The following is a 47,474-nucleotide window of genomic DNA, read 5'->3' on the forward strand; positions in this document are numbered from 1 at the left end:
CGTCAGTTTATGTACACCAAGTTTGTGATTGTGGTGGATGATGATGTCAATGTCAGGGACTGGAAAGATGTAATTTGGGCTATTACCACTCGAATGGATCCCGCACGGGATACCACGCTGGTGGAAAATACGCCGATTGATTATTTAGATTTTGCCTCACCTGTCTCTGGACTCGGTTCCAAGATGGGGTTGGATGCGACCAACAAACTCCCAGGTGAAACTGATAGGGAGTGGGGGAGACCCATCGTCCGAGATGCGGATGTGGTTAAGCGTATTGATGCTATTTGGGATGAGCTGGGATTGGAGAGCAAGGAACCTAACTGACAGGCATTAAATATGCTAACGCAAAATAAACGATATTTAATATCGACAAAGCTATAATCAGATAAAGCGTGATTTTCATGCCGAGAACACGCTTTTTCAGATCATGGTTTTTGATACCTATGGCATGGATGAGCCTACCCGTGAGCAGGGTGATACCAGCGAGATGAATCATCCAGTTGTATACAATGATGTTTTCAAGAAGAAACATCAGAATCAAGGTGATAGGAATGTATTCAGTGGCATTACCTTGTGCTCGGATGGCTAACTGTAATTCTTCATTGCCACCATCACCCAATCCGATTTTATGTTGTCGGCGCACAGCAATAACACCCAGTGATAACTTGACGATAAATAAGGCGCAGAGGCTGGCATAGAGAGCTGTAATCATAATGACTATCCTCGTTTAATGTCCGTCGGTATTACCGCTTACCCAGTGTTGGCCTTGTTCGGTAAATTCTTTTTTCCAGAATGGTGCCTTGTACTTTAATTCTTCAATTAACCAGTCACAGGCATCGAGTGCGGCACGGCGATGGGCTGACCAGCAGGTGATAACGACTATGGCATCGCCGGGCAGCACTTCACCCACACGGTGAACGATCAGGCAGTCCAATAATGGCCAATGATCTTTTGCTTTATCTTCCAGTTTTTGCAGGTAACGTGCAGTCATCGCCGGATAGTGTTCGAGCAGCATCTTGGTAATATCCGGACGATCACTAAAGTCGCGCATCGTACCGATAAAACTGGCCGTGGCGCCAAATTGACCTGCTATGTCCTGAGCACGTTGTTGCTTGGCTATGATTTCCCAAGGCTCAATACGCTGTTCACTCACCCAGCTCGACATATTAACCTCCGGTCACCGGTGGGAAAAAGGCCACTTCATCACCATCTTGGACGGGAGTGTCCAGCTTGGCATAGTCCAAGTTGATGGCGACAAGCAGATTATCTGGTACGGGTTTATTTTGAGTCGCTTGATTCCAGGCATCCAGAGCTGTGCTGGCGGCAGCAAGTTCTATATCAGATTGACCTAGCTTTTCACGAAGGCTGGCAAAAAATTTGACTTGAATACTCATCTGGTTGATCGTTTCAGCTAAATTTAAAGCTAGAGGATAACATTTGCGATGTCAGATTTGACCCATTTTAATCAAGCCGGTGAAGCACATATGGTTGATGTTGGTGGAAAAGCAACCACAGAGCGGCTTGCCATCGCAGAGGGGAAGATTTTGATGCTGCCTGACACATTTAAATTAGTGGAGCAAGGCGGACATAAAAAAGGCGATGTTTTGGGGATTGCTCGCATTGCCGGGATTATGGCGGCGAAAAAAACAGCTGATGTCGTACCGTTGTGTCATCCTCTGGCTTTAACAAAGGTTTCAGTAGAATTTGAATTAGATAATAAAAATGCATCCATTCACTGCCGGGCAACGGTCGGGACCAGTGGTCAGACTGGCGTCGAAATGGAAGCTCTTACTGCAGTTCAGATCGCCTTGTTGACGATTTATGATATGTGTAAAGCAGTGGATAAAGGCATGATCATGACCGACATTGGTTTGCTGGAAAAATCAGGTGGTAAAAGCGGTCATTGGCAACGTCTTTAGGTAAATATTTCGTCAAAACTAACAAGCTCACCTGAGCGTGCGGTATCGTAGCCTTTGAAGTCTCTGACTTTTCGATGGAAAGCATCGCTTTTTAATAAGCTGATAATGGCTTGAACCCGAGGGTCATCCACTAATAACTGCGGTACGACCAAGCAGTAGTGTTCCCATACCAAAGGAATGAATTCCAGATTAAACTTGTCGGCAATGGGAGCGATACCGAAACCGATATCTGCTGCACCACTGGCAACCATGGCTGCAACGGCCATGTGCGTAAACTCTTCATGCGAGTAACCTTTAATCTCGTCACTGGAGATATGATGAGCGGCAAGCAGTTGATCAAACAAGGTTCGAGTAGCAGACCCCATTTGACGGTTGATAAAAGTGACACCATCCATTGTTAGAGAGCGGATATCATTTATCTGTTTTGGGTTATCACGGGACACCATCAAGCCTTGGTTTCGTCTGACAACATAGATTAACTGATGCTGTTTTTCATCCAAAAGTTTGAGGTAGTCGATCATCAAATGACGTTTCAATTCACCGATAGGGAGGTGAAAGCCGGCAATGTGACAATCACCGGCTTTGAGTGCTTTCAGACTTTCCTGACTGCCATGAAAATGTAAATCCAATAAAAAATCAGATTGCTGATCAATTAATTCTTTAAGAGCCCCTACAGCTAAGCCATGACTGGTAAAAATCTTAAACGTATCACGTGGACTATGATCGAGGATGGCTTCAAATTCTCGTTTTAGTTCTGTAGAGAAGTTATCCAGTTCAGGAGAAAAAGAGGCACTGAGGTGTCGGTTCGCATGCATCAGTTTCTCCCCGACAACCGCTAACCGAGCTCCCCGGCCTCGCTCAAGAATAACTAATGGCTGGCCCAGTAGTGCTTCCCATTTATTCAGTAAACCCCAGGCAAAACGATATGACACACCAAGTTTGTCTGTTGCTTGTTTTAAAGAACCCTCTTGCTGAATGGCTTCAAGCATCTGAAACAGAACGTCATCGATATGATGTGGTTTTCCATGCTGGGTCAGTTGCCAGTGAAAGTCTATTTTAATTTCCATGATTCACATCGGGTAAGTGTTGTAACAAAACTGTCATGATAAACGCCTTTTAACCGCTAACTAATATTACAAGCTGTTTTGCAGCTACGTAGTGTTAAAAATTCAGACAAGGAGAACAACATGACGATAAAGAAAAGCCTGCTGGCTGCCGGTCTTTTGGCTGCATTATCGGGCCCTGCCTATGCGGGATCTGAAATTGAAACTCTGATTAATATGCTGCATGAAAACGGTATGGTCAATGATGATCAGTATGGCCGTTTGATGGCAGAGTTAAAACAAAATCAGGCTCAAGCACAACAAGAAAAACAACAAGTTGATGCTAAGCTTGCTGAAGCGACAAAACCCTCCGATGTTGAAGTCACTGTCAAAGGTGGGATTGGGGTGAAAACCCGTGATGGCAAGTTTGAGAGTAAGTTAGGTGGTCGTTTACAAGCGGATGCGGCAACATACAGCGGTCAGCCAGAAATGGGTGACGGTTCTGAGTTCAGACGTGCACGGATTTCTTATGCAGGCACAATGTATAACGTTTGGGACTTTAAGCTCGAATATGACTTTGCCAGTACAGGATCGAACGGCAAAGGTATCACCGATGCCTATCTGGCCTACACCGGATTTGAACCATTGGATATCACGGTGGGTAATTTTAAAACACCATTCAGCTTAGATTATCTGACCAGTGCTAATAACACATTGTTTATGGAACGAGCCCTGCCTAATGCTTTTTCATCAGGAAGAAAGATGGGGATCATGGCCAGTAACGCAACCAACCATTGGTCATGGGCGACAGGTATCTTTGGTGATTCCATCAATAATAAAGGTGGTCAGAATGATGAAGGCTGGGGGGCAACGGCTCGTGGTACTTGGGCACCGATTAATGATGGTGTGCATTTTGTTCATTTAGGACTCGGTCTTGACTACCGTGATACCGGTGATAGTGGCGATGTGGGTTTTGATAGTGAAGCCGAGTCACATGTGTCCGGTGTGAGTATTATTGATACAGGCGACATCAGTTCCGTAGCAGACTATTACAATATTGGCGCTGAACTTGCGGCAGGTCATGGGCCATATTCTGTCCAAGGTGAATATATCACCACCCAGGTGAATCGTAATAACGGTAAAGATGCGGATTTTGATGGCTGGTATTTGCAGGCCGGTTATATATTGACGGGGGAGACTCGCCAGTACAAAAATGGTGTTATGGGTGGTGTGAAACCCAGTTCCATTGTTGGTGACGGTGGTGTTGGCGCATGGGAGCTGGCATTGCGCTATAGCTCACTCGACTTGAGTGATGCCGGAATCGATGGTGGCGAGGCAGATGCCATGACCTACGGAGTAAACTGGTATCCCACACCCACATTACGCTTTTCTGCAAACTATGTGGATGTACTGGACGTTGATGGTGGACCGAATGACAATGATGAGCCATCCGTATTTCAAGTGCGAAGCCAATGGGCTTTTTAAGATAAGTTAACAATGAGGGCTGCTTGGCAGCCCTCTACTTTTTTATTGAGTATAAAGCTTATTTTTCTGGTTTATTTAGCTTTTTTTGGTTTTTCTTCACCAATTGCGCCATCAGCTCTGGCTTTGAGGTAGTTGTAAATATTTTCCCGACCTTTCATGACTTTCGGGTTCGATGCCCAAGCTGGCATACTACCAATCGTTCCAGTTTTTCCATGTTCAACGGTGTTAAAAAACTCTTCTTTAGAGATCACATTGAGACTTTCAGCTAAATTAGGTCCGACCATACCTTGCCCGTATGTACCATGGCAGCGAGCACAGAAATTTCTATAAAGTTTGAAACCGGCGTAACTAGCGGAATCAAGCTCATTACCATTGGTTACAGTATAAGGTTTGTCATCAGCAAAAGCGGATGTGGCAGACATAAGTAGTAGCGCCGCAGAAATTGCAACTGGTTTAATTGATTTAAGTTGAAACAACATTGATATCTCCATCAAATCTGAACAGCCAGCCCCAATTAGCGGGGCCGGATAGTTCGATCATAGGATGTTATTTTGCTGTCAGGTTGGGTGATTTGCCTTATTGTGCAGGTTAAATGCCCTGCTTTGAGAGGGGTTTATCCTCGATTCAATAAATCTCTCAAATCAATTAATGCGGCATTGGCCCGTGACACATAAGAAGCCATCACCAATGAGTGATTAGCAAATAGGCCAAAACCACTTCCATTCAGAATGACCGGACTCAATACCGGTTCCTGTGTGGCTTCCAGCTCTCGAATGATCTGGCGTAGACTCACCAGCGCATTTTTCTTTCTTAATACGTCTGAAAAGTCATATTCCACTGCTTTCAGCAGATGGATTAGGGCATAGGTTGTGCCTCGTGCTTCGTAAAACACATCATCAATTTTATTCCAAGGTGTTTTTGTCACCACTTCATCCGCCAGTGGGGTTGACTGTAAGGCTTCTGCATCGCCTGCTAGATCGGTATTGATACGCACCTGTCCTACACTGGCCGTGAGACGCTGTGACAAACTGCCCAAGCGTTTTTCAGCAACAGATAACCAAGAAACCAGGTTGTCTGCTCGGGCATAAAACTGAGCATCATCCTCATTACTACTCAGTCTAGCCAGATAGGACTTGAGAGATTTAATGCCGGCACGATATTCACGTTCTGTCGGTGGGAAAAGCCATGAGTTGGAATTAAAGTTGAACTGAGGTTCGGCAAGTGCCAGATCCTCATCTTCTCTGGACTGGGATTGGGAACGGCTGATGTCGTTGCGCAATACACGAGAAAAATCACGAATCTGTACCAGTACTCCGAACTCCCAGCTAGGCATATTGTCCATCCAGACGGAGGGTGGCATGACATCATTTGTGAGGTAGCCACCAGGTTTATCTAGAAGGTTTTCAGCGAGGGTGATTAGTGTAGCTGTTGATGTATAACCGGTGACGAGATGTTGTTGCTGTTGCGATGCCATGATTCTGGCATTTTCAGTGGGTTCAAACTCACTTGGGGCGAAATTCCACCATATCATCAAGGTCATCATAAAAATAGCAACAATACTAAGAATGATGCCTGCTGTCTTAATGATACGTTGACGGGTCGTGGTATCAGCGAAACTGCCGCTGACTGACCAACCTAAATCACGGATTTTATCTGTTAAGCGTTTCATTGACATCTCATATCTGATTAAGTGGGAATGTTCTGTGACAGCTTATGCGCTATGAATCTTTAAGACAATGGGGTTAATGAAAGACAATTCAAGCTTGACTTAAATTGCTTCACCTCAGAATAATGACGGGTTTGCAAAAATGATTAGGAAGCGGGGGACGCTTTTGTTATGACATTGAGAATTGAGATCGATGATCTGGCCAAATACTTTGGTGCGATCAAAGCCGTTGATGGTGTGTCTTTTTCTGTCAGTAAAGGCGAAGTGCTCGGGTTTTTAGGCCCAAATGGCGCGGGTAAATCAACGACGATGAAAATGATTACCGGCTTTTTAACACCGACTAAAGGCACGGTAAGAGTTTGTGGTTATGATGTACTTAATGACCCTATTTCGGTAAAAGCGCACTTGGGATATCTTCCTGAGGGCGCACCAGCGTATGCTGATATGACGCCGGATAGTTTCCTGAAGTTCATTGCGGAAATTCGTGGAATCAAAGGGGCAGACAGACGGCGAGCTGTCGATAGTGCAGCAGAGCGGGCACGTATCACCAATGTCATGTATCAACCCATCGAAACGCTCTCAAAAGGCTATAAACGTCGTGTAGGACTAGCGCAGTCTATATTGCATAATCCGCCTGTGTTAATACTCGATGAACCTACCGATGGTTTGGACCCTAATCAGAAACACGAAGTCAGAACCTTAATTAATGAAATGGCTGAAGATAAAGCCATCATTATCTCTACCCACATCCTCGAAGAAGTGCATGCGCTATGTACCCGCAATGTGGTGATTGCCAACGGTAAAGTGAAGTTTGATGGTACACCACAGGAACTCGAGTCGAGATCACGTTATTACAATGCGGTGGTCGTCAATGTAGCGGATGTCGAGCAGAAAGCATTCGAAAGCTTCCTGAATTCATTAGCCTTTGTTGCTCGTGTTGAACCTTTGGAAAGCGCTGGATTTAGAGTGTATCCGAAACAAGGTCAACAAATTACTGCAGAATTATCAGAAAAGATTCGTAAGAATGGGTGGAGTATTGATGCCCTTCATGCGGAGTCAGGACGTTTGGACGAAGTCTTCCGCAGTATCACCATGCCAAATACGGGAGCCAAAAACTGATGAATATTCGTAATATCTGGTTCATTATGAAACGTGAATTCAATGGCTACTTTGCTACACCAGTGGCTTACGTTTTCATCATCATATTTTTGCTGCTTACCGGTTTTTCAACGTTTTATGTCGGTAATTTTTTCCAACGCGGTGAAGCGGATCTTTACCCATTCTTTTCCATGCATCCGTGGCTGTATATTTTACTTATTCCTGCTATTTCCATGCGTTTATGGGCTGAAGAACGTAAGAGCGGGTCAATTGAACTATTAATGACCTTACCTGTTTCTGTGTTTGAAGCTGTTATCGGTAAGTTCCTCGCCGCATGGGCATTTACGGGCTTAGCCTTATTCTTGAATTTCCCTTTATGGATTACGGTGAATTATCTCGGTAACCCGGATAACGGCGTCATTGTGGCAAGCTTCTTGGGAAGTTTACTCATGGCTGGTGGTTTTTTGGCGATTGGTTCATGCATATCCGCGATTACCAAAAACCAAGTGATTGCCTTTGTCATCAGCTTGATTATCAGCTTGGTATTTGTACTAAGCGGCTATGGCATCGTCATTGACTTTTTCAGCGGCTGGGCACCAAAAACACTGGTAGAAACAGTGAGCTCGTTTAGTTTCTTGACCCATTTTGACGCTATCAGCAAAGGGGTCATCGATATGCGAGACATGATGTATTTCATTTCACTAATCGTTATCTGGCTATTTGCGAATGCCCTTATCGTCAATGCTCGTAAGGCAGACTAGGAGAGAATTGCGACGATGAATAAACAACTTTTATCTGCAACCGGCCTGATTTTGGCCATTATTTTGTTTGTATCTTTCAATGTTGTCGTTAATGGCAATTTCAAATCTGCTCGTGTGGATTTAACAGAAGATAATCTTTATACCTTGTCAGATGGCACCATCAATATCCTGCAGTCAATGGATGAGCCGATCAGCCTGCGTTTCTACTACACTGAAAAAGCAGCTCAGGCGTTGCCCAGCTTAAAATCGTATGCTCAGCGTGTACAAGAGTTATTGCTTGAGTATCAGCGTGCCTCAAACGGCAAAATTCGCCTGTTTATTATGAATCCTGAACCTTTTTCATCAGATGAACAGCGTGCCGATCAATATGGCTTACAGTCCGTGCCTATTGATGGTGAGTCTGATCCTCTGTACTTCGGTCTGGCTGGTACCAATGAAATTGATGGTGTTGAAACCATACCTTTCTTTCAACCAGAGAAAGAAGACACACTTGAATACGACCTGACAAAACTGATCTACAAACTTTCAAACAACAACAGAAAAGCCGTAGGTGTTATCAATTCGCTTGAGGTGGATGGTGAGCAGTATGACCCACTTAAAGGCGAAGTCGCTTCTCCTGATGGAGCCAAACCCTGGGCAGTGATGGCAGAATTGCGTCAGATGTTTAATGTATCAATGTTGCCCACTGATATCCGTCGTATTCCATCCAGCATGGATGCGTTAGTGGTGATTCACCCGAAAGAATTATCTGAAAGCACGTTGTATGCGATTGATCAGTATGTTTTAGCTGGAGGTAAATTAATTACCTATGTTGATCCTTATGCAGAAGTGGATAAACCGAAAAAAGATCCGGACAATCCGATGAGCGCCATGCTGGCACCACGTAGCTCAAATATGGAAGAACTGTTTACAGCATGGGGATTCAAACGTTCAAATACGGATGTCGTGGCTGATAGAAAAACAGCAACCAAGGTAGATTTTGGTGCTAAGACAGACTATCAGCCTATTGATTATGTTCTATGGCAAAAGTTAGTAAAAGATAACTTCAACAAAGATGAACGTATCACCTCAGCATTGCGTCAACTCAATGTCGCCACGCCAGGACGTTTTGAAATTCTGGATGAGCATACCACTAATATCACACCGCTTTTCTCTTCAAGCAATGAAGCCATGCTGGTTGATAAAAGGGTTGTTCAGTTTCGTAATGACCCTGTCGCATTATTGACCAAATATCAGGCGGGAACCATTAGTTACCCTATGGCAATACGTGCGCAGGGCGAAGTGAAAACAGCTTTCCCGGATGGAGCAAAAACTGTATCAGGAGACATCAAAAAAATGCCTGGGCATTTAGATAATGCAAAACAAGCTATTGATGTCATTGCGATCGCCGATGTGGACATGCTTGATGACCGTTTCTGGGTGGAAACGCAGGATTTTTACGGTAAACAGTTGGCATTTAATACCTCTAACAATATCGATTTCTTGATTAATGCGATCGAGGATATGACTGGCAGTGAGGGCCTAATCAGCATTCGTTCTCGTGCTGGCTTCTCCAGACCGTTCCATAAAGTCATTGCACTCCAACGTGATGCAGAGAAGCGTTTCCGCACCAAAGAACGGGAATTGCAAAACAAATTAAAAGAAACGCAACAACGCATAGCTCGTATGCAGGTTCAGCGAAGTGGTTCAGGGGAGCAGATTTTGTCTCCTGAACAACAAAAAGAAATTGCTGAGTTCCGCCTGACAGCCAATAAAACTCAACAACAATTACGAGATGTGCAAGCTAATTTACGTAAAGATATCGATAAACTGGATGCACAGTTGAAGTTTTTCAATATTGGATTAGTACCGATATTAGTCGGGTTATTAGCGGTTTTCACTGGCTGGATGCGTATCCGTAAACGTAATAAAGCCCGTAGCCAACAATAACGATACTGTTTTAGTCGACTAGAAAATAGGTTTATAAAATGACAAAAAAATTCAACAGTTTGACTATTCTTTTCATCGTCACAGTGTTGATGGTACTGCTGATGCTGGTAACCATTTATCGCACTGATGATAATGATGATGACTATGGTTTATTGTTTCCAGACTTGTTCAGTGAATTAAGTCAGGTTGATTCGATTGAGTTTAGTAGTGGTGAAGATCAGTTTTCTTTACAACGACAAGGCGAAGATTGGTTTATTCCTCAGCACTATAACTATCCTGCTAACTTTGATGAAGTGAAGCGGATGTTAATCGATCTGTCAGAAGCGAAACTGATGGAGAAGAAAACCAATAACCCCGAACAGTACCCGATTTTAGGTGTGGATGGCGCTAAACCTGAAACGCCAGATGGTGACTCGATCAAAGTCATATTAAAAGAGGGCGATGAAGCCATTGCCGGTTTACTGCTGGGTAAACAACGAGATGTGACCGTGGCCAGTGCCGGGCCCAAACAGTTTTACGTGAGACGGGTTGGTGATGAGCAGAGCTGGTTAGCAGAAGGTTATTTATTAATCAGTCCGGTCATGCTTAACTGGATTGATAGTCAGGTGATTAATCTTGCACGTGAACGAATTGCTCGTGTGGAAATTATCCAACCTAATGGTGATATGGCCACTTTGGTCAATTTAGGCAAAAAAGATAGATTTGGCACACCCGAATCAGGTGAGAAAACGGTCTTCAAATATCCTCAGCTAGGCTATGACATTGCGGGCTCTTTACATCAATTGCGCATGGAAGATGTTTTGCCTAAGAAAGAGTTTAATCGTGGTGATGCCGATGTGGTTATTGCCCGCTTTATCACTTTTGACGGTTTAGTTGTCACATCAAGAACGTCATTTATTGATGGTTTCTATTACACCACCTTATCAGCAGATTATCAGTCAGACCTTATTTCTGAGGCACCAGATGATATTAAAGCGTTAGAAGTCTTGAAGTCTGATGAACAAGTGAAGGCTGAAGTTGAACAGCTAAATGAGAAGCTATCTGATTGGGTCTACCGTGTCAGTGGCTTTACTGGCACCAATCTGATGAGAGCTAAGGCTGATATCGTTACGGAAAAAAATAATGTGATTCCGATGCCCTCTGATTTAAATGGTTTTGGACCTTTAAACTAAATTAAAAAAGGCTCCCTGAGGAGCCTTTTTTATTTCAGCATAGATTGAACCGCTGCTGCCAACTCATCTGCTGAGAACTTAGGTATAAATTTATCTGCACCGACTTTAGATACCAATGCCTGATTAAATGTGCCACTCATTGAGGTGTGCAATAAAATAGGCAAACTTTTCATTGCTGGATCCAGCCGAACTTCTGATGTCAGTGTGTAGCCATCCATTTCAGGCATTTCAATATCCGAGATCATTAATGCAATTTTCTCGTAGATATCTTCGCCCGCCGCTTCCCACGCCTTAAGCATGTCTAGCGCTTCTTTACCATTTTTAGCCAAAGTAATTTCTAGACCGATTTGTTCTAGTGTACGTTTTATCTGGTTTCTAGCCACACTGGAGTCATCTACAACCAATATGTGTTGGCGTATTTCTTGGTTATGCTCAGAGTAGTTATTCACTAACTCTGACGAGACATCTGCCTCAATACCCATGACTTCTGCTAATACTTGTTCGACATCAATAATCTGAACTAGCTTATCCTCGAATTTAGTAATGGCTGTCAGATAGTTACTTGCCCCTGACGCTGCCGGTGGTGGTAATACGTCTGACCAGCTGATATTGATGATGCGTTCTACAGAGGTGACTAAAAAGCCCTGAACAGAGCGATTGTATTCGGTCAGAATAACAAAATTGTCAGCCAGATCCTCGAGAGAGCGTCGCCCTATACTCTGTGATAAATCGACGATGCTAACCGTCTGACCACGAATGGATGCCATACCTTTTATATTAGGATGAGACTGTGGCAATTTCGTTAGATTAGGACAGGCTATCGCTTCACGTACTTTAAAGACATTAATCCCGTAAAGTTGAGCTGTGCCCAAACGAAACAACAATAATTCCAGCCGATTGGTCCCAGCAAGGTTCGTGCGTTGGTCTACACCATCAATAATACTGCTCATATTGACTCCTGTTTACTTAATGAGGCTATCGGCAAGGCTTGTTAAGTCTTGAGTTTTTAAAATCATGTCTAGGCATATAACTTGCAACAAACTATTCAGAAAGTTTTTTGATCTTACTGTTCAGGTGAACTCTCATGATTCGTAGATTACTTTTATCATGTTTAAGTGCCGTTTTATTGACACATTCTGTCTATGCAGATTCTTTACAGTCTTTAGCGGGTATTGAACAAACGGCTTATGTTTTTGCAATGAATGATGCACAAGCTTATTATGACAATCCTCAAATTACTGTTGATGCTATGGATAAACGTTTGCGACTGCAAGCGTGTGATGGCAAGCTGAGTGCATTTTCATCATCCAGTGCTGATACCACTGGAAATAGAACAATTGGAATACGTTGCAGCACACCAACAGAATGGACTGTTTACGTCTCTGTCAAAGTGAAAGTTTTGCGTCCTGTTGTCGTGGCAGCAAGAGCGCTCAGCGCCAACCAAGTTCTGAAAGCATCTGATGTCAAAACAGTGATGCAGGATATCAGCGATTTGCGACAAGGTTTTATCCTTTCGCCGGATAATGTTGTAGGGCAGCAGTTGAGATATTCACTCGCGATGGGAACAGCATTAACTCCACGTAGTCTCAAACAGCAGAAAATTGTACAGCGAGGCGAGCAAGTTATTCTTGTTGCACAAGCTGGCTCAATGGAGGTCAGGATGAATGGTATGGCAATGGAAGATGCAATCTTGGGTGACAAAATTAAAGTGAAAAATAGTTCTTCGAACAGAGTGGTTGAGGGTGTCGTGCAAGCACCAGGGGTTGTTCAAGTAACAATGTAAAAAGTTCTCAACTTTCATTATTTGCTGCCGATACAACCAATATAAAGTAAATGGAGACACGTTATATGTCTGAAATTAATAACATTAAGCCACCATCGCAGGCTGAATACAGCTCGTTGCGAAACATTGGTGAGCGTAAAGAGACTGCAGAAACATCGCCGTCAACCACAACATCGAGCCCAAACACGGAAAGCGATAAAGTGAGTTTAAGTGATACGCTGTCGCAAGTAGAAAAAAGCTTAGCTGATGTTCCCACTGTAAATCAGGCAAAAGTTGATTCTATTAAAGCGGCAATTGAGGATGGTAGTTATCAGGTAGACAGCCAACAGTTGGCACGAAAAATGATTGATTTTGAGGGTAACTTTTAAGAAAGGATAACCCCATGTCTATGAATGCCATGCAACAGCTGAGTACTATTCTCCAATCTGAGATTAGCAGCAGTACAGCAATCGCAACGCTGCTAAAGCAAGAGCGTGAGGCATTGAAGGCTTCAGACGTGGATAAAGTGTCTGAAATAACTAAACAAAAACAACCTTTTCTGTTAAAACTTGAGCAATTAGCAAGACAGCGTGAACAGTTGCTGACCGCTGTTGGCTTTCCATCAGGCAAGTCAGGTCTAGAAGCATTTATTGCGAATCAGGAAGAAACTGATGCCAGCCGCATGACTGCTCAAGTAGTACGGCTTCGTGAGGTGGCAAAAACTTGCCGTGAATTTAATCAGATTAACGGCGGCATCATTAATGTAAACCGGCAATATTTGACCAGAGCATTATCTATACTGCGTGGACGCGATCCCGAAACAGGTGCTTATGGTCCTGGTGGCGAATATACAAGCCAAATTGTTAGACAACCTTTAATTGGCCGAGTTTAGTGCTTGCACCAACCGGCTAAAACATCCACCCATGCTGGATGGTCATTCATGCATGGTATCAACGTCAATTTTTCGCCACCCGCTTCTTTAAAGACTTCTTCACCACGAATAGCGATTTCTTCCAGTGTTTCCAAGCAGTCAGTCACAAAAGCTGGACACAAAACCATGACATGTTTTGCGCCTTGTTCAGCTAACTCACGTAACGTGTCTTCTGTGTTAGGCCCAAGCCATTTTGCACGACCCAACCTTGACTGGAAGGCAACAGAATAGCGATCCGTAGCCAAGCCTGCTTGCAGTGCAAAGCATTGTGTTGTTCTCATTACCTGATGGCGATAGCAAGTTTGGTGAGCGGGATGACTGCCCTGACAGCAATTGTCTTGTTTCAGACAATGAGTACCTGATGGATCCAGTTTCGTAATGTGGGACTCAGGTAAACCATGATAGCTGAATATGATGTGGTCATACTCTTGCTCTAAATAAGGTTGTGCGCTGGTCACCAATGCTTTTATATACTCGGGCTGATCATAAAAAGGTGGAACAATCTTGAGCTTGATATCCAATTGATGCTTGCTAATCACGCGTCTGGCTTCTTCGATAGAAGTAGTGACTGTGCTGTCAGCATAGTGGGGGTATAGAGGTATGTAGAGAACTTCTTCTATCGATTTATCAGCCGTGATTTTTAATAGTTGTTGTTCTATGCTCGGATTGCCATACCGCATAGCCATTTCAACAGGATGCGTTACTTGTGTCTTAAGCGCATCTTTTAATTTTTCAGATAAAGCGATAAGTGGTGAACCTTCCGCTGTCCACACGCTTTGATATGCCTCGGCAGAAGCTTTCGGCCTTGATGGCAACACAAACAGACTGACAATCATGCGTCGAAGTAACCACGGTAGTTGAATCACATAGGGATCCATTAAAAACTGGTTAAGGTACCGACGTACAGCGGGTGTGGTTGGGGCATCCGGAGAGCCAAGGTTGGCTAATAAAATGGCACGTTTTGTCATAAAAGTTACGATTTATTCAGAAGATTGTTAAAGGCATCATCAAGGTCAGTATATTGGAATTGATATCCAATTGCTGTGGCTTTTTCAGGATATGCACGCTGTCCTCCCAATAAAAGCTGAGACATTTCTCCCAGTGCGCATTTTAATAACCATTCGGGTGCTTTGAAAATGGCTGGGCGATGCAGATGTTTTGCCAATGTTGTTGTAAATGTGGCATTGGTCACAGGGTGAGGAGCTGTGCCATTAAAGACGCCTTTTGCTGAAGGTGTCTGACTGAGGTAAATAATGAGATTGACGATATCCGATATATGAATCCAAGGCATGTACTGATCCCCTTTTCCAAGTGTGCACCCACCACCAAGTTTGAAAGGTAGAAGCATACGTTGTAAAACGCCACCCTCGGTGCTTAGAACAAGGCCGGTGCGGATAATACACACTCTTACTTCATCGGCTGCTTCAAGAGCCGCTTTTTCCCATTTTTCACACAGTTCGTGGGCGTAATCATGCTGATAATCACTTAATTCCGTCAGCGGCTGCTGTTTTTGGTCGCCATACCATCCGACGGCAGAGCCACTGATGAGTGCATGAGGTTTGGCTTGCCGCATTTTTATCCAGTTGACTAGTGCTGCAGTTAGACCAATTCGACTTTGTTCCAATATGTTTTTTTGTTGCTTGCTCCATTTCTTATCAGCGATAGGTTCTCCGGCAAGATTGATAACAATATCGATTTTTTGATCGTCACTGATCTCATCCAATGATTGTATGGCTTTAACATTTCGGCCGCATTGCTTGTAGACCTTTGTCTTATCTCGACTGAGTACGGTAATGTTGTGTCCTGCTGCCAGCAGCGTTTGACACAAGGAGCGGCCAATAAGCCCAGTACCACCAGTAATTAAGTAATGCATATTGATACCCTCAATAAACTTCACCGACCTTCACATTTTTTAGTCAGTCAATTGTTAAGATAATTAGTACAGCATGAGGCGGATGTGAAGATATGAAAATAAAAGTGGGTATCAGTAGTTGTTTATTAGGGCATGAAGTACGTTACGATGGCACGCATAAACATTTACGACTGGCAACGGAGAGCTTATCTCGCTATTTTGACTTTGTAGCTGAGTGTCCTGAAGTGGGCATCGGAATGAGTATTCCAAGAAAACCTATCCGCTTAATCGGTGATCCTGAAAAACCCGAGGCCGTTGCTGTGCACGATGAAAGTATCAACTACAGCAAAGCACTAACAGAGTATGGTGAAAACAAGGCAAAACAGTTTCACGACTTATCTGGTTATATTTTTATGAAAAATTCGCCAAGTTGTGGATTATTTCGGGTAAAGGTTTATCAGGAAAATGGTTATCCATCCCATACCCCGGGGCGAGGCTTGTACGCCAAAGCATTAACAGATGCACATCCTTTGCTACCTGTCGAAGAATCAGGACGCTTGTGTGAACCTCTTTTGAGGGAAAATTTTGTTACTCGAGTTTTTGCCTATGCCAATTGGCAAGATATGCTAAAACAAGGGCTGAATACGAAAGCTATTTTAGACTTTCATGTCCGCTATAAATATACCTTGATGGCACATTCTCCATCAAAATATGCTGAACTTGGGCGAATGCTAGCCGATGCGGGTAATCATGATGTTGATGCGCTGGCTGAGCGTTATTTCACGGAGTTAATGACTACACTGAAATCATTAGCATCCAGAAAAACGCACACGAATGTATTAATGCATCTACAGGGATATTTGAAGAAAAAAATTTCCAGCCAAGAGAAACAAGAGTTAGCCGGCATTATTGATCAATACAGAACAGCACAAATCCCACTTATTGTGCCTATCACTTTGCTGCGACACCATTTTAATAACCATCCAGACCCCTATATCAATAAGCAGGCTTATTTGCAGCCTTACCCTGATGACTTGAGTCTTAGAAATGCCATTTGAATGACATACCTTCCATGCTGGGGCTTAACAGACAGCTCTTTTGATTGAGTGTGTAGGTTGTTGCTTATTATTGGAAAACTGACATACATAGGTGATATTCTCATCCAATTGTGAACTTATAGACAGATTAAGATGAACATGGATGATCAAGAGATATTAAGAAAACAAGCGGATCGCTTATTTGAGGAGGCCTTGTTTTCAAACCTGACGGTCATCGGTGTTTCGATATTAATCGTGACAGTTCTATTTGATTACCTGCAATCACAATCGCTTCTGTTGGTCGGATGGAGTTCAGCCATCTGTTTATTATCAATCTGTCGTTTAGCCGTTTTATTCCTGTATAAAAAACACAATGCTCTTTTTGGTCTGAGCGCTAAGGGCTGGATGACGCTTTATACCTTTTTGACGGGTTGTGTAGGCACTGTTTGGGGGCTTGCGAGCATTTTCTACATCGTGATTGATGATATTCAAATCAACACGCTTTTCTATATATTGATCAGTACCGTTGTTGCTGCGGCGGTACCTGTATTAAGTGCATGGTTTCCGACGTTTCTGGCTTATACCATTCCACAGTTAGTGTTATTGACAAGTATGTCTTTGTATCAAATTCAGACGGTAAATGTGGATAAATTAGCTTACATACTCACCGTGGGGTTCATTGCTTATTATTTATTAATGTTCTCAATGGCCAGACGAGCGAACCAAAACCTGATTAAGAGTTTGAAGTTACAAGAGAGTAATCAATATCTGCTGACAAAGCTGAATGATGAAATGTTGCAGCGTGAAGAGCTGATAAAAGAGCGAACAAAAGAGCTAAGCTTGAGTAACGACAAGCTAAAAGCCAGTCAGGAACACATGCTCAAATTATCACGTGCAGTGGAGTCCAGTCCCAATCCTATTCTGATAACGGATGCAAATGGCACAATTGAGTACGTCAATAAACGTTGTGAAAAACTCTCTGGCTACACCGCTGTGGAAATGCACGGCCAAAGGCTGGAAACCTACAAATCTAATAAGCTGCCATCGGCATTTTTTGATGAAATATGGCATCAGACGGCTTCTGAAGGACAATGGTCTGGTGAAATTGAGAATTGCCGTAAGGATGGCAGTCACTATTGGGTCAAGCTTTATCTTGCTGCGGTATATGATGATCAAAAAAATATTAATCACTATGTGGCTATCTATGAAGATATTACCGAGTCGAGAAAACTCGCTAAGAAACTCTCATTTCAGGCAACGCATGATGATTTGACGGGATTAATTAACCGTACTGAGTTCGAGCGACGCTTATCTATGTTGGTGAATGATGCACAGCGAATAGGGACTCAGCATGCCTTATGTTTCCTCGATTTAGATCAGTTTAAGGTAATCAACGATACCTGCGGCCATATTGCTGGTGATGAGTTGCTTAGACAGTTAGGTAGTTTGCTTGGAGGTTCGACACGCAAGAGCGACACACTGGCCCGACTAGGAGGAGATGAGTTTGCCATATTAGTCGAAGACTGTGAGCTGGAAAAAGCGGAGTTTATTGCTAATGAGATAAAAGAGTTGGTTTCCCAGTTCCAATTTATCTGGGAGACGCAGGTCTTTACAGTGGGTGTCAGTATTGGGGTGACAACCATTACTTCTGCTACCAGAAATCGAACTGAGGCACTTAAACAAGCCGATAGCGCTTGTTATGCCGCCAAAAATTCTGGTCGAAATCGAGTTTATGTCTACCAGGAACAAGATCAGCAATTGACAGCTCAGAAAGGTGAATTTAAATGGGTCAACGAAATTAAAGAGGCCTTGATTGAAGACCGCTTTGAGCTATACGCACAGCCTATTGTCAGTACAGAGACTGAACATCTGGCAATGTATGAAGTTTTAGTCAGACTTAGAAGCAAAGCAGGGCAGTTATTTCCACCAGGCGCATTTTTATCCTCTGCAGAGCGCTACAATTTATCAGACAGGATTGATAAATGGGTTGTCAGCCATGTCTTTGAATGGCTGGAGCAGCACTATCATTCTTTACCCCATTTAAACTATTTAGCTATCAACCTCTCTGGAGCAAGTATAGGGGATGAAGGCATGCTGGCTTATATCAGAACAAAATTATCTGCAGCTTCCTTTAATCAGGAAGTGATCAAGTTTGAAATCACCGAAACAGCAGCGATTGCTAATCTGAAGCAAGCACATCATTTCATCAATAGTGTGTTAGCTCTGGGTTGTCAGTTTTCTCTGGATGATTTTGGTAGTGGTCTGTCTTCATTTGCCTATCTCAAAAACTTGCCTGTTCAAAGTATCAAAATTGATGGCATGTTCGTGAAAGATATGCACGTCGATCCACTTGATTATGAAATGGTTAAATCGATTAACGATATTGGGCATGTCATGGGGTTGGAGACCATCGCTGAGTTTGTCGAGAGTGAAGAGATATGGCAAAAACTCAAAGCGATAGGTGTGAACTATGGACAGGGATATCACCTAGGTAAACCGGCGCCTATAGATCAAATCCTGCAGTATTCAGAGAATAGAGCAGCCAACGCAGAGTAAAAAGCGATTTTCAGTGGTTTAATCGAGTCAACAGAGTCAGATAATTGACATCATATTTTGATTGCTGATAGAGACTGAATTTACTCATCTTGTTGATTTAAAACAAATAAAAGTTTTTCTTGTTTTTCCGTATTTGGGCATATTTCCTGCAAAGACTTAGATATCAAGGTTAGTTTACTTTTTTGATGATTAAGTCTGTATAGGAGATGATTTATGAATGCCCTGGCAAAAATGGATGATGCCGCTCGTTTACAACACGAGCAAAAGCAATTTTCACAACTATCAACCCACTACGACAGAAAATACCGTACAGGCTGGTTTCGTATGCATGGTGAACCGAGACCCTGTTTCACTCCAACATTGTTAAGTGAGATTGCGAGTTATTTTTCAAGTGTGAAACAAGACATGCGACTGACTCAAGGACAAAAATATGACTACCTTGTCTTAGCATCTGATGTGGAGGGTATCTTCAATTTAGGTGGAGACCTAGGTCTATTTTCACAGCTTATCGAGCGACAAGATGCTGATGGTTTATTGGAATATGCTGTCAGTTGCATCAATGTTCTGCATGCCAATATGTCACATCTTGATAGTGATTTGACGACCATTGCTTTAGTGAAAGGTGATGCATTAGGTGGCGGGTTTGAATCTGCTTTATCAAGCAACGTGTTAATTGCTGAAAAGGGCGCGAAACTTGGCCTTCCAGAAGTGTTGTTTAATTTGTTTCCAGGTATGGGCGCTTTTTCATTGTTATCCAGAAAAATTGGCGCATCAAAAGCAGAAAAGATGATTCTGGAAGGAAAACTCTATTCTGCTGAAGAGCTTTATGAGATAGGCGTTGTCGATATTCTTGCTGAAAAAGGTCAAGGTGAGTTGGAGGTCTATCGGTATATTGATAAAGCCAACAAAAATGCCAATAGTCGCCGAGCCATGAGACAAGTTAAGGATGCCTGTAATGCGGTAAGCTATGACGAATTATTGACGATCACTAAAATCTGGGTAGACGCCGCATTGAAATTAGAGCCTCGCGATTTACGAATGATGCAGCGTCTGGTGCAGCGTCAAACAAGTAAAGTGGATCTTGGCGCCTCAGTTAATGCTTAGTCTCATAGTGATGATCTGATAGGGTTTGTTTGAGTGCCGTTAATGCCTCATCAAATGCCTGTTTGATATCGCGCGCGACTTGCTTGATTTCAGGACTGTTGACGTGTTCTGGTTTGAGTTGTTCTGCCTGACGAGCTAATTCAGCTAATTTGATAGCACCGATTTCTGTTGAAGAACCTTTTAATGCGTGGAGGCTTTCACGAAATTGATAATAGTCATCAAAAACGGCATTGTTGATGATGTCAACATGTTTACGACCATCATATTCAAAGCCACTGACCAGACTTTTGATGAAGTCTTCTCCGCCCCCTAACTGTTCTAGTTCATGGATGAGGTGGCGATCAAGGACTGGCTCCTCGTTAGTCTCCGCCTGAGAAACTGATTGTTGTAAATTGGTTGATGCACTATCTGAAGAGTATTTCTCAATTTTAGCTACCTCGGACAGCAGCATTTTTGAATCGATGGGTTTAGTCAGAAAAACATCGGCCCCAGCATCAATACAGTTTTGTCGAGTTTCTGGAGTGGCATCTGCAGTGAGAATCATTGACGGTATTTTTCTTGATGTATTGATAAATTGCGCTGCTTTAATGATTTCAATGCCAGAGTAGCCAGGCATGTTCATATCCAACACCATTAAGTCTATGTCATCAAAGCGAGTACTGATCATATTTATCGCTTCTTCGCCTGTGTTGGCAATAATGAGTTTATGTCCTAATTGCCCAAGCAGACCGGCTAATACACGCTGATTAACATTATTATCTTCCGCTATCAAAATGGTCAGTTTTGTCTCGCCACTGGCTTCAGCCTGATAAAAATCATTAAGCTTGACGACTTTATCAGCGTTATAAACGACTGACTCAGCAGAGTGGATAGCGTTAAATAAGGTGCGTTTATCATTGATATCACTGACCGCAGAGCGATAAAACTGATTCAAGTCATCATCTTGTAATACATTGGCTTGATGATTGATGAGCACAAGAGACAGGTGTTGAAGGCGTTGCTCCTGGCCTAACAATTTTGCATATTGGACAGGACTGATTCCGGCCAGGCATTCATTATCAATGATTAATGTTGAATAAGGGGTTTCTTGCTCGGCTGCGTTCATCAAGACTGACATTGCTTGTGCAGATGATTGGACGAAGTGATAATCAAGTTTCCATGTGTCAAGGCTTTGACGTAACGATGATGTCGTGGCCTCCGTGGCCAGAATGAGTACTTTATGTTGGTTTAATTCCAAGTCATATTCAGAGTGGGTGTCAAAAGGCAATTCAAACCAGAATGTTGTTCCTCTGCCTAATTCACTTCTTACACCTATCTCTCCTCCCATGAGTTCTACGAGTTGTTTTGATATGGTTGTTCCAAGCCCTGTGCCCTGATACTTCGAGGTGTTCGACATATTGGCCTGAGTGAAGTTTTCAAAGATCTTATCGAGATACTCTTCTGCGATGCCTATGCCTGTGTCACGAACTTCAAAACGAATTCTTGTTTTTTTGCTTATTGTATCAGTGGTTTTTTGTTCTAACAGTAATTTTACAGAACCGGAATCAGTAAATTTAATGGCATTACCCAACAGATTAATCAGGACTTGTTGCAAATGCTGAGGATCGCCAATTAGGTGATAGTCGATACGTGAATCTATGTGATAACTCACTCGAAGCGCTTTTGACTCCCCCATAATAGCCTGCAGTTCAATGACATTGTTTATCAGCGAATGTAAATCAAAGCTCTCTCTGGCGATATGAATCTTACCCGCTTCAATTTTTGAAATATCCAGCACATTTTCAATCAGACCAGACAAAGTTTGTGCTGAGTTTCTCATGATGTTGACGAACTCATATTGCTGTGGACTGAGTTTGGTTTCTCCAAGTAGATCAGCAATGCCGATAACACCATTTAGTGGTGTACGGAGTTCATGAGACATATTTGCCAAAAAGCGGCTTTTTGCCTCATTCGCCAACTTTGCTGTTTTGATAGCAACGTGCAGTTTGTTGATTAAAAATGCAGAGTATAAGGGGATAACGATCAGTAAGAGTAATAAGCTGTAACCGATAAGTTGATGTTGAGGTAGTTGCCAATAAGGGCCATAAACAACGGCAACGCTAAAACCAATCAGACCGACGGATAACGAGAGATAAAGATATTGTGTGCCGTAGCGAAACCCATTTCCGAGAATCACCCACAAATAGAGAATAAAAAGAAATACACTCTCATCCCCTGAATAGAACATGAGTATCGACAATGAGCCTAAATCCAACAAGATGCCGGCAAACCGTCTGATAGGAGAGGGGCGTGGGTTACGTATGAGTGCTATGGCAATGGCCATGGCACCAGCATAATAGGCAAGCGTTACCAGTGTTGGATGAGACAGTAAGGTGTCTTGAAGGCGCTCACCATCACTCCATGGCAAGGCAAAATAAAAAAGGATACCCAAGCCGATTGTTAAGCGAACTTTAATAGCTTGTTCAGGCTCACTATCACCTGTTTTGCTCAATAGTATGCGCAAGCGTTCTAGGGTGGCTGAAAAGAACGTTTTATTTTGCAGTGTTGCCTTAGGTGATTCGTTCATAGGGGTCATCTGCATATTCAGCCTGAATCGTTTTTATCTTATCAAGGCTTTTGATAAATGCATCAACGCAGTCGGGGTCAAAATGACTGCCAGCTTGGTTTTGTATGTAATCAATAGCCTCTTCAGTACTCCATGGAGCCTTATACGGCCGGGCAGAAACTAATGCATCGAATACATCAGCTACGGCTACCACGCGTGCAATGAGGGGGATATCCTGTCCTTTCAGACCATTTGGGTAGCCTTTTCCATCAAAACGTTCATGGTGATTCAAGGCGATAACGGCACCTGTTTGCATATACCGGGATTGACTGTCAGAAAGGATGGCATGACCAATAGTTGTGTGAGTTTGCATGATCTCCCATTCAAACTCATTCAGTGGTCCTGCTTTGAGTAAGATACCGTCTGGAATCCCAATTTTGCCAATATCATGCATCGGAGCCGCGTACTCTAATTCCTCACACTCTTGTTGTGTAAACACATTCAATGCTGCGGCAATTTCACGTGCGTACTTTGCCATACGAATGACATGGTTGCCTGTTCCTTCATCGCGGTATTCTCCGGCACGGGCTAATCTTAATAATGTTTCTTTTTCACGGTCGACGACTTTCTTTGTAGCGATTTCTACCTGTCTGGCCAACCAATCAGCACGATCCTGAATGATCAGATGCTGTTCTTGCATTTGTAACAGGTTACGGCAGGTTGTTCGACACTCGATTTGGTCAATGGGTCTGGTGAGAAATGCGGTTGTACCGGCTTCAAGCGCCTCATAACGCACCGACTTCTCACTCACGACTGTAATCATGACAATGGGAACGGTCTGGCAGTGAGCTAAAGCACGAACCTTTTTGATAAACTCCACACCATTCATGTTTGGCATGCGGTAATCAGTAATAATGAGATCTGGTTCATGCTCGTTAAGCCAGCGCAGCCCTTCTTCTGGGCTACTCAATGACGTGATATCGATATTTTCTGCCACCTGCTGAATAACGCGCTCTAGAATGGTACGACCGGTTGATTGATCATCAATGATCAATATCTGCTTTGATTTTTTCAGAATGCTTTGCCTCCTTGCGTTTGCATATGAACTTTGAATGATGGATTTATCTTGCTGAATCAAGGTAACGGACCTGATTGTCTTTGCTTTTTTATAGTGCATCCTGCAGTAAAGCCACTAAAAAAATAGCTCACGGAACCTGTAAGCTGACAGTTGGATAGCTATGGCTCATTGAAAACGTCAGTTTGATACATAGCCTAGCCCATTATGCGTATAAGCCTATTGTTAGTCTAGTCGATAATGTTACCTGTATCACGAAACGTCAGGTTATATCGCGTTTGTCCAGTTTGTGGATGATGACCAAGTTTCAGGGGTTGTATACCATGAAATCGTAAGCGGTCAACGCCACCCCAGATAACCACATCGCCATGTTCGAGTAGATGATAGTTCACTTGGTCACTGCGTTTAAAACCACCAAACTGGAAAATTGCAGGCACGCCCAGTGATAATGAAACGATAGGTTGTGACAAGTCGTGTTCATCCTTGTCTTGATGTAAGCCCATTCCGACTTTGGGTATGTATTGGTTAATCAGACACACATCTGGTTGAAAATGATCAAACCCAACGGATGAAGCCAGCTCCATTGCCAGAGCTTTAAACATCGTCGGCATTGCTGGCCAAGCTTGATTGGTTAATGGATCAAGACGGCTGTATCGATAACCTTTCTTATCACTTACCCAGCCCCATTCACCACAGTTGGTCATTTTGGCGCCGACATAGTGACCTCGTTTTGTCTGCATTTGTCTTAACGGAGATGAGCTGATGATGCGATCGATTTCTGTTAATAGCTCGTCGGCTTGTGTTTTGATTGCTCCTTTCACAAGGTAGCTTTGATCAGAAATTTTAATCATAGAGAGGTAAAGGATTGTGTCGAGCTGTCAGCCGCGGGAATTTCACACCAATAATCAAACGGATGCGTTCATTTTACTTAATGAATCGGTAAGAAACCTAGTTAAATCATTCTATAAAAGATAGAATATGGAAATCGTCTTGGGGGAGTAGTCTACTCACCTACCGGTGTTTGAAGCTGTCAACATAATTGAACCCTCAAGGTTCATGGCAGTTTCGTACCAGCTTGCTGGTATTGACAAGACCTAAGACAAATAATGATCGCTCAGGCGGGAGGTCGTTGTTTGTCTTGGTATTGTTATCCCGCCGGAGTTATATCATGGATGCTTTTCTTACCTCTACTTTGACTGTTTCACTTGCTGAAATAGGCGATAAAACCCAGCTTTTATCCTTAATGTTAGCAGCACGATTTAGTCATAAATCAGCGATCGTTGCTGGTATTCTAGTAGCTACATTATTGAACCATGCTGCATCAGCCTGGCTTGGCACGTGGCTGGGACAGTATATTCTTGGTCCTACAGGGCAGTGGATACTAGGCTTAAGTTTTATTGTGATGGCTGGTTGGTTACTGATTCCAGACAAAGAAGATGATGATGCCATCAAATATCAGAAATATGGCGCTTTTCTTGTTACGACTGGTTTATTTTTTATTGCTGAGATTGGTGACAAAACACAGGTGGCAACCATTGCTTTAGCGGCAAATTATCAAGATATTGTCATGGTAACGCTGGGAACCACCATCGGGATGCTACTGGCAAATATACCCGTCGTTTATGCTGGCGAAGCGATGTTGAAGATTATCCCTCTCAAAGTGGCAAGGTGGGTAGCCAGTTTGGTGTTTATGATTATCGGCTTAAGTATCATGCCGTGGTAAAAGCCTGAGATCGTATCAGCGAAATAGAGAGCCACATTAATGAATGTGGCTCTGATCATTGAGCTGTAATTAGCGAAGATTTGAGAAGTTTTCTACCACTTCAACCACTCTCTGAGCACCACTTCTAATCTGACTTATCGTATTCCCAGCATTGTTAGCTAGCTCTACACCAGACTCTACGCCGGACATACTACCTGACATGCTTTTAATCACTGAATCACTCTTGGATTGAATTTTATTAATCATTGTTGCGATTTCAGCTGTCGACTGAGATGTTCTTGTAGCCAGTGAACGAACTTCATCTGCAACAACAGCAAATCCACGTCCACTGTCACCAGCTCTGGCTGCTTCAATGGCGGCATTCAGAGCAAGTAAATTTGTTTGTTCAGTGATATCACTGATCGTTTTGACGATAAATGATATTTGAGCTGTTTCAACACCTAATTGCTCCAATTCTGTTGAGGAGTGACTGAACTGTTGTTTCAGTTGCTCAAGCTTATCTATGGTTTTGAAAATAATTTCTTCACCTGTGGATGACAGTTTCTCTGTTTCCTGCGAAACCGTATAAGCCGTGTTAGCTGCAGCTTTTTCTTGCTCAGAACGCCGAACTTTTTCCGTAATGTCAGTTGCAAACTTTATGACACGGTACGGCTTGCCATTACTGTCAAAGATGGAGTTGTAGGTCGCTTCAAGCCACACCTCTGATTGGTATTTGGTTATCCGTTTAAAGTTATCAGCAACAAAACGACCCTCATTTAAGCTTTCCCAGAATTTCGTGTATTCGGCGCTTTTGACATAGTCTGATTCGCAAAAAATCTTATGGTGTTGTCCTTTCACTTCATCAAGTGTATATCCCATAAGATTAAGAAAATTCTGATTCGCATGGGTGATGCGGCCTTTCATGTCAAACTCAATGATAGCCATTGACCGATCGATTGCGGACAGCAAACTATCATTACTACGAGCATGCTCTACACGCGCGGTGACATCATTCGCTATCTTAAAAATTTTAACGACGCGATCCTCACTGTCTTTTATTGGGAAATAATTCGCTTCCAGCCAAATATCATGACCATTTTTATGCTTGCGTAATACTTCTCCAGAAAAAGATTCACCATTGTTGAGATGTTTCCAAAAGTCTCTATATCTGGAAGATTCAACTTCGGATTTATCACATAGAAGTTGATGGTGCTGTCCTATCAACTCTGCTGAGGAATAACCTGTCACGCGTGAGAAATTATCGTTCACTTTGGTTATTACTCCCTCAGGAGTAAATTCAATGAATGCCAATGAAGATTGCATAGCTGTGAACATTTCTAGCAATGGCTGTAACTGTTTTTCCAATGCTGCGTTTTGATCTGCTAATTGTTTTGACTTACCAAACATGATGATATCTCTTGTGTGTTGTTCGCAATGTTGTTGCAAACATCATATGTCGGCGGTGATGAAGAAAAGATGAATTCGTTACTCGATAAATATGAGCTGCATCACCTTTCTAAGGAATCAAATAAGTAAAAAGGGAAAATTTGCGAATGAGTCAAAATAATGGGGTGACATTGAAAAAATGCTAGATGCTTCATGGTAGAAAAAGATACAGATAGAGGTGAAGCATATTCGGCGCGCTTGAGCAGGTTATTTCAGCAGCTATTGATACCGTATGAGTAGCGCTGCTGAGATAGTTCTGTGTTATGTGCAAAGTCTCAAATATTGATATGCCGAGCCAATGAGCCCATTGCTTAATAAACTTGTATCTTCATCTACTTTTTGGATGAGTCTGAGGACGCTATCTGCGATGCTTTGATGGATTCGATTTTAATAGTGTTTCTGTTTATCTAATTCACTCCTAGAGCACGCGTAACAGTGCCCACATAGTAGCAACAGTCAAGATAGCACTAACTTTGACTGGCTTACTACGCTCAGTAATCCCTTTGAACAAAATCATACTTTTGGACGATATCTTTATTAATTCCAGTTCAGTAATCTGTGAATAACAGATTTTTATGAATATTCATCTGTTTTGAGTTACCCGAAGCTAACTTCATTTATTAAATTTATTCAATACATTAACGCCAAACCTGATGTGAGTCAGGGACGGAAAACCGACAGCTGTACATTATTGGTATCAGGGCTGGGCTGCATAACATGGACATTTCTTATGAAAAAAATAGTGTGGATACTATTCAGTCTGCTTTTATTGACGCTATCACATAGCACATGGGCTGCGACTGTCGTTAAAGCTGAGTTTGTTGCTGGATGGCCAGAGTATGATGGTGGAGAGTTTCAGTTTTCTGGAAATTTTGTAGGTGAAGATCTGAATAATGACGGTCTCTTGTCTTTCGGAGAGTTTTCCGTATTTAATTGGCGCTCAACATACGAGTCTTTCACCATAGCAGACTTGTTTGATACAGGTGATATCATGATTAGTACGCAAGAATGGTTGAATAATGGCATAAGTTGGATTGGGGCCTCCGACTTGGCTTACATCACATGGGATGACAGAGGGCAATCAATAAATACTATTCTTAAGGGTGAATATCGCTTTACCTCTTTTGAGGTGTCGGCGGTGCCATTGCCACCAGCAGCCTTGCTATTTGCTCCTGCGCTACTTGGTTTCATGGGCTTACGTCGCAAAGTAAAGCTCGCTGTTTAACGAGGTAATATTATTTGGAATAATAAAGCCACCATCACATGGTGGCTTTATTGTTTATTTAGTGTTTGATAGTCGTTTTGGTGGCTATTGCTCAACAAAAAAAGCATTTAGTCTACGAGCTTCAGGCTTAGCTGCTGTGCTAATGTTTAACTATTGTCGTAATGGCTTGTCTGAATAGAGCGCCCCTCTCTTATAAGTCTCTTTCATAGCACCGCCTATCATGATACTTAGCTTATACAGAGTGATTTTATCAATCATTTCCACCTATTCGAAGCCGATGCTCAGTGTCAATGCTGTTACAAATATAAAGATGACAACAGCTTTGACAGGGTTATTAATCTCATTAATCTTTTTGAATAGGCGTTTAATCGCTTTTCGCCCGAACTTACGTTTCATACTCACTTTGAAGTCATATAGATAAAACGGGACTTTATAGGTGAAAGTAAAGTTTTTACTTTTTCGCATACCGCTCAGGTAAATCTCCACAAATCTGTCCCTGCCTTCCGGATGCAGCTTGTATGTAATTCGCGTTAAGTCTGATAGACGTTTAGGCATGCTAACTGGGTGGTTGTAGAAGCGTGCTCTATTGATATCAATTAATGTGAACGTCAAGCCAGGCTTTCTTTTCTTAACGAGTATATTGCCGCCAGCTAAGTCACGGAAAAATACACCTCGAGCATGCATTTGTTGAAGAAATTCTGACAATGCACGATAGATTGTTTCCTCCGCTACTCCCTGATAACTGTTTGCTCCTTCACGAAGCGCATTGAACATGTCCCGAATATTGAAATCATGATCAACTTTTTCACAAATAAACACATTTTCCAACATGCTTTTGTCACCACTTTTTTCAAAGTAAGCAATAGCTCGTGCCGTTGATATATTTCTACGCGATAATTCAGCTGCTGCATTCCAACTTCTACGGGCTTTACTTGGTTTGAAACGATCAACGATAAGCTTTTGAACTGCTACCTTAAGTGGTTTCTTTGCTACAACTTCTTCGTCATTAACGCCGGGAACTCTCCAAATGATATTTCGGGCTTTCCTGAAGGTATTTTCTTTTGTATAAGCGGGAAGTAAATCGGGGTGAAGTTGTTTAACTATCGCCTCAGCATGCATGTCATCCTGAGCGCAGAGCATACCAACCCAGCCATTTTCATTGATGGGGAAGTATTGCCCATAACCTGTGTGAGCGAACAGAGAAGTTGTCGTTAAATTGTGGTCTGCAGAAAGTGTCATTTCATCAACGCCTTCCCAGAGGAGGAACATCGGTGACTCGTTAACGAAATGTGCTGAGGATCCTAAATCATGACCATCACGATTTTTAAACTCAGCTTTTTGCAAGTCTGACTCATCATAAAGGTTAGCCAGATCACAAGCTTTACCGTTAATGGTCCATGCGATGTGCACCACGGAGTCGTCTTTTTTAAAGGCATGTATTTCAATATTTTTTGTCGTTGCCAGTGCGCCTTTGTATTCAGCACCGGAAATAGCGGCAATGACTTGTTTTAATGCATAGAAAGATGGACGAGCACGGAAGCTTTCTAATGGACCAATCACGCTGGCGTAATGGGTGATACGTTCAAGCTTAGGATATTGTTCGCTACCATCATCAATTAGCCCCTCTCTTGCGCAGAGTAAAGGTCCCCAAAATGCTTTCTCTAGCGAACCTGATGCAGCGAGTAAAACAAAATATCGACTCAGATAATCAGCTTGTTTTTGTTCTTTCTCAACTAAAACTCGCTCGATTCTGGGTAGTGTCCAGAAGGCGGCGGGTGACACAAATCGTGACACGCCATTTTCATCTCCCGCCTTTCTCATTAAACGAGCTTTTTTAACTAAATTATATTTAAGTAATTTTGCCCACTTGAAGCCCAGTACACGATGATCATAGCGCTCCGACTCACTAACACGTTCTGTAAATAGGTTATTAGTATGAATGTCAGGCAACATTGACATGCTACCTAATTCATCGAGGAGTCCAAATGAATAAAAGGGCTCAAAATCAGAAATATTAGGTCCGGCTATTGTGATACCTCTTGCTTTGAGTTCAGTGTAAGCGATTTTCCAGGCGGCAAAAAAGCCTGGCTTACTGTAGCCAGCCCATCTTCTACGATTGATCGTCGTACCGATCTCTATTGCTGATACATCTGAACCAAAATGCTCACAGACTTCTATAAGAAATTGTTGCCATGTGTCCTGTGCGTCCTTGGTCTCCATCTGATGCGCTTGATCAAATGGTTGAACGAGATGAAGAAGCACATCAAAATCTTCAGCGATGAGTTTTCTGAGTAATCTACCTGCATTACCAGTCACATCACCGTAACTGAGATCAATACGCACTGACTTGATATTAAGTTCGTGTAGATGATTGATGATGTAATCATCGACGCGAGCATCATCAGATGCAGCGACACCAACGCCAAGAAAGTTTTCAGGCACGACATGACCCGCTTGAGGGATGTGACCTTTGCGAAGCAAAAGACCGCCTTTTAAAGTGTGCTTAATTGTTTTTAATAAGAACCTTCCATCCACCATAGAAGGTATGTTTGCCGCTTCGCTTTTTCTCGGTAAGCCAGTCATTTTCGCTCAATCTTGTTATAAATGCGACAGGAATGTTACACCAGATGGATGAGTGATAACTATGATGAATGAGGATGACGTTAAGCTATGCTAAATGCTCAACTACACTAACTGATTGAATTCATAATAACTTAGACGAACAGGTTGATTTCGTTATGCAGGGTTAAGGTTGACTAAATAGTTGTGGCAGATTGGCAAATTTTTTATATTTTATTGTCAACAGCTTTAATTTTGGGTTGACTAAAAACACATATTACAGACTCACGCTACCAGTTGTGGAACGCATACTACCAACTGTTACCTTGCTATCTTATGCTGCATGACCTGGCTTCATGGGCTTAGCTAGCTTAACTAACAAGAAGCTAATTGATAAACAAGGTTTAAATATTAAAGCCGAGATAATACGGCAGCTTTTTATTTGCATTGCTCACACTTCGTTGCAGATTAGCAACTAAACAACATACGGTTTTCGAGCTTCAAACTTATCACTGTTATAATGCCCGACCATTGCCCCCCGATAGCTCAGCTGGATAGAGCATTGAATATTTATCTGTCTACAATGAGAAAAATAGGGCGGAGAATCCATTATTAGCTCTGATAATTAATATCAAAAATTTATTAATTAGTACCGAAGTACAATAGTTTTAATGAAGATCTAGTGTGAGAATGATTGAGTGATTAAATCATTCTCTTATTATGCCAAACTTGGCGTGAGCCTGGGACGGAAAACCACAGCTGTGCTTATAAGGACAGGTATCAGGGCTGGGTTGCATACCTTTAAGGAGTTCACCGATGAATAAGATGATCGCTACAATAATATTCTCATTTTTTTCTTTACCTACCTTTGCCGCTCCCGTAGATATTGATTTGAGTGGGGCTGCCTCTTCCACTCTAATTGATGCTGATGGGGCAAGTTTTTCACAAACTTTCACAGGTCAGACTGCATCTGGGGCAGGAATTTCAGGTTCCCCTACAGGGCCATTGTCACTCACACCAAGTGGAACAATGAGTGTTGCATTCTGGAGTCCAGGTTGCCCTGGTTGTGATTCTGGCAATTCACTGCTTACACCCTCAAGTTTTCAGGGCCCATTGTCGATATTGTTTGATTTTAATGCCGACAGTTTTTCATGGGTGATGGGAGGCTCTGTTGCAGGATCCAACGTTACTGTAGATCTATTTTCAAATAATGGTAGTTTAATCAACACAGTCCTAATCAGCATGCTGGAAGGGTATTACAAATACTCTATCTCCGGCTTGGGTGCTTTTGCAGGACTTACTTTTAGAGACAATAACGACCCAGCTGGAGTACGTTACATGGACATGTCTTATAATAGCGTGTCTGAAGTTCCAATCCCTGCCGCCGCTTTTATGTTTGCACCTGCACTACTAGGATTTATGGGCTTGCGTCGTAGAACCAAGCCAGCTGTTTAGCTCATTCCACAGCATTTAAAATTAAAGCCGTCACTCTTTGGCGGCTTTTTTTATTTGTATTGCTCACACTTCGTTGCAGATTCGGTGGGAATTAAAAGCAAACAATATTCAGTTTTCGTGCTTAAGGCTAATCGCCGTTATAATACCAGCCCGATGTCTTCGTAGCTCAGCTGGATAGCGCGTTGATATGAAAAAGCCCCAACATTTTGGGGCTTTTTTATTGAAAATATATGGTTAAGTTAAAACACATATTCCAGACTAACACTGCCGGCGGCATAATTTTCATCACGGTCACCGCCATACTCAATATCGGCCACCAAGCTAAGGTTGTTGTTATCCGCTACGCGTAATGTGGCACCGGCAAACCCGCCTGTGACACTTTCATCACCGGCAGTCGCAAACTTGAACTGACTACCGGCGATGCTGACTTTGGTATCGTCATCATCGGTATGACGTGAGTTCAGGCCTACTCGGAATTCAAATTCACTAGCCTCATCAAACTGATAAGCAGCCGCTAATTGTGCTCTTGCAGTTAATGCCTTGGCTTTGCGGTCATCTACACTCAGATTAGAATTGGTGGTGCCCGATTCACGGTAACCATCCAGCCAGGCCATGCTGTAATTCACACTGACAGAAGGGCGCAGCTCAAGACGGTCATTAACGCTAAAGGCTGAACCAAGAGTGATGCCGGGGCTGATAAACCAGCTATCAAAATCAGACTTGGCTGTTTCAAAACCATTCAGGTTATCGACAACAAGCCTGTCATTTTCATGGTCGCCGTAACCGGCAATCAGTGAGCCTGTGATATTAAGACCATGGGTTTTACGGTTGGCATAAACGCCGATGTAATAATTATCTGCTTCTGTTTCAAACGACGCGGTCTGGGTATCTGTCTTACTTCGCACAACACCACCCATCAAGCCTGAACGGTGACCACTTATATCCCACTCATAACCGAAGTTCACGCCGACATGGTGATGGTCATAAGCAATCGCGCCACCTTCGGCATCACGGTCAAACCTGCCACCAAAGACTTGCGCCCAAGCCACCGGTTTATGCTCTTCAAAATACATACCGGGAGATAACTCAAGCGACGCTAGCTGTACCTGTTTCAGTGGTGTGGTCTGCGCCATACGCTGCCCAATCACATTGTGGATGGATGAGGTCATGCCGGCTAACGCCACCCCGCGGGTGGATTCACCTGTCGGGTCGAGCGTGATCACTTGAGCGCGGGCAGTGTCACCCACCACCACGCCCGGCGTGAATAGATTGATATTCTCGGTATTCAAAATAGACAAATTGGCAGAGGCGCTGCCGCTGTAGATATTGACGGTGTCGTTATCGCTGCCATTTTGGCCTAAATCAATCCCGCCAATAATTTGTGAGCCAGATAGCAGGTTGACAGTGGTATTGCGATCCGAAGAAAGGTCGCCGGAAATAGCTAAGCTATCCGGGCCGGTGGCAGAAATCAGGCCGCTGTTGTTGATGGTCGCATTGTCTCCTGTAGACCTAATGCCATCAGCGTTTTCACCTGTTGTTGAAATACTGCCGCTATTGTTGATGGCGGCGTCAGTGCCATTTGAGTAAATGCCATCAGATTTTTCACCTGTTGTTGAAATACTGCCGCTATTGTTGATGGTCGCATTGTCGCCCGTAGACCTAATGCCATCAGCGTTTTCACCTGTTGTTGAAATACTGCCGCTATTGTTGATGGCGGCGTCAGTGCCATTTGAGTAAATGCCATCAGCGTTTTCACCTGTTGTTGAAATGCTACCGCTATTGTTGGTAGTGTTGTTGCCTTCTGACAAAATGCCGTATGAGCCAGCTCCGCTGGTGGAGATGTTGCCACTGTTGTTGATGGTGGCGTAATCGCCAGTTGACAAAATGCGAACTGCATTTTTACCGCTGCCAATGATGTTCCCGTTGTTGCTGATGGTGGCATTGTTGCCGCGTGAGTAAATGCCGTATGCATTATCGCCACTGGTTGTGATAGAGCCATTACTTTCGATATTGGCATTATCCCCGGGGGCATCAATAGCGGTGACGCCCGAAGTGCTCAATTCGCCACCTGTTTCAATAGTGCCGGTTTCATTGTCGTTGAGGGTTTGCTGGGTTGTGACCGTCTCACCATCCTGAATCGTAAAACTGGCTCCAAAACTTGTGGATGACAAGGCCAATAAGATAACAGCAGATAACGGGCGTAAAGCCATTGATGAGCAGGCCGACATGTTCAAAGTCCTTATAAAAAGCGCAGTATTGGGATATATACAAGGATGTTACAAAGTTAGGCTGCAAGCCGATATACACTAATTAGAGACTAGACATTTCTGAAAAAAACAGAAAGCCCCATGGTATGGGGCTTTAGGTGTGCTTTATAGGTGCGATGTTTTTTTGAAATTAAAACGCATACTGCAAGGTGAGACTCCTTGCTGCATACTCCTCATCACTATATACCGCCGAACTCGACATCGGCAATCAATGCGAAATTGTTGTCATTCATCACCCGTAAGGCTGAGATAAATACCAAAAAAGCTATCTTTAACGAATCAAAATGATGTGCTGATGGTATTTGTCTGTTTTGAGTTATTGAAATGAGCGTTTGAGCGTCAGAGCATTGGTAAGTTGGTAGAGGTGTTTGTGGACAAATATCGAGCAGTTTTTTTTCACTTAACTTTGATTTTAAGGTTGAGTTGATGCCGTTCAGTTGCCGGTCGCTCGGCTGGCTAGCTATAAGAGCATCCTGTTATAATGCCAGCCCGATGTCCCCGTAGCTCAGCTGGATAGAGCGTCCCCCTCCTAAGGGGAAGGTCGCAGGTTCGACTCCTGCCGGGGACGCCATTTAACCTTCCTTTTTTCAAAAAGTTACATTACTCTGGTTTCAGTGTTAGATCCTTAAAATGCCCATTTGGGACAATTTTGGGACACTCAAAATGCGTATTAGCCAGTGACCATTTATCTGTGGTTCGCTTTCAAACTATCGGCTTACTCTTTTATCCATACTAACTGGTATTCATTTTCCCTTGAATGCACTCTCTGTTTTTCTGCAAGACACAGCAAGAGATCAGTCCCTCTATCAGCATAGATTGATAAACATAGTGATCAGTGGCATCTAAAGTTTAATCAAACTTTGGCGATACGCTCTTTATCACTAACTCATATAGAATGGCACAAGCCATCGTCATGCTGAGAGAGAGCAATATGTCGATTCAAAAGAAATTTCTTATCGCGCTGGCTTCATCCATTTTAGTGCTGGCAATCATTACCGTTGCCGCATTAACGTATTCTGAGAATCAATCTCTTCATACTCGTCTCTCGAAACAAGCAGAACAGCTTTCCGATTCCACAGCGAAGATGCTCAATGTCATTAATAATCTGATGTTGGATCAGGTGAGCAGTAGCATGCGCTCCATGTTGGATATGATTAGCCGTAAAGGAGATGTTTCTCAGGCTGGCACAGTGGCAATAAATGACATGGTGGTGAATGATATTCGTTTTGGCGATTCCCCCCAGGCTTTGAACTATGGCTTGGTTGATAGAGTAGCTCAGCTGAATGGCGGTACGGCCACTATTTTCAGTAAACATAATGATGATTTTGTCAGAGTAAGCACCAATGTCCAGAAAGAAGGTAAACGTGCTGTTGGTACTGTTCTAGACCCTAACGGACTGGCTATCACACAAATACGAGAAGGTAAGCCCTTTTATGGTGTTGTGGATATTCTAGGGGAACCTTATTTCACCGGCTATGAACCACTGAAAAATGCATTCGATGAAGTCGTCGGCATTGCCTATGTAGGCTACAAGGTCAACATGGAAGAAGTGAATGCAGTTATTGCCTCTGGTCAGTTGCTCGAGCAAGGTTTTATCGCTTTGATAGATGCTAAAGAGCAAATTCGACAACACTCGGCTCATCAGGTTGAGTCTGTTATTGCTGATGCGATAAAAGAGCCGGGAGAAACCTGGCAACTTTATGATAAACCATTCGCACCCTGGGGGTATGAGTTAGTGGTGGCCTATTCGGAAGAAGATATTTCCACATTACTGTGGCAAAAAGCACTGATATATTTCGTGGTTTCATCCGTATTGGGGTTTTCAGTCGTCGGCTTGGTTTATTATCTGTTACAGCGTGTCGTCGTCAGTCGACTGGCTCAAACAACCAACACACTAATGTCAATCACTGAAGGTGAAGGAGATCTGACCCAAAGATTCAACTCCACAAGTGAAGACGAGTTTGGTCATATGGCTAATGGCTTTGATAAGTTGCTTGAGAGGGTGAGAAAAACGATTGTCGCTGTTGAGGATAAATCTAAAGAGCTGGTGAATTCTGCAGAATCATTACATCAAATTGCTCAGAGCTCGGAGCGGATAAACAAGGAACAAGCTGAGGAAACGGAACAGGCAGCCACCGCTGTTAATCAGATGAGTGCTACGGCACAGAGCGTGGCTGAAAGTACCATGTCGGGCGAGCAGGCCTCTAATCAGGTTCAACAACAAGCGTCAGAAGCTGCAAAGTTTTTGAAAGAAATGGCTGACGCGCTTCAAACTCAGGCTGAAGAAATAAAAGCTTCAGAACAGACCCTGTTGTCCTTGAAAAAAGCCAGCTCAGACATCGGTCAGGTATCAGATGTGATTCACAATATCGCTGAGCAGACAAACTTATTGTCGCTGAATGCGGCTATTGAAGCCGCCAGAGCAGGCGAATCAGGTCGTGGTTTTTCAGTCGTGGCCGATGAAGTAAGAACGCTGGCAGGTAAAACACAAAGCTCTACCGGTGAGATTGAAAAACTGATTCAGCGTTTGCACGAGGATGTGGATAAAGTCTCTCAAAGTATGTTGATCCAGATTGAGCATGCTAATCACAATGTTCAGTCAAGTGCGACGGCTATTGCGGCCATAGAAGGTGTTCTTTCTGCTGCAGATAAGATTCATGCTCTTAATACAGATATAGCAAGTGCGGCTGAACAACAGAGTGCTGTTTCTGAAGAGGTCAGCCGAAATGTCACCAGTATCAAGGACAACGCACGTAAAAGTGCTGCTCATTCAGAAGAGGCAGCTAAAGCTAGTCATCAACTTCAGGGACTGGCTGTTTCAATTAAAGAATTGATGTCGCAATATAAAACTTAAAATTTCTGCTGCTTACTCTGGTTAAATTATTCATTAAAAAAGGCTACCCGTGGATAGCCCTTTTTTGCTTATATGACTAAGAAAAATATAAAGCCAATCAGTTTAGTCAGTATCGCCAGCAAATACGCGTTTTTCAATAACGCCATGAACTCCCCAGTTACCGTCAACAACTTGCGTTATACCGAAGTCAGCAGATACCGACATCAGTGAAATGGCTTCATCTTCACTGAGCCCTTTAGCTGTCATCAAAAAGTGACGCATTTTTCTAAAAGCATCACGCATGGCGTTATCAATAGAAGATTTTGAGTAAATTTCACTCTGCGCTTTTTCTCCAAGTGCTTCAAGATAGTTAGGATAACTAAAGCCGTGAACAACCCATTCGGTGTCTGTTTCCAGAAGAGGATAATCCAGACCTGCTAAAACCGTCTCTTGCAGCTCATTTTGTTTATGGAGGATTACTTGAACGACGCCTGTCATTGAGGTTTCAATGGCAGTACCAGCAAGTTCAGAGTCACCTTGTGCAGCATGAGGATCGCCTGCACTGAGTAAAGCACCTTCAACAGCAACTGGGTAGTACATGGTGCCACCTTTACCAATACGCCAGTCATCAATGTTGCCACCAAAGTAACCGGGTGGAATAGAGTCAACATAATCTGTTTCGACCGGAGCTACACCCATTGTTCCAAAATGCAATCTGACTGGGACACGAATATTCTCAAGTACTTTTGTGTTTTTGGTGATTTTGCTGTGATCAACGGGAACACCGGGGTAGTCAATTTTTTCATGGACAACACCATTGGGATCAGTCTGTGGAACCCATTGATAGTTATAGACGGCTTTTGCCCAGTCTTTCTCGCCTGTTGCATCAAGCTCAAAAATAGTGATGACTTCACGCGGTTTGGGGTCTTCGATCATATCGTTGTAGTGATACCCCCACCATGCTGCAGCATTAACGCCATATGTTTTGCCAGCATACTTAGGATTACCAGAAGGGCGTGGGTACATATCCAGAATACGTACTTCAAGGACATCACCAGGTTCTGCACCACAGACATAGACTGGGCCTGTTAAGACATGGACACCAAACCCTTCTCCGGCTCCACGACCATAGATTGACGCATCCATGGGGCCAGCACCTCGCCTGTCCACACCTTTATCATTTTTTTCCCATTTGAAAACGCTCTCAGCGCCAGGATCACCCTTTACCATTCTTTCTGCATCGTCATTAGCATGATGAGTCAGCGTTTCCAGGGTGACAAAATCACCAGAGTGGACAATGGCTTGTGGCGTTTTATTTTTACTAAAGTAGCCCCAATGAACGGTTTTATTGTTAGCCGGAATATAGTGATGTTTCGCTTCAGTTGATTCTGACTCGCAGCTTATTTCAGCAAATGCAGGGCTACCTAGTAGCGTGGCAAAAATAGAACTGGCAATGAAACCAGTATGTTTGAAAGGACTGACTTTGTTCATTAATAACTGCTCCGTATTTTTTAAAAATGAAAAATCATTTTAAAAACAAGCAGATAAGGTGCCATCTTTCGAGATTGAAGAAAAAAGAAGGTTAGTTATTGTTTTTTCTGAATTTTATGTAGATGTAGATGTAGTTCTGCACTATCTTTGCCGGTACTTTGATGGATCATCTTAGAGCAAATGCGCGATATTGATGCGGGTAGATATCTGGTGGCGTGATCGCATGAGCTGGAATTAAGCCTTCTCAAGTACAAAATGATATTTATCATCGACTTCAGATGTGTCTATCAACTGATTACCCGTCATTTTACAAAATGCTGGAATATCTTTATTGGCGCCTTTATCGGTAGCAATTAATAACAGTTTCTGGCCGGATGTCATGTCCGCCAATGCTTTTCGGGCTTTTAATACTGGAAGAGGGCAATTAAGGCCGGATGTATCAATTTCTTTGTGAAATTCTGACATACTAGTTGTCCAATCTATTCTTAAAAATGACGCAATGATAAACGGATTTGTATTCACTGTCTTGCTGGAACCGTGTGCCCACATGATGAGTCTATTTGGCTTATGAGAACACTATATTACATCGTAAGTTTACTTTTTTTTAGCCATCTAAGCACAAGCTGGGCGCTGGATATTGCCCTACCAGAGATGGGGGATAGCGCGGGTGAATTAATCTCTCCCCGAGAAGAACAGGAGATTGGTCAGGCTTTTTTCTGGCGCTTACAACAAAGCACGGACTTGGTCGAAGATCCTGAAGTGAATAGCTACATCCAGTCTTTAGGTTACCGCTTGGCCTCGAATAGTAACGAACCTAATTTGAACTACACCTTTTTTGTCGTGCCCGATGGTACGGTCAATGCCTTTGCCACTCCAGGTGGCTACGTGGGGGTTAACTCCGGATTGATTCTCACAGCCGCCAATGAAGATGAGCTGGCTTCTGTTATGTCGCATGAGATTGCCCACATCACCCAGCGTCACATCTTAAGAAGTTTTGAAAATTCGAAACGTATGACCATACCCCGCACAGCCGCCATGATTGCTGCTGCGCTGTTGGGGGCTGCTGATCCCAAAGCCGGTTCGGCCGCTATCATGGCAGTTCAGGCCGGAAGTATTCAGAGCCAGATTGACTATACCAGAGCGAATGAAGCGGAAGCGGACAATATAGGTATGCAGACATTGGTTCGATCAGGCTTCAATCCTGAAGCGATGCCAAGCTTTTTCGAGAAGTTACAGCAAGCCAGTCGGTTTTATGGGGGCGATGCGGTTCCTGAGTTTTTACGAACTCACCCTGTCACGACTTCGCGTATAGCCGATGCCAGAGGGCGAGCTTCTCAATTAAGTGTAAAGCCACGGTTGTCTGATCATGAGCAGTTTTACCTGATTAAAGAAAAGCTGCGAGTGATGACGGCTCAAGATAGTGGGGAATTGATCAAGTATTATCAACACCAATTGACCAGAGATGAGCTGGTCAATAAAGACCCTGTGAATTATGGTTACGTGCTGGCTTTGATTAAAAATGCACAGTACACAGCGGCTCGCCAGCGTTTGATGCCATTAATTGACAAAGAACCTGATCGCTTAGCCTATCAACTCGCTTTAGCGGATATCGAATTATCTGTGGGCAGAGTAAAAGCAGCACTCGATATTTACGAAGATAATCAGCGATTGTACCCTGATGATCGTGCGCTGACTTTGAATCAGGTCCATGCCCTGTTAAGAACGGCTAGGCCTGCAGAAGCGGCGAAGTTATTACAAACACAAATAGAGCTAGGTGAGGGCGGGCGCCAGATATACAGACTGATGGCGCAAGCGAAAGGGGACATGGGGCAAAAAAGTGAGTCACATGCCTGGCTTGCAGAGTACTATTATGAGTCTGGTTTACTCAAAGCGGCTGCAGACCAGCTGCATCTAGCTGCAGAGGCAGCTGGCAGAAATGAGTATCAACTATCAAAAATTGCTTCAAGGTTGAGAGAAGTTGAGAATGCCATGAGCGAAATGGAAAATTAAACGTGATGGAGAATTCAGACAAAAGCCGACGAGATTTTTTGAAGAGTGCTATCTCAGCCTCGACATTGGCATTGGTGGCGAGTTCAGGTTTATTAGCTCCCAAGCGTGTTTTAGCACATTGGCCTGCGGATGCTTTTACGGCAGACACGGTTGAGGATGCGTTATTAGCATTGCTAGGTCAGGCCCAAGATATTCCTGCAGAGAAAGTCAGCTTTAAAGTCGGCTCGCCTCCAAGTTATGCTGTGAATGGTGCTTCGGTACCTTTTGAAGTGCATTCTTCGCTGGAAGATATTGAACGCATAGCTATTTTAGTTGATAAAAATCCTAATCCACTGGCTATGAGTATTGAATTGACGGCCGATGTGAAACTGCCATTCAAGAGCATGATTAAAGTCGCTGAAGATTCAAAAATAATCGCAGTTATCAGAGCGGATGGTAAGTTATATAAAACCTCACGTGATATTTCAGTGGATATTGGAGGTTGTGCTTAATGGCCATTACTGCTAGAGATCGAATTCGTGCGAAGTTGAAAGATGGTGATACCACTGTTCGTTTATTGCTTGCTCACCCAATGCATACGGGAAGAGCTAAAGATGAAAACGGTGAACTGATTCCCGCGGAGTTTATTCAAGATATTCGCTGTTGGCGAAATGGAAATGAAGTCATGGCTTTAAAATGTGGAACCGCTACTGCACGTAACCCGTATTTTTCTTTTCAGTTAGCTGGCGGAGCCGTGGGTGACAAGATCATGATTCGTTGGGTGGATAACCTTGGCGCCAAAGGCGTAACTGAAACTGAGTTACGATGAGTCTTAAATTAAAAGTTAATCTGTTTTTTACCGCATTATTATTGCTTTCATTACTGGCAAGTACAGGTGTATTGATATCCAATGCACGCCAATCAGTGCAAGTTGAAGTCGAAGATACAATGAATGCTGCAGCACGATTGATCACCTTGACTTTGGCAGATAAGCCCCTCAATCGTGAACATGGTATTAACGAACAAATTCATGAAATGGTCAAAGCGTTAAGCCAAATCAGAAGTTTACATATTCTGATGTTCGACACACAGGGCTTGTTATTTGAAGGTGAGCCTGATGAAACGCTTAAAGTTGAACCACCAGAATGGTTTGTGAAAGTACTGTTTCCTGAAATTACACCATTGTCGAAACGTTTTGGCACTGGGCATATGGTCATTTATGCAGCGCCAATGCAGGAAATCAGTGACCGTTGGATGGATATTCGAGGCATCCTGGCTCTTGGATTAGTCGTTTTTGTGTTTGTCAGTATTTTTCTCTATTGGGGGGTAGACTGGTTTCTACGACCATTGCAGAGATTATTACAGGTACTATCGGCGTTTGAAAAAGGTGATCTGCATCTACGTTTACCTGATTTTAGCTTGGGAGAGATGAATCAGATCAGTCAGACATTCAACCGGATGGGACAAGCGCTTGAATTAAGTATGGCTGAAAATCAACGCTTAGCGATGCTGGTAAGACAATCTGGTGATGCTATTTTGTCTTTAGATCACGCAGGCAATATCACCTTTTGTAATTCCACAGCTGAACGTTTATTCGCAAAGCAAACCCCAGTACTGAAAGGTGAGGCACTTGCCAACTTGGGTTTCGAACAGTCACATCAGCAAATAGCTACCATTCTAGAAAACTGTGAAACCACTGAAAATATGGAAACAACACTGTTGAGACCGGATGGTGAGAAAGTATCACTACTGATGTCAACGGTGCCTTTGTTTGATAAAGAACAGCAGGTGATTGGTCTTATTTGTACGTTGCGTGATATTACCGAACTAAAACAAGCCGAAGCCGCCAGAACGCAACTCAGAGAAACGCGTTTACTGACACAGCATATGGATGAAGTTCAGGAAGCGGAGCGACGCCACTTGGCCAGAGAACTTCATGACGAGTTAGGGCAGTGTCTGACGGCGATTAAGACCGATGCCGTATTAATCAGAAACCGTACTGAGCAGACTGAGCCACGTGTATTTAACAGTGCTCAAGCCATTATTGATACAGCGAGTCATATTTATGATGTGGTGCATAATATGATTACGCGCTTGAGGCCGAGTCCTCTTGATGACTTAGGGTTGGTGCCGACGTTGCAGCAGGCCATCACCAGCTGGCAAGAGCGAGAACCTGGCATTCACTTTGATATTCAAGTTTCTGGGCGTCTGGATAATTTGAATGAAATGATGAATATGACGGTATTCCGTGTGGTGCAGGAAGCTATAACTAATGCGGTCAGACATGCGGACGCCACTAAGATTCATGTGCTGGTTAAAACACAGAAAAGCAGTGATAGCGAATTAGACAATCTTATTATTGAGATTAGAGATGATGGCAAGGGTATGGTCGTCAAAGACTTGCATTCTGATGTCGATTTTGGATTGTTAGGTATGCGTGAACGTGCGCAGAGTCTTGGTGGTGAGTTTCAACTTATCAGTGAGCCAGGTCATGGCGTCAAGATCAGCGTGATTATTCCTCTTAGAACGGACAGATTATTATGAGTCTGGATAAAAAAACAATATTGTTGGTTGATGATCACGAATTGGTCAGAGCGGGTTTCCGCCGTCTTTTAGAAGATGGTGATAAATTTACTGTTATCGCTGAAGCAGGAAGTGGGGAACAAGCCGTTCAAGATTTTAGCAAGTATCATCCGGATGTGGTGGTCATGGATATTTCTATGCCAGGCATCGGTGGTGTGGGGGCTATTGAAAGAATTATTGCAAGAGAGTCCTCTGCAAAAATACTTGTGCTTAGCGTGCATGAAGATAGCGTGTTTACTACCAGAGCCATGCAAGCAGGTGCTTTAGGATTTATACCTAAACGCAGCGCACCCGAAGAAATGTTGAGAGCTGTAGACATGGTTGCTCAAGGAAAAACCTGTATCGCCCCTGAAATTGCTCAGCAGCTTGCCATGCAGAAGTTAACCGGGTCAGAAAATCCGGTGGATGTCTTAAGCCAGCGGGAGTTTGAAGTGTTTCGACTACTGGCTGAGGGGAAAACCGTAAACGACATTGCGGACATCTTAAACTTAAGCCCTAAAACCGTAGGAACACATCATACGAATATTAAACAAAAATTGAATGTATCTAACTCGGCTGAGCTTGCCAGATTAGCGATTCGCTGTGGTTTGGTCGATGCTTAAGCGTTTATTTTGCACAAAGCTGTTATTCAGAAAAATCCTGAGTGTTAACGAGTAAATCTCTCTGCGAATTATTCATTTGTCTGCGTAAACTTATCACCATGGAACTCAACCAATAGTGGCTGAGTGAATGAAGAGGTATTTACTATGTGGACTAAACCAGAATATTCAGACATGCGTTTCGGTTTCGAAGTAACAATGTACATTTGTAACCGCTAAACACCTTTCTCATACAGAGAATATAAAAAAGCCCCGGCAACGGGGCTTTTTTTTGTCCCTTACTTTTGTAAAAGGGAATTTCTCCTATCTCCAAGACATCTCGGCAATACTAGAATGGTTGTTTTTTTCACATAGTCTTGGTGCATGAATCTCAGATACAGACTCAATTTAATCGTCACAGCTGTTCTATTAATTATATTAGTGATTGGCGCCGTGAAGGCAATCCACAATGCTCGTGAAGATGTAAGAGCTGAAGTTGCATCTACTATGGACTTTGCATTACATATGCTCGATGCCGAGTTAAGCCATTTCAGATTCAGGGATAAAGTACTTTCTGATGAGTCCCAGTCACCTTTTATGCTCAGTAAATTAGCCGGAGTTCGGCATCTGAGAATAGAGTTCTACGGGCCAACGAATCAGCTTATTGAAAGTAATGAAGATGAAAACAGCAATGAGCATCAGCCTTATCCAGACTGGTTTGGTCAGGAGATGTATTCCGCGCTTGATGATTTGAAACCTGAAAGACTGCCTGTTTACGTCAATACAAAGAAAATTGGCGAACTGGTTATCAAGCCAAAACCGGACAACGAAATCGCTGAGGCATGGGGGGAAACAAAAACCTTGTTGACCATGATTTCGCTGTTTTTTGTTTTTGTGAATATTCTGGTTTATATGGTGGTGGCTCGTGCGTTGAAGCCCATTGATCAGATTATCGCTGCTCTAACAGATATTGAAACTGGCAATCTGGACAGCCGCTTGCCTATTTTTGAATTACCAGAGATGGCCAGTATTAGTCACAAATTTAATATGATGGCATCTACTCTACAAAGCAGCATTCGTAATAATCACCGTCTAACTCAGCAAATCATCCGTTTGCAGGAAGCAGAGCGGAAAAGTCTCGCTCATGAATTACATGATGAAATTGGTCAGCATCTGACCGCGATTCATGTCGATGCTTCAGTGATCAAGTCAACCAATGAGCTGGAAGCAGCTAAAAAGAGTGCTTCAGCTATAGATGAAGTGGTGGGGTTGATGATGGACATCCTCCGTACCATGCTTCAACGACTCAGGCCAGGCGGCTTGGATGAGCTAGGGTTTATAGCGGCTATGCAAGAACTGGTCGATAGCTGGCGTGAAAGACACCCCAATATTGAAATGGAATATCATTTTGATGGTGAGTTTTCATGCCTGGAAGAAAATGCCCAACTAACACTTTATCGTGTCATACAGGAATGTCTGACTAATATCAGTCGTCACTCCAAAGCCAATCAAGCTTGGATTGTCTTAAAAGAAGAAAAACAAATGATACATTTGACCGTCAGCGATAACGGTAAAGGCTTTGACCCCAAACAACATACTCAACGTTTTGGTCTCGCAGGTATGAAAGAGCGATTAGACAGCGTGGGTGGCACTTTTGAAATTTCATCTAATTTAAATCAAGGCGTCACGATAGATGTGACGGTTCCTAAACAAGGAGATAATGCGTGAGCCAGTTAATTAAAGTTATGCTGACTGATGATCATGCCGTCGTCAGATCAGGTTTATGTCGTTTACTCGAACAAAATGCTGAAATCAAAGTGATTGCGGAAGCGGAAAGTGGAGAGCAAGCGTATCAAACTTATCCGGATAATAAGCCCGATGTTCTTGTTATGGATATGTCGATGCCGGGTATGGGGGGGCTGGAAGCATTACGTCGAATTCTTCATCGTTGGCCAGATGCACGAGTCATTATGTTTTCGATGCATGAAAATGCGACCTATGCCATTCAGTCGTTAACAGCTGGTGCTATGGGGTACGTGGCAAAATCCGGTAATGCTGAAGATCTGGTCAAAGCCGTAAAAGAGGTAGCATCTGGAAAAAGCTTTTTAAGTGCTGATATGGCCCAAAAGGTGGCATTACAGAGTTTAACCGGAGATGATAATCCCACTCAGAGGCTAACTTCCCGAGAGTTTGAGGTCTTTCGACTATTAGCTGAAGGTAAATTAGTCGAAGAAATTGCCGGTCGTCTGAATATTGGTCAGAAAACGGTGGCTAACTATCAAACCAGCTTAAAACAGAAGCTAGATATTCATTCTCCGGTTGAATTGGTGAGATTGGCAATGAAATATGGGGTAATTACCGAGCAATGAGAATTGCTTAAATAATAGTTATTTCATGTGTTTAGGTTTTAATTCCTTGGTGCCTGTTATTTTGTTCCCGTGAAAATCGGGAATATTTGGTAATGATTCTTGGGCATAACGAGCATAAAGTGTGGGAACCATGTCGTTGTTATTCCTCTCGACATGTTCTGTAATCAAAAACTAGGGATTAAAAATGAAGCTGAAAACTTTGTCATTAGCAATGATGACATTGGCAGTGCCAGGCTTGGCTGCTGCTGATGAGTTGCTAGAAATGCAAAAAGATCCAAATAACTGGGTAATGCCAGCAGGTAACTACAACAACCAACGTTACTCTGAATTAACAGAAATCAATAAAGACAATGTCAAAGATGTGACAATGGCATGGTCTTTCTCAACAGGTGTTTTACGTGGTCATGAAGGTAACTCTCTGGTTATCGGCGATACCATGTATGTTCATACTCCATTCCCAAACATTGTTTACGCGTTGGATTTAAATAACGATGGTGCAATGAAATGGAAATTTGAGCCAAAACAAAACTACGATGAAACAGTGCCAGTCATGTGCTGTGACACAGTTAACCGTGGTTTAAGCTATGCAGACGGTAAAATCTTCCTGAACCAAGCAGATACAACACTTGTTGCTTTAAACGCTGAAGATGGCAAAGTGGTTTGGTCTGACAAACGTGATGATGCCAAACGCGGTGCGACCAGCACAGCAGCGGCCCACGTATTTAAAGATAAAGTTATCGTCGGTATCTCAGGTGGTGAGTTTGGTGTACGTGGTTACGTTCAAGCGTATGACTTTGATGGTAACGTGAAATACAAAGCGTATAGCACCGGTCCTGATGATGAAATGTTAGTTGACCCAGAAAAAACCACTTCTATGCTGAAACCCGTGGGCAAAGATTCATCTTTGAAAACCTGGCAAGGTGACCAATGGAAAATTGGTGGTGGTACGACTTGGGGTTGGTATTCATACGATCCTGATTTAAACCTGTTTTACTATGGTAGCGGTAACCCATCAACCTGGAACCCGGTTCAACGTCCTGGT

The 47,474-nt window shown here is 43.1% G+C and carries 42 protein-coding genes, 1 tRNA gene, 1 pseudogene and 2 riboswitches; of the genes and pseudogenes, 27 read left to right on the forward strand and 17 right to left on the reverse strand.

The features are described from left to right. A pseudogene (locus B3014_RS10345) lies at nucleotides 1-324 on the forward strand (UbiD family decarboxylase domain-containing protein); the annotation flags it as partial. Here B3014_RS10345 and B3014_RS10350 read toward each other — a convergent pair. Genes B3014_RS10350 through moaD form a run of 3 tightly spaced genes read right to left on the reverse strand, consistent with a single transcriptional unit; the run spans nucleotide 317 to nucleotide 1,394 of the window. Continuing rightward, nucleotides 317-712: an MAPEG family protein gene (locus B3014_RS10350; RefSeq protein WP_286303742.1), complete on the reverse strand. Its 396-nt coding sequence runs from the start codon at nucleotides 710-712 to the stop codon at nucleotides 317-319. The pseudogene B3014_RS10345 and the gene B3014_RS10350 overlap by 8 nt on opposite strands. Before the next feature lie 15 nt (nucleotides 713-727). After that, complete coding sequence (locus B3014_RS10355; RefSeq protein WP_289244435.1) at nucleotides 728-1,165, reverse strand: molybdenum cofactor biosynthesis protein MoaE; 438 nt, start codon at nucleotides 1,163-1,165, stop codon at nucleotides 728-730. Between the two features lies 1 nt (nucleotide 1,166). Beyond that, entirely contained in the window at nucleotides 1,167-1,394 is a 228-nt protein-coding gene (gene moaD, locus B3014_RS10360) for a molybdopterin converting factor subunit 1 (protein WP_286303744.1), read from the reverse strand. 48 nt (nucleotides 1,395-1,442) lie between these two features. On the opposite strand from moaD, the gene moaC reads away from it, so the two are divergent. After that, the gene (gene moaC, locus B3014_RS10365) at nucleotides 1,443-1,919 is read left to right on the forward strand and encodes a cyclic pyranopterin monophosphate synthase MoaC (protein ID WP_289244434.1); all 477 of its coding nucleotides are present in this window, start codon (nucleotides 1,443-1,445) and stop codon (nucleotides 1,917-1,919) included. On the opposite strand, the gene B3014_RS10370 is transcribed toward moaC, so the two are convergent. After that, entirely contained in the window at nucleotides 1,916-2,986 is a 1,071-nt protein-coding gene (locus B3014_RS10370; RefSeq protein WP_289244433.1) for a substrate-binding domain-containing protein, read from the reverse strand. The two genes, moaC and B3014_RS10370, sit on opposite strands and share 4 nt — an antisense overlap. Before the next feature lie 120 nt (nucleotides 2,987-3,106). Here B3014_RS10370 and B3014_RS10375 point away from each other — a divergent pair, with 120 nt between their 5' ends. Next, the gene (locus tag B3014_RS10375) at nucleotides 3,107-4,447 is read left to right on the forward strand and encodes an OprO/OprP family phosphate-selective porin (protein WP_289244432.1); all 1,341 of its coding nucleotides are present in this window, start codon (nucleotides 3,107-3,109) and stop codon (nucleotides 4,445-4,447) included. A 71-nt stretch (nucleotides 4,448-4,518) separates the two neighbouring features. Here B3014_RS10375 and B3014_RS10380 read toward each other — a convergent pair whose 3' ends face one another. Together B3014_RS10380 and B3014_RS10385 are read right to left on the reverse strand one after the other, a co-directional pair. Next, nucleotides 4,519-4,926 (reverse strand): c-type cytochrome, encoded by a 408-nt coding sequence (locus B3014_RS10380; RefSeq protein ID WP_289244431.1) that lies wholly within the window; start codon nucleotides 4,924-4,926, stop codon nucleotides 4,519-4,521. A 134-nt stretch (nucleotides 4,927-5,060) separates the two neighbouring features. Next, nucleotides 5,061-6,116 carry a DUF2333 family protein gene (locus tag B3014_RS10385; RefSeq protein WP_289244430.1) on the reverse strand — a complete coding sequence of 352 codons (1,056 nt, stop codon included), beginning with the start codon at nucleotides 6,114-6,116 and terminating at the stop codon, nucleotides 5,061-5,063. A 168-nt stretch (nucleotides 6,117-6,284) separates the two neighbouring features. On the opposite strand from B3014_RS10385, the gene B3014_RS10390 reads away from it, so the two are divergent. From B3014_RS10390 to B3014_RS10405, 4 genes are read left to right on the forward strand one after another with little or no spacing between them, the layout of a single operon-like run. Then, nucleotides 6,285-7,232, forward strand: coding sequence for an ABC transporter ATP-binding protein (locus B3014_RS10390; RefSeq protein ID WP_289244429.1), 948 nt, complete (start codon nucleotides 6,285-6,287; stop codon nucleotides 7,230-7,232). Continuing rightward, nucleotides 7,232-7,972, forward strand: coding sequence for an ABC transporter permease subunit (locus tag B3014_RS10395; protein ID WP_286303752.1), 741 nt, complete (start codon nucleotides 7,232-7,234; stop codon nucleotides 7,970-7,972). The genes B3014_RS10390 and B3014_RS10395 overlap by 1 nt, the downstream gene beginning before the upstream one ends. A 15-nt stretch (nucleotides 7,973-7,987) precedes the next feature. Further along, a complete protein-coding gene (locus B3014_RS10400) occupies nucleotides 7,988-9,901 on the forward strand; it encodes a Gldg family protein (protein WP_289244428.1) in 1,914 nt (637 codons plus the stop codon). Nucleotides 9,902-9,939: 38 nt separating this feature from the next. Continuing rightward, complete coding sequence (locus tag B3014_RS10405) at nucleotides 9,940-11,073, forward strand: DUF4340 domain-containing protein (RefSeq protein ID WP_289244427.1); 1,134 nt, start codon at nucleotides 9,940-9,942, stop codon at nucleotides 11,071-11,073. Nucleotides 11,074-11,102: 29 nt separating this feature from the next. On the opposite strand, the gene B3014_RS10410 is transcribed toward B3014_RS10405, so the two are convergent. Continuing rightward, nucleotides 11,103-12,023 carry a chemotaxis protein CheV gene (locus tag B3014_RS10410; RefSeq protein ID WP_286303755.1) on the reverse strand — a complete coding sequence of 307 codons (921 nt, stop codon included), beginning with the start codon at nucleotides 12,021-12,023 and terminating at the stop codon, nucleotides 11,103-11,105. Between the two features lie 134 nt (nucleotides 12,024-12,157). Between B3014_RS10410 and flgA the strand changes: the two genes are divergently transcribed. The 3 genes from flgA (at nucleotide 12,158) to B3014_RS10425 (ending at nucleotide 13,727) form a co-directional block, all read left to right on the forward strand. Continuing rightward, nucleotides 12,158-12,856: a flagellar basal body P-ring formation chaperone FlgA gene (gene flgA / locus B3014_RS10415; RefSeq protein ID WP_286303756.1), complete on the forward strand. Its 699-nt coding sequence runs from the start codon at nucleotides 12,158-12,160 to the stop codon at nucleotides 12,854-12,856. A 65-nt stretch (nucleotides 12,857-12,921) separates the two neighbouring features. After that, a complete protein-coding gene (gene flgM / locus B3014_RS10420) occupies nucleotides 12,922-13,224 on the forward strand; it encodes a flagellar biosynthesis anti-sigma factor FlgM (protein WP_286303757.1) in 303 nt (100 codons plus the stop codon). Nucleotides 13,225-13,238: 14 nt separating this feature from the next. After that, entirely contained in the window at nucleotides 13,239-13,727 is a 489-nt protein-coding gene (locus B3014_RS10425) for a flagella synthesis protein FlgN (RefSeq protein ID WP_286303758.1), read from the forward strand. Here the strand turns inward: B3014_RS10425 and hemH are convergent. Both hemH and B3014_RS10435 read right to left on the reverse strand, forming a co-directional pair. Further along, entirely contained in the window at nucleotides 13,724-14,734 is a 1,011-nt protein-coding gene (gene hemH / locus B3014_RS10430; RefSeq protein WP_289244426.1) for a ferrochelatase, read from the reverse strand. The two genes, B3014_RS10425 and hemH, sit on opposite strands and share 4 nt — an antisense overlap. Before the next feature lie 5 nt (nucleotides 14,735-14,739). Next, complete coding sequence (locus tag B3014_RS10435; protein WP_289244425.1) at nucleotides 14,740-15,663, reverse strand: TIGR01777 family oxidoreductase; 924 nt, start codon at nucleotides 15,661-15,663, stop codon at nucleotides 14,740-14,742. Nucleotides 15,664-15,731: 68 nt separating this feature from the next. Between B3014_RS10435 and B3014_RS10440 the strand changes: the two genes are divergently transcribed. The 3 genes from B3014_RS10440 to B3014_RS10450 all read left to right on the forward strand — a co-directional run bounded on the left by B3014_RS10440 (nucleotide 15,732) and on the right by B3014_RS10450 (nucleotide 20,315). Then, nucleotides 15,732-16,676, forward strand: coding sequence for a YbgA family protein (locus B3014_RS10440; protein WP_289244424.1), 945 nt, complete (start codon nucleotides 15,732-15,734; stop codon nucleotides 16,674-16,676). A gap of 138 nt (nucleotides 16,677-16,814) precedes the next feature. Continuing rightward, the gene (locus tag B3014_RS10445; protein WP_289244423.1) at nucleotides 16,815-19,211 is read left to right on the forward strand and encodes an EAL domain-containing protein; all 2,397 of its coding nucleotides are present in this window, start codon (nucleotides 16,815-16,817) and stop codon (nucleotides 19,209-19,211) included. Nucleotides 19,212-19,424: 213 nt separating this feature from the next. Then, nucleotides 19,425-20,315, forward strand: coding sequence for a crotonase/enoyl-CoA hydratase family protein (locus B3014_RS10450; RefSeq protein WP_289244422.1), 891 nt, complete (start codon nucleotides 19,425-19,427; stop codon nucleotides 20,313-20,315). Here B3014_RS10450 and B3014_RS10455 read toward each other — a convergent pair. The 3 genes from B3014_RS10455 to alkB form a co-directional block, all read right to left on the reverse strand. Next, nucleotides 20,305-22,881, reverse strand: a complete 2,577-nt coding sequence (locus tag B3014_RS10455; RefSeq protein WP_289244421.1) for an ATP-binding protein — start codon at nucleotides 22,879-22,881, stop codon at nucleotides 20,305-20,307. The genes B3014_RS10450 and B3014_RS10455 overlap by 11 nt on opposite strands. Then, the gene (locus B3014_RS10460; RefSeq protein WP_289286967.1) at nucleotides 22,865-23,914 is read right to left on the reverse strand and encodes an HD domain-containing phosphohydrolase; all 1,050 of its coding nucleotides are present in this window, start codon (nucleotides 23,912-23,914) and stop codon (nucleotides 22,865-22,867) included. Before B3014_RS10460 ends, B3014_RS10455 begins: the two co-directional genes overlap by 17 nt. Nucleotides 23,915-24,165: 251 nt before the next feature. After that, nucleotides 24,166-24,786 (reverse strand): DNA oxidative demethylase AlkB, encoded by a 621-nt coding sequence (gene alkB / locus B3014_RS10465; RefSeq protein WP_289244419.1) that lies wholly within the window; start codon nucleotides 24,784-24,786, stop codon nucleotides 24,166-24,168. A gap of 317 nt (nucleotides 24,787-25,103) precedes the next feature. Here alkB and B3014_RS10470 point away from each other — a divergent pair, with 317 nt between their 5' ends. Next, on the forward strand, nucleotides 25,104-25,658 hold the full coding sequence (locus tag B3014_RS10470) for a TMEM165/GDT1 family protein (protein WP_289244418.1): 555 nt from the start codon (nucleotides 25,104-25,106) through the stop codon (nucleotides 25,656-25,658). 69 nt (nucleotides 25,659-25,727) lie between these two features. Here the strand turns inward: B3014_RS10470 and B3014_RS10475 are convergent, their stop codons facing one another. Next, the gene (locus B3014_RS10475) at nucleotides 25,728-27,044 is read right to left on the reverse strand and encodes a methyl-accepting chemotaxis protein (RefSeq protein WP_289244417.1); all 1,317 of its coding nucleotides are present in this window, start codon (nucleotides 27,042-27,044) and stop codon (nucleotides 25,728-25,730) included. A 672-nt stretch (nucleotides 27,045-27,716) separates the two neighbouring features. Then, nucleotides 27,717-27,799: riboswitch (cyclic di-GMP riboswitch) on the forward strand. A 14-nt stretch (nucleotides 27,800-27,813) separates the two neighbouring features. Here B3014_RS10475 and B3014_RS10480 point away from each other — a divergent pair. Further along, nucleotides 27,814-28,308, forward strand: a complete 495-nt coding sequence (locus B3014_RS10480) for a hypothetical protein (RefSeq protein WP_286303769.1) — start codon at nucleotides 27,814-27,816, stop codon at nucleotides 28,306-28,308. A 264-nt stretch (nucleotides 28,309-28,572) separates the two neighbouring features. Here the strand turns inward: B3014_RS10480 and B3014_RS10485 are convergent, their stop codons facing one another. Beyond that, nucleotides 28,573-30,891, reverse strand: a complete 2,319-nt coding sequence (locus B3014_RS10485) for a lipopolysaccharide kinase InaA family protein (protein ID WP_289244416.1) — start codon at nucleotides 30,889-30,891, stop codon at nucleotides 28,573-28,575. Nucleotides 30,892-31,579: 688 nt separating this feature from the next. Next, nucleotides 31,580-31,666: riboswitch (cyclic di-GMP riboswitch) on the forward strand. Nucleotides 31,667-31,683: 17 nt separating this feature from the next. On the opposite strand from B3014_RS10485, the gene B3014_RS10490 reads away from it, so the two are divergent. Then, nucleotides 31,684-32,322: a hypothetical protein gene (locus tag B3014_RS10490; protein ID WP_289244415.1), complete on the forward strand. Its 639-nt coding sequence runs from the start codon at nucleotides 31,684-31,686 to the stop codon at nucleotides 32,320-32,322. A 239-nt stretch (nucleotides 32,323-32,561) separates the two neighbouring features. Here B3014_RS10490 and B3014_RS10495 read toward each other — a convergent pair whose 3' ends face one another. Further along, a complete protein-coding gene (locus B3014_RS10495) occupies nucleotides 32,562-34,550 on the reverse strand; it encodes an autotransporter outer membrane beta-barrel domain-containing protein (RefSeq protein WP_289244414.1) in 1,989 nt (662 codons plus the stop codon). Between the two features lie 533 nt (nucleotides 34,551-35,083). Between B3014_RS10495 and B3014_RS10500 the strand changes: the two genes are divergently transcribed. After that, nucleotides 35,084-35,160, forward strand: a tRNA-Arg gene (locus B3014_RS10500). A gap of 360 nt (nucleotides 35,161-35,520) precedes the next feature. Beyond that, nucleotides 35,521-37,443, forward strand: coding sequence for a methyl-accepting chemotaxis protein (locus B3014_RS10505; protein ID WP_289244413.1), 1,923 nt, complete (start codon nucleotides 35,521-35,523; stop codon nucleotides 37,441-37,443). A 102-nt stretch (nucleotides 37,444-37,545) separates the two neighbouring features. On the opposite strand, the gene B3014_RS10510 is transcribed toward B3014_RS10505, so the two are convergent. Further along, complete coding sequence (locus tag B3014_RS10510; RefSeq protein ID WP_289244412.1) at nucleotides 37,546-38,913, reverse strand: acetamidase/formamidase family protein; 1,368 nt, start codon at nucleotides 38,911-38,913, stop codon at nucleotides 37,546-37,548. Between the two features lie 234 nt (nucleotides 38,914-39,147). Beyond that, nucleotides 39,148-39,378, reverse strand: a complete 231-nt coding sequence (locus B3014_RS10515; RefSeq protein ID WP_289244411.1) for a sulfurtransferase TusA family protein — start codon at nucleotides 39,376-39,378, stop codon at nucleotides 39,148-39,150. Nucleotides 39,379-39,480: 102 nt separating this feature from the next. Between B3014_RS10515 and B3014_RS10520 the strand changes: the two genes are divergently transcribed. The 9 genes from B3014_RS10520 to B3014_RS10560 all read left to right on the forward strand — a co-directional run. Further along, nucleotides 39,481-40,923: a M48 family metalloprotease gene (locus tag B3014_RS10520; RefSeq protein WP_289244410.1), complete on the forward strand. Its 1,443-nt coding sequence runs from the start codon at nucleotides 39,481-39,483 to the stop codon at nucleotides 40,921-40,923. 5 nt (nucleotides 40,924-40,928) lie between these two features. Then, the gene (locus B3014_RS10525; RefSeq protein ID WP_289244538.1) at nucleotides 40,929-41,414 is read left to right on the forward strand and encodes a thiosulfate oxidation carrier protein SoxY; all 486 of its coding nucleotides are present in this window, start codon (nucleotides 40,929-40,931) and stop codon (nucleotides 41,412-41,414) included. Continuing rightward, the gene (gene soxZ, locus B3014_RS10530) at nucleotides 41,414-41,731 is read left to right on the forward strand and encodes a thiosulfate oxidation carrier complex protein SoxZ (protein WP_286303792.1); all 318 of its coding nucleotides are present in this window, start codon (nucleotides 41,414-41,416) and stop codon (nucleotides 41,729-41,731) included. Before B3014_RS10525 ends, soxZ begins: the two co-directional genes overlap by 1 nt. Further along, nucleotides 41,728-43,446 carry a PAS domain-containing protein gene (locus B3014_RS10535; RefSeq protein WP_289244409.1) on the forward strand — a complete coding sequence of 573 codons (1,719 nt, stop codon included), beginning with the start codon at nucleotides 41,728-41,730 and terminating at the stop codon, nucleotides 43,444-43,446. The genes soxZ and B3014_RS10535 overlap by 4 nt, the downstream gene beginning before the upstream one ends. After that, nucleotides 43,443-44,087, forward strand: a complete 645-nt coding sequence (locus B3014_RS10540) for a response regulator (RefSeq protein WP_286303794.1) — start codon at nucleotides 43,443-43,445, stop codon at nucleotides 44,085-44,087. The genes B3014_RS10535 and B3014_RS10540 overlap by 4 nt, the downstream gene beginning before the upstream one ends. Nucleotides 44,088-44,231: 144 nt before the next feature. Beyond that, nucleotides 44,232-44,303, forward strand: coding sequence for a pyrroloquinoline quinone precursor peptide PqqA (gene pqqA / locus B3014_RS10545; protein WP_081443609.1), 72 nt, complete (start codon nucleotides 44,232-44,234; stop codon nucleotides 44,301-44,303). 213 nt (nucleotides 44,304-44,516) lie between these two features. After that, nucleotides 44,517-45,791: an ATP-binding protein gene (locus B3014_RS10550; RefSeq protein ID WP_289244408.1), complete on the forward strand. Its 1,275-nt coding sequence runs from the start codon at nucleotides 44,517-44,519 to the stop codon at nucleotides 45,789-45,791. Then, nucleotides 45,788-46,432, forward strand: coding sequence for a response regulator (locus B3014_RS10555; RefSeq protein ID WP_286303796.1), 645 nt, complete (start codon nucleotides 45,788-45,790; stop codon nucleotides 46,430-46,432). Before B3014_RS10550 ends, B3014_RS10555 begins: the two co-directional genes overlap by 4 nt. A gap of 184 nt (nucleotides 46,433-46,616) precedes the next feature. Continuing rightward, a partial coding sequence (locus B3014_RS10560; RefSeq protein WP_289286970.1) for a PQQ-binding-like beta-propeller repeat protein occupies nucleotides 46,617-47,474 on the forward strand: 858 nt, incomplete at its 3' end.

The organism is Methylophaga sp. UBA678, assembly GCF_002299105.1.
Classification (GTDB): Bacteria; Pseudomonadota; Gammaproteobacteria; order Nitrosococcales; family Methylophagaceae; genus Methylophaga; species Methylophaga marina.

What these genes read in the sequence shown, in the direction of transcription:
- B3014_RS10350 (WP_286303742.1), bottom strand. Translation starts at nt 712, where the DNA reads ATGATTACAGCTCTCTATGCCAGCCTCTGCGCCTTATTTATCGTCAAG.
- B3014_RS10355 (WP_289244435.1), bottom strand. Translation starts at nt 1,165, where the DNA reads ATGTCGAGCTGGGTGAGTGAACAGCGTATTGAGCCTTGGGAAATCATA.
- moaD (WP_286303744.1), bottom strand. Translation starts at nt 1,394, where the DNA reads ATGAGTATTCAAGTCAAATTTTTTGCCAGCCTTCGTGAAAAGCTAGGT.
- moaC (WP_289244434.1), top strand. Translation starts at nt 1,443, where the DNA reads ATGTCAGATTTGACCCATTTTAATCAAGCCGGTGAAGCACATATGGTT.
- B3014_RS10370 (WP_289244433.1), bottom strand. Translation starts at nt 2,986, where the DNA reads ATGGAAATTAAAATAGACTTTCACTGGCAACTGACCCAGCATGGAAAA.
- B3014_RS10375 (WP_289244432.1), top strand. Translation starts at nt 3,107, where the DNA reads ATGACGATAAAGAAAAGCCTGCTGGCTGCCGGTCTTTTGGCTGCATTA.
- B3014_RS10380 (WP_289244431.1), bottom strand. Translation starts at nt 4,926, where the DNA reads ATGTTGTTTCAACTTAAATCAATTAAACCAGTTGCAATTTCTGCGGCG.
- B3014_RS10385 (WP_289244430.1), bottom strand. Translation starts at nt 6,116, where the DNA reads ATGAAACGCTTAACAGATAAAATCCGTGATTTAGGTTGGTCAGTCAGC.
- B3014_RS10390 (WP_289244429.1), top strand. Translation starts at nt 6,285, where the DNA reads ATGACATTGAGAATTGAGATCGATGATCTGGCCAAATACTTTGGTGCG.
- B3014_RS10395 (WP_286303752.1), top strand. Translation starts at nt 7,232, where the DNA reads ATGAATATTCGTAATATCTGGTTCATTATGAAACGTGAATTCAATGGC.
- B3014_RS10400 (WP_289244428.1), top strand. Translation starts at nt 7,988, where the DNA reads ATGAATAAACAACTTTTATCTGCAACCGGCCTGATTTTGGCCATTATT.
- B3014_RS10405 (WP_289244427.1), top strand. Translation starts at nt 9,940, where the DNA reads ATGACAAAAAAATTCAACAGTTTGACTATTCTTTTCATCGTCACAGTG.
- B3014_RS10410 (WP_286303755.1), bottom strand. Translation starts at nt 12,023, where the DNA reads ATGAGCAGTATTATTGATGGTGTAGACCAACGCACGAACCTTGCTGGG.
- flgA (WP_286303756.1), top strand. Translation starts at nt 12,158, where the DNA reads ATGATTCGTAGATTACTTTTATCATGTTTAAGTGCCGTTTTATTGACA.
- flgM (WP_286303757.1), top strand. Translation starts at nt 12,922, where the DNA reads ATGTCTGAAATTAATAACATTAAGCCACCATCGCAGGCTGAATACAGC.
- B3014_RS10425 (WP_286303758.1), top strand. Translation starts at nt 13,239, where the DNA reads ATGTCTATGAATGCCATGCAACAGCTGAGTACTATTCTCCAATCTGAG.
- hemH (WP_289244426.1), bottom strand. Translation starts at nt 14,734, where the DNA reads ATGACAAAACGTGCCATTTTATTAGCCAACCTTGGCTCTCCGGATGCC.
- B3014_RS10440 (WP_289244424.1), top strand. Translation starts at nt 15,732, where the DNA reads ATGAAAATAAAAGTGGGTATCAGTAGTTGTTTATTAGGGCATGAAGTA.
- B3014_RS10445 (WP_289244423.1), top strand. Translation starts at nt 16,815, where the DNA reads ATGGATGATCAAGAGATATTAAGAAAACAAGCGGATCGCTTATTTGAG.
- B3014_RS10450 (WP_289244422.1), top strand. Translation starts at nt 19,425, where the DNA reads ATGAATGCCCTGGCAAAAATGGATGATGCCGCTCGTTTACAACACGAG.
- B3014_RS10455 (WP_289244421.1), bottom strand. Translation starts at nt 22,881, where the DNA reads ATGAACGAATCACCTAAGGCAACACTGCAAAATAAAACGTTCTTTTCA.
- alkB (WP_289244419.1), bottom strand. Translation starts at nt 24,786, where the DNA reads ATGATTAAAATTTCTGATCAAAGCTACCTTGTGAAAGGAGCAATCAAA.
- B3014_RS10470 (WP_289244418.1), top strand. Translation starts at nt 25,104, where the DNA reads ATGGATGCTTTTCTTACCTCTACTTTGACTGTTTCACTTGCTGAAATA.
- B3014_RS10475 (WP_289244417.1), bottom strand. Translation starts at nt 27,044, where the DNA reads ATGTTTGGTAAGTCAAAACAATTAGCAGATCAAAACGCAGCATTGGAA.
- B3014_RS10480 (WP_286303769.1), top strand. Translation starts at nt 27,814, where the DNA reads ATGAAAAAAATAGTGTGGATACTATTCAGTCTGCTTTTATTGACGCTA.
- B3014_RS10485 (WP_289244416.1), bottom strand. Translation starts at nt 30,891, where the DNA reads ATGACTGGCTTACCGAGAAAAAGCGAAGCGGCAAACATACCTTCTATG.
- B3014_RS10490 (WP_289244415.1), top strand. Translation starts at nt 31,684, where the DNA reads ATGAATAAGATGATCGCTACAATAATATTCTCATTTTTTTCTTTACCT.
- B3014_RS10495 (WP_289244414.1), bottom strand. Translation starts at nt 34,550, where the DNA reads ATGTCGGCCTGCTCATCAATGGCTTTACGCCCGTTATCTGCTGTTATC.
- B3014_RS10505 (WP_289244413.1), top strand. Translation starts at nt 35,521, where the DNA reads ATGTCGATTCAAAAGAAATTTCTTATCGCGCTGGCTTCATCCATTTTA.
- B3014_RS10510 (WP_289244412.1), bottom strand. Translation starts at nt 38,913, where the DNA reads ATGAACAAAGTCAGTCCTTTCAAACATACTGGTTTCATTGCCAGTTCT.
- B3014_RS10515 (WP_289244411.1), bottom strand. Translation starts at nt 39,378, where the DNA reads ATGTCAGAATTTCACAAAGAAATTGATACATCCGGCCTTAATTGCCCT.
- B3014_RS10520 (WP_289244410.1), top strand. Translation starts at nt 39,481, where the DNA reads ATGAGAACACTATATTACATCGTAAGTTTACTTTTTTTTAGCCATCTA.
- B3014_RS10525 (WP_289244538.1), top strand. Translation starts at nt 40,929, where the DNA reads ATGGAGAATTCAGACAAAAGCCGACGAGATTTTTTGAAGAGTGCTATC.
- soxZ (WP_286303792.1), top strand. Translation starts at nt 41,414, where the DNA reads ATGGCCATTACTGCTAGAGATCGAATTCGTGCGAAGTTGAAAGATGGT.
- B3014_RS10535 (WP_289244409.1), top strand. Translation starts at nt 41,728, where the DNA reads ATGAGTCTTAAATTAAAAGTTAATCTGTTTTTTACCGCATTATTATTG.
- B3014_RS10540 (WP_286303794.1), top strand. Translation starts at nt 43,443, where the DNA reads ATGAGTCTGGATAAAAAAACAATATTGTTGGTTGATGATCACGAATTG.